55 protein-coding genes (1 of these 55 only partly in view) are annotated in these 56,028 nt (G+C 64.0%); 33 read left to right on the top strand and 22 right to left on the bottom strand.

What is annotated here, in order from left to right; all coding sequences use genetic code 11:
- From GJ699_RS30170 to GJ699_RS30160, 3 genes are all read right to left on the bottom strand, one after another.
- Nucleotides 1-406, bottom strand: partial view of a DUF3617 domain-containing protein gene (locus GJ699_RS30170; protein ID WP_154383112.1) — the 5' portion only. The gene continues 125 nt to the left of window position 1, outside the view; the window shows 406 of its 531 coding nt (coding positions 1-406); the start codon lies at nt 404-406; its stop codon lies off the left edge, out of view.
- Between the two features lie 73 nt (nt 407-479).
- Complete coding sequence (locus GJ699_RS30165) at nt 480-626, bottom strand: lmo0937 family membrane protein (RefSeq protein ID WP_008446864.1); 147 nt, start codon at nt 624-626, stop codon at nt 480-482.
- Nucleotides 627-704: 78 nt separating this feature from the next.
- The gene (locus GJ699_RS30160; RefSeq protein WP_154383111.1) at nt 705-1,334 is read right to left on the bottom strand and encodes a glycine zipper 2TM domain-containing protein; all 630 of its coding nucleotides are present in this window, start codon (nt 1,332-1,334) and stop codon (nt 705-707) included.
- 121 nt (nt 1,335-1,455) lie between these two features.
- On the opposite strand from GJ699_RS30160, the gene GJ699_RS30155 reads away from it, so the two are divergent.
- On the top strand, nt 1,456-2,175 hold the full coding sequence (locus tag GJ699_RS30155) for a Crp/Fnr family transcriptional regulator (RefSeq protein ID WP_154383110.1): 720 nt from the start codon (nt 1,456-1,458) through the stop codon (nt 2,173-2,175).
- 42 nt (nt 2,176-2,217) lie between these two features.
- Here GJ699_RS30155 and GJ699_RS30150 read toward each other — a convergent pair whose 3' ends face one another.
- Entirely contained in the window at nt 2,218-2,442 is a 225-nt protein-coding gene (locus GJ699_RS30150) for a YMGG-like glycine zipper-containing protein (protein WP_154383109.1), read from the bottom strand.
- A 104-nt stretch (nt 2,443-2,546) separates the two neighbouring features.
- Nucleotides 2,547-4,565 carry an AsmA family protein gene (locus GJ699_RS30145; RefSeq protein WP_154383108.1) on the bottom strand — a complete coding sequence of 673 codons (2,019 nt, stop codon included), beginning with the start codon at nt 4,563-4,565 and terminating at the stop codon, nt 2,547-2,549.
- 139 nt (nt 4,566-4,704) lie between these two features.
- Here GJ699_RS30145 and GJ699_RS30140 point away from each other — a divergent pair, with 139 nt between their 5' ends.
- The 7 genes from GJ699_RS30140 (at nt 4,705) to GJ699_RS30110 (ending at nt 8,900) form a co-directional block, all read left to right on the top strand.
- On the top strand, nt 4,705-5,091 hold the full coding sequence (locus GJ699_RS30140; protein WP_371867718.1) for a DUF4398 domain-containing protein: 387 nt from the start codon (nt 4,705-4,707) through the stop codon (nt 5,089-5,091).
- A gap of 18 nt (nt 5,092-5,109) precedes the next feature.
- On the top strand, nt 5,110-6,024 hold the full coding sequence (locus GJ699_RS30135; RefSeq protein ID WP_154383107.1) for an OmpA family protein: 915 nt from the start codon (nt 5,110-5,112) through the stop codon (nt 6,022-6,024).
- A 20-nt stretch (nt 6,025-6,044) separates the two neighbouring features.
- Nucleotides 6,045-6,590, top strand: coding sequence for a ferritin-like domain-containing protein (locus GJ699_RS30130; RefSeq protein ID WP_154383106.1), 546 nt, complete (start codon nt 6,045-6,047; stop codon nt 6,588-6,590).
- Nucleotides 6,591-6,651: 61 nt separating this feature from the next.
- Nucleotides 6,652-6,954: an ElaB/YgaM/YqjD family protein gene (locus GJ699_RS30125; RefSeq protein WP_154359981.1), complete on the top strand. Its 303-nt coding sequence runs from the start codon at nt 6,652-6,654 to the stop codon at nt 6,952-6,954.
- A gap of 6 nt (nt 6,955-6,960) precedes the next feature.
- Entirely contained in the window at nt 6,961-7,344 is a 384-nt protein-coding gene (locus GJ699_RS30120) for a phage holin family protein (protein WP_371867717.1), read from the top strand.
- Between the two features lie 9 nt (nt 7,345-7,353).
- Nucleotides 7,354-7,737: a hypothetical protein gene (locus tag GJ699_RS30115; RefSeq protein WP_371867716.1), complete on the top strand. Its 384-nt coding sequence runs from the start codon at nt 7,354-7,356 to the stop codon at nt 7,735-7,737.
- A 41-nt stretch (nt 7,738-7,778) separates the two neighbouring features.
- Nucleotides 7,779-8,900 carry a patatin-like phospholipase family protein gene (locus GJ699_RS30110; protein WP_154383162.1) on the top strand — a complete coding sequence of 374 codons (1,122 nt, stop codon included), beginning with the start codon at nt 7,779-7,781 and terminating at the stop codon, nt 8,898-8,900.
- Nucleotides 8,901-8,920: 20 nt separating this feature from the next.
- On the opposite strand, the gene GJ699_RS30105 is transcribed toward GJ699_RS30110, so the two are convergent.
- From GJ699_RS30105 to GJ699_RS30095, 3 genes are read right to left on the bottom strand one after another with little or no spacing between them, the layout of a single operon-like run.
- On the bottom strand, nt 8,921-9,244 hold the full coding sequence (locus tag GJ699_RS30105) for a hypothetical protein (RefSeq protein ID WP_154383105.1): 324 nt from the start codon (nt 9,242-9,244) through the stop codon (nt 8,921-8,923).
- Between the two features lie 15 nt (nt 9,245-9,259).
- The gene (locus tag GJ699_RS30100; protein WP_072786345.1) at nt 9,260-9,412 is read right to left on the bottom strand and encodes a DUF3309 domain-containing protein; all 153 of its coding nucleotides are present in this window, start codon (nt 9,410-9,412) and stop codon (nt 9,260-9,262) included.
- A 47-nt stretch (nt 9,413-9,459) separates the two neighbouring features.
- A complete protein-coding gene (locus tag GJ699_RS30095) occupies nt 9,460-9,903 on the bottom strand; it encodes a glycine zipper 2TM domain-containing protein (RefSeq protein WP_154383104.1) in 444 nt (147 codons plus the stop codon).
- 214 nt (nt 9,904-10,117) lie between these two features.
- On the opposite strand from GJ699_RS30095, the gene GJ699_RS30090 reads away from it, so the two are divergent.
- Nucleotides 10,118-10,432 carry a BON domain-containing protein gene (locus GJ699_RS30090; RefSeq protein ID WP_154383103.1) on the top strand — a complete coding sequence of 105 codons (315 nt, stop codon included), beginning with the start codon at nt 10,118-10,120 and terminating at the stop codon, nt 10,430-10,432.
- A gap of 51 nt (nt 10,433-10,483) precedes the next feature.
- Nucleotides 10,484-11,644 carry an AI-2E family transporter gene (locus GJ699_RS30085; RefSeq protein WP_154383102.1) on the top strand — a complete coding sequence of 387 codons (1,161 nt, stop codon included), beginning with the start codon at nt 10,484-10,486 and terminating at the stop codon, nt 11,642-11,644.
- Here GJ699_RS30085 and GJ699_RS30080 read toward each other — a convergent pair.
- Together GJ699_RS30080 and GJ699_RS30075 are read right to left on the bottom strand one after the other, a co-directional pair.
- Nucleotides 11,630-12,478 (bottom strand): YihY/virulence factor BrkB family protein, encoded by an 849-nt coding sequence (locus tag GJ699_RS30080; RefSeq protein ID WP_154383101.1) that lies wholly within the window; start codon nt 12,476-12,478, stop codon nt 11,630-11,632. The genes GJ699_RS30085 and GJ699_RS30080 overlap by 15 nt on opposite strands.
- Nucleotides 12,479-12,524: 46 nt before the next feature.
- A complete protein-coding gene (locus GJ699_RS30075) occupies nt 12,525-13,568 on the bottom strand; it encodes an OmpA family protein (protein ID WP_371867715.1) in 1,044 nt (347 codons plus the stop codon).
- Nucleotides 13,569-13,863: 295 nt separating this feature from the next.
- Between GJ699_RS30075 and GJ699_RS30070 the strand changes: the two genes are divergently transcribed.
- Nucleotides 13,864-14,487 carry a winged helix-turn-helix domain-containing protein gene (locus GJ699_RS30070; RefSeq protein WP_371867714.1) on the top strand — a complete coding sequence of 208 codons (624 nt, stop codon included), beginning with the start codon at nt 13,864-13,866 and terminating at the stop codon, nt 14,485-14,487.
- Between the two features lie 115 nt (nt 14,488-14,602).
- Nucleotides 14,603-15,469 carry a M90 family metallopeptidase gene (locus GJ699_RS30065; RefSeq protein ID WP_154383100.1) on the top strand — a complete coding sequence of 289 codons (867 nt, stop codon included), beginning with the start codon at nt 14,603-14,605 and terminating at the stop codon, nt 15,467-15,469.
- Here GJ699_RS30065 and GJ699_RS30060 read toward each other — a convergent pair whose 3' ends face one another.
- Genes GJ699_RS30060 through GJ699_RS30045 form a run of 4 tightly spaced genes read right to left on the bottom strand, consistent with a single transcriptional unit; the run spans nt 15,470 to nt 19,679 of the window.
- Nucleotides 15,470-15,970, bottom strand: coding sequence for a response regulator (locus tag GJ699_RS30060; protein ID WP_154383099.1), 501 nt, complete (start codon nt 15,968-15,970; stop codon nt 15,470-15,472).
- Nucleotides 15,967-17,343, bottom strand: a complete 1,377-nt coding sequence (locus GJ699_RS30055; RefSeq protein ID WP_154383098.1) for an ATP-binding protein — start codon at nt 17,341-17,343, stop codon at nt 15,967-15,969. The genes GJ699_RS30060 and GJ699_RS30055 overlap by 4 nt, the downstream gene beginning before the upstream one ends.
- Nucleotides 17,344-17,352: 9 nt before the next feature.
- Complete coding sequence (locus GJ699_RS30050; RefSeq protein WP_154383097.1) at nt 17,353-18,177, bottom strand: HDOD domain-containing protein; 825 nt, start codon at nt 18,175-18,177, stop codon at nt 17,353-17,355.
- Nucleotides 18,174-19,679 (bottom strand): EAL domain-containing protein, encoded by a 1,506-nt coding sequence (locus GJ699_RS30045; RefSeq protein ID WP_154383096.1) that lies wholly within the window; start codon nt 19,677-19,679, stop codon nt 18,174-18,176. Before GJ699_RS30045 ends, GJ699_RS30050 begins: the two co-directional genes overlap by 4 nt.
- A gap of 161 nt (nt 19,680-19,840) precedes the next feature.
- Here GJ699_RS30045 and GJ699_RS30040 point away from each other — a divergent pair, with 161 nt between their 5' ends.
- Nucleotides 19,841-20,392 (top strand): glycine zipper domain-containing protein, encoded by a 552-nt coding sequence (locus tag GJ699_RS30040; protein WP_154383095.1) that lies wholly within the window; start codon nt 19,841-19,843, stop codon nt 20,390-20,392.
- Nucleotides 20,393-20,535: 143 nt separating this feature from the next.
- Entirely contained in the window at nt 20,536-20,898 is a 363-nt protein-coding gene (locus GJ699_RS30035) for a hypothetical protein (protein ID WP_154383094.1), read from the top strand.
- 3 nt (nt 20,899-20,901) lie between these two features.
- Here GJ699_RS30035 and GJ699_RS30030 read toward each other — a convergent pair whose 3' ends face one another.
- The 6 genes from GJ699_RS30030 to GJ699_RS30005 all read right to left on the bottom strand — a co-directional run bounded on the left by GJ699_RS30030 (nt 20,902) and on the right by GJ699_RS30005 (nt 25,868).
- Complete coding sequence (locus GJ699_RS30030; RefSeq protein WP_154383093.1) at nt 20,902-21,276, bottom strand: TraR/DksA family transcriptional regulator; 375 nt, start codon at nt 21,274-21,276, stop codon at nt 20,902-20,904.
- A gap of 46 nt (nt 21,277-21,322) precedes the next feature.
- Complete coding sequence (locus tag GJ699_RS30025; RefSeq protein ID WP_154383092.1) at nt 21,323-21,748, bottom strand: hypothetical protein; 426 nt, start codon at nt 21,746-21,748, stop codon at nt 21,323-21,325.
- A 9-nt stretch (nt 21,749-21,757) separates the two neighbouring features.
- Nucleotides 21,758-22,525, bottom strand: a complete 768-nt coding sequence (locus GJ699_RS30020; RefSeq protein ID WP_154383091.1) for a hypothetical protein — start codon at nt 22,523-22,525, stop codon at nt 21,758-21,760.
- Between the two features lie 67 nt (nt 22,526-22,592).
- Nucleotides 22,593-23,372, bottom strand: coding sequence for a 2-oxo-tetronate isomerase (gene otnI / locus GJ699_RS30015; protein ID WP_154383090.1), 780 nt, complete (start codon nt 23,370-23,372; stop codon nt 22,593-22,595).
- 131 nt (nt 23,373-23,503) lie between these two features.
- The gene (locus GJ699_RS30010; RefSeq protein WP_154383089.1) at nt 23,504-24,901 is read right to left on the bottom strand and encodes a DEAD/DEAH box helicase; all 1,398 of its coding nucleotides are present in this window, start codon (nt 24,899-24,901) and stop codon (nt 23,504-23,506) included.
- Nucleotides 24,902-25,085: 184 nt separating this feature from the next.
- Nucleotides 25,086-25,868 carry an inositol monophosphatase family protein gene (locus GJ699_RS30005; RefSeq protein WP_154383159.1) on the bottom strand — a complete coding sequence of 261 codons (783 nt, stop codon included), beginning with the start codon at nt 25,866-25,868 and terminating at the stop codon, nt 25,086-25,088.
- A gap of 165 nt (nt 25,869-26,033) precedes the next feature.
- Between GJ699_RS30005 and GJ699_RS30000 the strand changes: the two genes are divergently transcribed.
- From GJ699_RS30000 to GJ699_RS29990, 3 genes are read left to right on the top strand one after another with little or no spacing between them, the layout of a single operon-like run.
- Nucleotides 26,034-26,828 (top strand): RNA methyltransferase, encoded by a 795-nt coding sequence (locus GJ699_RS30000; RefSeq protein WP_154383088.1) that lies wholly within the window; start codon nt 26,034-26,036, stop codon nt 26,826-26,828.
- Nucleotides 26,829-26,842: 14 nt separating this feature from the next.
- Nucleotides 26,843-27,604: a substrate-binding periplasmic protein gene (locus tag GJ699_RS29995; RefSeq protein ID WP_154383087.1), complete on the top strand. Its 762-nt coding sequence runs from the start codon at nt 26,843-26,845 to the stop codon at nt 27,602-27,604.
- 6 nt (nt 27,605-27,610) lie between these two features.
- A complete protein-coding gene (locus tag GJ699_RS29990; protein ID WP_154383086.1) occupies nt 27,611-28,051 on the top strand; it encodes an acyl-CoA thioesterase in 441 nt (146 codons plus the stop codon).
- On the opposite strand, the gene GJ699_RS29985 is transcribed toward GJ699_RS29990, so the two are convergent.
- On the bottom strand, nt 28,038-28,853 hold the full coding sequence (locus GJ699_RS29985; protein ID WP_195763684.1) for a substrate-binding periplasmic protein: 816 nt from the start codon (nt 28,851-28,853) through the stop codon (nt 28,038-28,040). The genes GJ699_RS29990 and GJ699_RS29985 overlap by 14 nt on opposite strands.
- Before the next feature lie 103 nt (nt 28,854-28,956).
- On the opposite strand from GJ699_RS29985, the gene GJ699_RS29980 reads away from it, so the two are divergent.
- From GJ699_RS29980 to GJ699_RS29930, 11 genes are all read left to right on the top strand, one after another.
- On the top strand, nt 28,957-29,484 hold the full coding sequence (locus tag GJ699_RS29980) for a hypothetical protein (protein WP_154383084.1): 528 nt from the start codon (nt 28,957-28,959) through the stop codon (nt 29,482-29,484).
- A complete protein-coding gene (locus tag GJ699_RS29975) occupies nt 29,481-31,100 on the top strand; it encodes a GMC family oxidoreductase (RefSeq protein ID WP_154383083.1) in 1,620 nt (539 codons plus the stop codon). Before GJ699_RS29980 ends, GJ699_RS29975 begins: the two co-directional genes overlap by 4 nt.
- A gap of 19 nt (nt 31,101-31,119) precedes the next feature.
- Nucleotides 31,120-32,064 (top strand): esterase/lipase family protein, encoded by a 945-nt coding sequence (locus tag GJ699_RS29970; protein WP_154383082.1) that lies wholly within the window; start codon nt 31,120-31,122, stop codon nt 32,062-32,064.
- Entirely contained in the window at nt 32,025-33,620 is a 1,596-nt protein-coding gene (locus GJ699_RS29965; RefSeq protein ID WP_308495544.1) for a PAS domain-containing sensor histidine kinase, read from the top strand. Before GJ699_RS29970 ends, GJ699_RS29965 begins: the two co-directional genes overlap by 40 nt.
- A gap of 17 nt (nt 33,621-33,637) precedes the next feature.
- Complete coding sequence (locus tag GJ699_RS29960; protein ID WP_371867713.1) at nt 33,638-37,297, top strand: EAL domain-containing protein; 3,660 nt, start codon at nt 33,638-33,640, stop codon at nt 37,295-37,297.
- Between the two features lie 92 nt (nt 37,298-37,389).
- Nucleotides 37,390-39,255, top strand: coding sequence for an alpha/beta hydrolase family protein (locus GJ699_RS29955; protein ID WP_371867712.1), 1,866 nt, complete (start codon nt 37,390-37,392; stop codon nt 39,253-39,255).
- 64 nt (nt 39,256-39,319) lie between these two features.
- A complete protein-coding gene (locus GJ699_RS29950; protein WP_154383080.1) occupies nt 39,320-39,703 on the top strand; it encodes a phasin family protein in 384 nt (127 codons plus the stop codon).
- Nucleotides 39,704-39,805: 102 nt separating this feature from the next.
- Nucleotides 39,806-40,471, top strand: coding sequence for a TetR/AcrR family transcriptional regulator (locus GJ699_RS29945; protein WP_154383079.1), 666 nt, complete (start codon nt 39,806-39,808; stop codon nt 40,469-40,471).
- Between the two features lie 16 nt (nt 40,472-40,487).
- Nucleotides 40,488-41,276: a tetratricopeptide repeat protein gene (locus GJ699_RS29940; protein ID WP_154383078.1), complete on the top strand. Its 789-nt coding sequence runs from the start codon at nt 40,488-40,490 to the stop codon at nt 41,274-41,276.
- Nucleotides 41,269-41,808 (top strand): LOG family protein, encoded by a 540-nt coding sequence (locus GJ699_RS29935; RefSeq protein WP_371867711.1) that lies wholly within the window; start codon nt 41,269-41,271, stop codon nt 41,806-41,808. Before GJ699_RS29940 ends, GJ699_RS29935 begins: the two co-directional genes overlap by 8 nt.
- 140 nt (nt 41,809-41,948) lie before the next feature.
- Entirely contained in the window at nt 41,949-44,867 is a 2,919-nt protein-coding gene (locus tag GJ699_RS29930) for a polysaccharide lyase family 8 super-sandwich domain-containing protein (RefSeq protein ID WP_195763683.1), read from the top strand.
- Here GJ699_RS29930 and GJ699_RS29925 read toward each other — a convergent pair whose 3' ends face one another.
- A complete protein-coding gene (locus GJ699_RS29925) occupies nt 44,868-46,010 on the bottom strand; it encodes a glycoside hydrolase family 88 protein (protein ID WP_154383076.1) in 1,143 nt (380 codons plus the stop codon).
- 161 nt (nt 46,011-46,171) lie between these two features.
- Here GJ699_RS29925 and GJ699_RS29920 point away from each other — a divergent pair, with 161 nt between their 5' ends.
- The 5 genes from GJ699_RS29920 to GJ699_RS29900 all read left to right on the top strand — a co-directional run bounded on the left by GJ699_RS29920 (nt 46,172) and on the right by GJ699_RS29900 (nt 55,897).
- On the top strand, nt 46,172-48,328 hold the full coding sequence (locus GJ699_RS29920) for a glycoside hydrolase family 88 protein (RefSeq protein WP_154383075.1): 2,157 nt from the start codon (nt 46,172-46,174) through the stop codon (nt 48,326-48,328).
- 12 nt (nt 48,329-48,340) lie between these two features.
- Nucleotides 48,341-50,737, top strand: coding sequence for a polysaccharide lyase 8 family protein (locus tag GJ699_RS29915; RefSeq protein WP_154383074.1), 2,397 nt, complete (start codon nt 48,341-48,343; stop codon nt 50,735-50,737).
- A 165-nt stretch (nt 50,738-50,902) separates the two neighbouring features.
- Nucleotides 50,903-51,958, top strand: a complete 1,056-nt coding sequence (locus GJ699_RS29910; RefSeq protein WP_154383073.1) for a LacI family DNA-binding transcriptional regulator — start codon at nt 50,903-50,905, stop codon at nt 51,956-51,958.
- Nucleotides 51,959-52,214: 256 nt separating this feature from the next.
- A complete protein-coding gene (locus GJ699_RS29905) occupies nt 52,215-54,626 on the top strand; it encodes a TonB-dependent receptor (RefSeq protein ID WP_154383072.1) in 2,412 nt (803 codons plus the stop codon).
- Between the two features lie 125 nt (nt 54,627-54,751).
- Nucleotides 54,752-55,897: an MFS transporter gene (locus GJ699_RS29900; RefSeq protein WP_154383071.1), complete on the top strand. Its 1,146-nt coding sequence runs from the start codon at nt 54,752-54,754 to the stop codon at nt 55,895-55,897.
- Nucleotides 55,898-56,028: the final 131 nt, after the last annotated feature.

Genomic DNA, 56,028 nt, shown 5'->3' with positions numbered 1-56,028 from the left:
GGAAGCGGATCTGGCCGTTGCCGCTGGAGGCCGGATCGGTGCAGGTGAACGACACGTCCAGGCCGCCGCTGACCTGCTGTTGCTTCGACGTGCACTTGCCATCCTGACCCAGCGGCAGTTCCTTGCGCGCCGCCATTTCCGGCGTCACGCAGGCGGTCATGGTCAGGCCGCCATTGCTGCCGGCCTTGGGCAGCGAGACGCCGTTTTTGGCCATGCTGGCTTCCAGTTGCGCGCGCTGCTCCGCCGGCATTGCCGCCAGCTGATTCAGCGCCGCCGTCAGCGCCTGGTCGGTCTGGGCGTTGCCGGTGCTGACCTTGGTATTCAATTCCCACAGGCCCGGCTTGATGGTCTGGGCCTGAGCCACCGCCGAGGTCATCAGGGCCAGTGCGATCACGAGACGTTTCATAACTCCTCCCGAAAAACAGCAGCATAAACGAAAACGGCGCCAATGGCGCCGTTTCATCCTGGGGCGGAGGAGGCTACACGCCGCGTCCGCTAATCAGGCGCAGCAGCACCATGATGATGGCCACGACCAGCAGGATGTGGATGAAGCCGCCGATGGTGTACGAGGTCACCAGGCCCAGCAGCCACAGGATAAGCAGAACGACAGCGATGGTATATAGCATGATTCTCTCCTCGGGTTGTGTGAGTCCATTATCGGCAAGAGTGGGCGCTGTATCTGTACGCTGCCGTACCTAGCTCCTTTAGTCGATCGAGCGCAGTTGGCCCTTGACGATGCGGACCGGATCGCCGGCGCGCCATTGCGGCTGGTTCGACGCGTGCAGCGTGCGCTTGTTGCCGTTATCCATGCGCACCACGATGTCCCAGCTGTGGGTGGTTTTCATATTGCCTTCGATCTGGTTGCCGGCTACCGCGCCGCCCACCGCGCCGGCCACCGTGGCCAGCTGGCGGCCATGGCCGCTGCCGACCTGGTTGCCCAGCAGGCCGCCCAGCACCGCGCCGCCGACCGCGCCGACGCCGCTGCTTTGCGGACGATGCTCAACCGCGCGCACCGATTCCACCACGCCGCAGTTGGCGCATGGCGCGTTGCGGGCTTCCGGTTCGGCGTTCTGGCCGGCGCCTTGCGCCAATGCCGGTTCGGCGCTGCCGGTCGGCGCCATGCTGTTGGCGGTCGGTGCGGCATTGTTATAGGACGCGTTCGACGCGTGTTCCGGCGCCGGTGGCAGGCCGCTGACGGCGGCCGGCACGCTGGCGTTGGAGGTTGGCAGCCAACCCAGAATCGCGGCGCTGCCGACGCCGCAGAACAGGACCACCGCGACGGCGGCGATCACCATGACCGGATGCGGGCTGGATTTGATGTGTGGGGTGTCCATGATGGGTTTCCTTTTTATTGGTTGAGGTATTGCATTGCAGACGATATTTTCCTCAAGGACATCGCTTGCTTCCGTGCGTCACCGTACATACAGAGCAAATAATTGCCTTTACGCTGATTCCATGCATACCTATCTCTCCAATTCCATCGACGACGAGCGCGCCTTGCCCCGGCTGGCGAACAACCGCTTGCTGGCCAGCCTGTCGGACGAGGACCAGGCCCAGCTTGCTGACAAATGCGAGACCGTACGGGTTGAAAACGGCCAGGTGTTGTCGGAACCGGGGCAGGAGGTGCGTTATGTGTATTTCCCGATTGATTGCCTGGTCTCGCTGCTGGGCGTGGCGGAAGGGCGCATGACGCTGGAAGTGGGCGCCATCGGCCGCGAGGGCATGCTGGGCGCGCCGGTGGTGCTGGGGCAGGAGCTGGCCCAGGTGCGCGCCGTGGTGCAGCGCTCGGGCCGCGCCTACCGCATGGCGGCGGGCGATTTGGTGACCGAGTTCCACCGCATGGATGCGTTGCAGCGGCTGCTGCACCGCTATACCGACCAGCAATTGGCGCAGGCGATCCAGATTGCCGTGTGCAGCCGCTTCCACGTGCTGGAGGCGCGGCTGGCGCGTTCACTGCTGATTACGCGCGATCGTCTGCAATCGGAAAAATTCCATCTGACGCACGAATTCCTGGCCCATGCGCTGGGCGTGCGGCGTGTCGGCGTCACCAAGGCCGCCAGCGCGCTGCAACAGCAAAAGCTGATCAGCTACAGCCGTGGCAATATCGAGATCCTCGACTCGGCCGGGCTGGAAGGCGTCTCCTGCCATTGCTACGAAATGTTCAAGGACAAATAAAAACGGGCCGCGAGGCCCGTTGTGCTTGAAGGCTGGCGCCGATTAACGCGGTGGTTTCTGCACCTGGTTGCCGATCACGCCGCCGACGGCCGCGCCACCGACCGCGCCGACCGCGCTACCGCCAGTCAGCACCGAGCCCGCCACCGCGCCGACACCGGCACCAACGGCGGTATTGCGATCCTGCGGCGACATGTTGGCACAAGCGCTCAGGCCCAGGGTGGCCGCCAGCACGGCGGCGGTTGCTGCGAGTTGCTTGACGTTCTTCATGATTTTCTCCTCTGGCAGGCCAGCGCGGTATTGCGCCAACCGATGGCACCAGAGTACGCGCTGGGGCAGGGCACTTCCGTTCGGCATCCCACATTCGCACCGCATCAGTGGCTGGGCTTGCCTGGCGGCGGCGCCACCGGCTTGCCGCCGGCCTGCGCCATCAAGGTCTGGCAGCCGGCGGTCTCGCCGGGGCCGGTGCTGACCAGCGGCACAATCGCCGCCACCGGTGCCACCACCGCCAGCGCCAGGGCACCGCCAGCGCGCAACGCCAGCGCGCCCTTGTCGATGCTGAGGTCCGGTTCCTTGAACGTGCCGCGCACATAGATCGGCGCGCGCAGCGAAATCACGCGCATGCTCTTGGCGTCCGGTTTCAGCGTCAGGTCCAGCTTTTCGTTGCCGAGATTGACGGTGCCGTTGATGTCGATGCGCGCTTCCGAGGTGTCGACCACGAACAGGCGCGATTTCATCAGGCCGTTGGTGACGGCAAAATCAGTCACCATGCAATTCAGCTTGACCTGCTTGTCGCCGACCACCTTGGTTAGCACCACGCTGCCGATGTTCAGTCCCATCGCCTCCAGCAACAGCTTGCTGACGCTGCCTTCATTGACGACGCCTTTCAGCTCGCCGTTGGACGAGCCGAGCAGGCTGGCCACCGAATTGCCGGTGGCCGACAGCGACACATCGGCATTCACCTCGCCCACCGTGGCCTGCATGCCGTCAATGGTGGGGAATAGTTTTTTCAGCTGCAGATGGCGCGCACCAGCCTTCAGTTCGGCGCGGATGGCGTGTGGATTGATCTTGCCGCTGCCATCCAGCATCACGTTGGAGGTGAAGCGGCCGCCGGCGATGTCGAAGTTCATCGGCGTCAGCGACAGCACGCCATCTTTCATGTGGATTTGCGTTTCCAGATTCTGGATCGGCAAGTCCTTGTTGCGGGTGATTTGCGCGGCCTTGAAATTGACGTCGGCATCGATCGCGGTCCAGCGCTCGGTGCGGAAGGTTTCCACCGGCAGCACCTTGTTGCCCGGCTGGCGCTCGTCCTCACCGCGTGCTTCCTTGCTGGCGTTGGAGTCGGCGCCGATCAGCGGGCCGAGGTCGGACACTTGCAGCAGCTTCGATTGCACCGTGCCGCTCAGCAGCGGACGCGGCGCGCCGGTGCGGAATTCCAGCTTGCCGCCGATGTCGCTCTGGCCGACCTTGCCGGTGAACTGGTCGTAAATCCAGTGGCTGGCATTGGCGCCCAGGTTGCCGCTCAGATGGCCCTCGGTGGTGAACGGCGGCGTTTCCGGCAGCAGCACGCCGGTCAGGCCGTACAGCCGCGCCATGCTGGGACCGGACAGCTTGAGCCGCATGTCCAGTGCCGCCAGCGCGGCCGGCTTGGTCAGCGTGCCTTCAACGCTGATATTGGTGCCGCCGACGTTGAGGCTGGCTGCCAGCGGGTAGGGCGCGGTTTGCGATTGCAGCGACAGCACGGCGCCGGCCTTGCCGCTGCCGCTGACGTCCTGCTGATTCCACTTGCCGCGCAATTGCCAGGCCACGCCGTAGGGGCCGTCGTTGACGGTGTCGACCTGGGCGGCGGCATCCACATGCGTCATGGCGTCGATGTAGCGCACCGTGCCTTTGGCGAACACCACCTGCTGCACATCCAGTTTCCAGGCCGAGGGCTGGTCGTCGCTTTTAAAGGTCCAGTTGTTTTTGCCATCGGCATCGCGCTGCAACAGCAGCGCCGGATTGTCGAAGCGCAGCACCGGGATTTCAATCCGCTGGCGCAGCAGCGGCAATGGTTCGATGGCAAAGGCGAACTGGCTGACGCTGACCATCTCGCTGGGTGCCTGCATGCCGCGCGGATTGCCGACGTGGACATCGCGCGCCAGCAGATGGGGCAGCGGCAGGTAGTCGCGCCAGGTGCGGTCATGGTCGCCGCTGCCTTGGCGCTGCCAGGTCAGCGACACGTCGCCCCGGATTTCAAACGGCCGGTCGATGGCGCTGCTGATCCGTTGGTTGAGCCACGGCCGCGCGCGGTTCCAGTCGTAGTTGCTGAGGGCGACGACGGCAATCACGGGCATGGCCAGCACGGCGCTGCTGACGGCAAGGGCGATACGGGTGCGGCGGGGCAGGGGCATGGCGGACCTGAGGGTTCTGGAGGATTTTGATAGTTGCATCATTTTACACACACGGGGTTTGGTGCGTCACCGTACTGATGCCGGACCGGCGAGCGCTTATAACTGTAGCCATCCCAATCACTTGAGGAGAATAACAATGATGCCCATGAATACTCAATGGCAAATGATGTGCGGCATGGCCCTGCTGTTCACGCTGGGTGGCTGCGCCAGCCAGAAAACCCCGGCCACTGCGGATGTCGCGGTGTCGCGCGAAGCGGTGGCCGCTGCCACCAGCGCCGGCGCCGCCGACCTGGCCCCGGCCGAAATGCAATCCGCCCGCGACAAGCTGATGCGCGCCAACCAGGCGCTGGCGGCCAAGGACTACAAAACGGCGCAAGACCTGGCCACGCAGGCGTCGGCTGACGCTCAGCTGGCGCAGAGCAAGGCCAACTCTGCCAAGGCCACCACCGCCGCCGACGAGCTGCAACAGAACATCCGCCTGCTGCGCGAGGAACTGGCGCGCGCCAATGCGACTACTCAACAATAAAACCAACGGAGCCCGATCATGAAAAAACTCACCCTGTTGCCAGTTGCCTTCGCCGTGACACTGACCATGGCCGCCTGCAGCTCGACGCCAACCACCACCACCCAACTGGACCAGGCACGCGCCGACTTTTCGGCCGCGCAAAGCAATCCCACTGTGGCCGCCAACGCGCCGCTGGAATTCAAGGCCGCGTCCGACGCGCTGGACAAAGCCAACACGGCCGCCGCCAAGAAAGAGAGCCTGAACGAGATCGACAAGCTGGCCTATATCGCCAAGCAGAAGATCGCCACCGCGCAGGAAGCGGCCAAGGCCAAGCAGGCTGAATCCGATGTGGCCAACGCCGCCCGTCAGCGCGATGAAGTGCGCCTGCAGGCGCGCACCGCCGAGGCCAACAACGCCAAAGCCGCCGCCGACCGCGCCCGCAGCCAGGCCGATCAAGCCAAGGCCGATGCCGAAGCCGCGCGCGCCCAGGCCGACATCGCCGCCAATTCGGCGCGCGACGAGCAGGCCAAGAACGCCGCGCTGCAACAGCAACTGGCCGACCTGCAAGCCAAGCAGACCGATCGCGGCATCATCATCACCCTCAACGATGTGCTGTTCAATGTCGACCGTGCCGAGCTGAGCGCCGAAGGCATGCGCACCGCGCAGAAACTGGCCGACGTGCTGCTGCAGGAACCGCAAAGCGTGGTGCTGGTCGAAGGCTTTACCGACAGCACCGGTACTTCGTCGCACAACCTCGACCTGTCGCAACGCCGCGCCGAATCGGTGCGCAATGCGCTGATCGGTCTCGGCGTACCGAGCAACAAGATCGCCACCCGTGGCTATGGCGAAGCCTATCCGGTGGCCAGCAATACCGACGCTGGCAGCCGCCAGCTGAATCGCCGCGTTGAAATCGTGCTGTCGCAAAACGGCGCGCCCATCGCCAATCGTCGTTAATTTTCAGGAAGGACTACCAAATGGCTGAATCCAATCCCACCCATCCGGCAGGCATCGATGTCGAAGCCATCCGCGCCGCCGCCCGCAATCTGCAGGACGGCCCGGTTACCGCTGGTTATCAGGGCGACCGCGAAGCGGTCATCAAAATGCTGAACGACGCGCTGGCGACCGAACTGGTCTGCATCATGCGCTACAAGCGGCATTACTACACGGTGGCCGGGCGTGAAAACGCCGGCATCAAGGCCGAATTCCTGGAGCATGCCAGCCAGGAACAGGAGCACGCCGACTGGCTGGCCGAGCGCATCGTCCAGCTGAACGGCGATCCTGATTTCAATCCGGCAACGTTGCTCGCACGCAGCCATGCCGAGTATGATGCGTCAGAAGACGTACAATCGATGGTCCGGGCCAATCTGATCGCGGAGCGGGTCGCCATCGAGTCGTACCGGCAGATGATTGCCCGCATCGGCGAGAGCGACCCGACCACGCGCCAACTTTTGATCAAGATCATGGCAGTGGAAGAAGAACACGCCGACGATATGCGTGATTTGCTTGACGCACACGGATGAGGCAGACCGGCGTCATTTGCTGTACAGTTTTCACATCTACAACCACAACAGGAGCATCATCATGCTGGAACAAAACATCAGTACCGTGAATAACGACGTGAAAACTCTGGTTAAAGATGCCCAGGCATTGTTCACCGCCGCCACCGCGCTGACCGGTGAAAAGGCCGAGGAACTGCGCGGCCGCGGCATGCGCGCGCTGGACACCGCGCTGGCCAAGGCCCATGAAGCCCAGGTCAGCGCGCTGGCCGCCACCAAGGAAGCCGCCAAGCACGCCGACGAGTACGTCAAGGAAAACCCATGGCGTTCGATCGCGGCGGCAGCCGGCATCGGCCTGCTGATCGGCGTCATCATCGGCCGCAAGTAAGCCATCGTGGCGCACGACGATGACCAACGTCCGCCGGGCTTGATCGCGTCGCTGGGTCTTGTGACCCGCAACGCGATCGCCTTGTTGCTCAACCGGCTGGAGCTGGCCGCGCTGGAGCTGGCCGAGGTGCGCAACCACCTGCTGCAACTGGTGGTGGTGTTCACGCTGGCCGTGCTGCTGGGCGGCTTCGCGCTGATCTATGCCTCGATCACCATCGCCTATCTGGGCTGGCTGCACATCGGCTGGGTCATCCTGCCCATCATCACCGGCGTTTTCCTGCTGCTGGCGATCGTGCTGATCCTGTATGCGCGCAGCATGCTACGCAGTGGTAAGCTGTCGTTGCCGGCCACCATGGCGGAACTTAAGTCCGACCGTGACATGCTGGTGTAAGGAGAGCTTGTGAGCAAACACGAAGAGGCGGCCGCGCTGGCGGCCGAAAAGCTGAAATTGATACGCGAGGGCGAGCTGTTGCGTATCAAGGTAGTGCACTCGAAGGCGCTGGTGACCCAGGCGCTGCAGCCAGAAGCGCTGATGCATGGCGCCATCGACCATGCGGTCGGGCTGGCGCAGGCACGGTTGGGCGGCTTGCTGCAGCCCGGCGGCCTCAGCAGCGGCTTCAGCATCAAATCGCTGCGAACGTTGATGCCCTATGCGTTGACGGTGGGTTCCTTTATCGCCCGCAAGCGGCTGATCAAGCCGGCGCTATTGCTGGCCACGGCGGCCGGCGTCGGCGTGGCCTGGCTGTTGCGGCATAAACCCACGCAGCAGCAAGAGGTCTCTTGAGCGCCGCGCCGGATTCACCTGACTCGCTCAACCCGGCCGGCATGCGCATCGTGCTGGTGCTGCAGGGCGGCGGCGCGTTGGGCGCGTATCAGGCCGGCGTCTTCCAGGCGTTGCACGAACATGGGCTGGCGCCGGACTGGATCGTCGGCACGTCGATCGGCGCCATCAATGCCGCCATCCTGGCCGGCAATAGCCCCGAGCAGCGCTTGCCTCGGCTGCGCCAGTTCTGGCACGGCATCGCCCACCGCGACAGCTTCGACATGCAGCGCGTGCCGGATGCGCAACGCCGCTCCAACATCGTGCTGCAAACCTGGGATACGCTGCTGCGCGGCGTGCCGGGTTTCTTCAGCCCGCGTCTGTTCAATCCGTTTGCCACCGGCGCCGCCGTCGATCCCGAGCAGGCCAGCTTTTACGACACCGGCGAACTGCGCGACACGCTGAACCAATTAATCGATTTCGACTATCTGAACGCGCCCGGCGGCACCCGGCTGACGGTGAACGCGCTCAAAGTCACCAGCGGCACCTTGCGTTGCTTTGACAACCGCGATCTGCCGCTGCACGCCGACCACATCTGCGCCAGCGGCGCGCTGCCGCCGGGCTTCCCTGCGGTGCGCATCGACGGCGAGCTGTACTGGGACGGCGGCCTGTATTCGAACACGCCGCTGGAGACCGTGCTGGACGACAGCGGCAGCGTCGACACGCTGTGCTTCATGGTCGACCTGTGGAGCGCCGACGGCCCCGAACCGACCACGCTGGATGAGGTGCAGACGCGGCAGAAAGATGTCACCTTCGCCTCGCGCTCGCAGCGCCATCTGGCCGATTACGTCGCCACCCATCGCATGCAGCAAAAGCTGCGCGAGCTCTACCGCGCGCTGCCGCCGGAAAAGCGCACGCCGCAGCAATCGCGCGAGCTGGAAGCGTTGGGCTGCGACAGCACGCTGCACGTGGTGCGCCTGCCGTATGCCGGCCGCGACTGGAATATGGCGGCCAAGGACATCAATTTTTCGGCGGGGTCGATCGACTGGCGCTGGGACCAGGGCTATCAGGATGCGCTGCGCGCCATCAAGGGCGCCGGCTGGCTGAGCTACGTGTCGGAAGACACGCCGCTGGTGGTGCATGAACTGCCGCCGTTGAAGCCGCCGGGCAGCGCGCGGGCGGCCTGAGCACAGGCCACCCGCCGGTTTCACTTCTGTGCCATCAGTTGCGGCACTTTGGCCATATCATCTTTGTAGGTTTGCTGCGCGTCCTGCAGGCAGGCGTGGCGTTCGCTGGCCGGACCTTGCTGGCAAGCGCGCCTGGCCTCGGCCAGCGCGGCGCCGATTTCCTTGCGCAGCGTGCGCGCCTGCTCGGCGCTGGTGCTGTCGGCGCGCGACCAGCGGGCCGGTTCACCTTTGGCGATTTCCTGTCGTTGCAACTGGGCGTTCTGTGGCGGCGTAGTGTCTTCCTGCGCTTGCGCGGCCAGCACCGCGCAAGCCATCATCACGCCGGTGACGATGCGATGAAGCATGATGTCCTCCTGGATTTATAGCCTGCCGGTCAGCAGCATAATCAGCAGTATCACGACGATCAGGCCGGTGATGCCGCTGGGCGCGTAACCCCAGTCGCGGCTGTGCGGCCAGGTCGGCAGCGCGCCGATCAGGGCCAGGACCAGAATAATCAGAATGATGGTACCCATGTTGTTCTCCTTGTGTGGTGTGAGTTAAAGCTGGTCCCGGCCAGAGCTTAGTAGCGGTACAGGCGGCCGTCGATCAGGCGCACGCGGTTGCCGACGCGCAGGTCATAAGCGCTGTCCTGCTGGATGATGCGGGTGTCGCCGTTATCCATGCGTACGCTGATCTGGTATTCCTGCTTGCCGGCGTTGCGATTGCTTTCGACATTGTTGCCGACCACCGCGCCACCGACCGCGCCAGCCACCGTGGCGGCGGTACGGCCGCCGCCGGAACCGACTTGATTCCCCAGCAGGCCGCCGATCAAGCCGCCAGTGACGGCGCCGACGCCGGAGCTGCCGCGCGCTTGCACGATGGTGATCTGGTCGATGGTGCCGTAGGTAGACGAGTCGTTGCTGATATAGCGGATCTGTTGCGGTTGCGTCTGGTTGCTGGCGCAGCCACTCAGGGCGGCGACGCCGGCCAACAGCGCGGCCGCGAGCGTAGTTGAGCGTTTCATATTGTCCTCCTGGAAAAGTGTGAGTCCAGCATAGACAGCGGGCGAGCGAGGGTCTGTGCGATTACGCACCATGCCGGGTCGTGGCGATTTTTGTACGGTACCGTACAGAGGTGCGGAGGGAAGGCGGGTTTAATGGCGCTATCGGTAGCAGAGACGGTCCACGTCCCGCTGGCTGACAAACTCATTGTTTTTAATTACTCCAAGGAGAGTCGCCATGAAAATCGCACATAAAATCGCTACTGCGCTGTTTACCGTATCGCTGCTGGGCGCCGTCACCGGCTGCGCATCGACCTCGACCAAAGAAGGCACCGGCGAATTTGTCGACGATTCCGTGATCACCACCAAAGTCAAGGCCAGCATCTTCAATGAGCCTAGCCTGAAATCGACCGAAATCAACGTCGAAACCTTCAAAGGCACGGTACAGCTGAGCGGCTTCGTGGCCCAGCCTGAGGACATCGCCAAAGCCGCCGAAATCGCGCGTGGCGTCAAAGGCGTGACCTCGGTCAAGAACGACATCCACGTCAAGTAATGCAGCAAGCGCCGGCGCGCTCAGACGCGCCGGCTCACTCAGCGAGTCATCATGAACCAGCCTGGCGATCTTCCTAGAACTCATGCGCAGGCGGTCATCACCGACGCTGAGTCGCCCCGTATTCCCCTGCATGTCAACGCGCGCGGCCTGGCGCTGGGCGTGATCGCGACCGTGGCCTTTCTATTTGCGCTGCAATGGTCGCGCGACTTCCTGGTGCCGCTGGTGCTGGGCATCCTCATCACTTATACCTTGAGCCCACTGGTGTGCTGGCTGGAGCGCATCCGCATCCCGCGCGTGATCGGCGCCACGCTGGTGACCGCCGCCATTCTGGGCGGCTCGGTGCTGGTGATCGACAAAGTGCAGGGGGAGTTCCAAGCCATCGTCGACGAACTGCCGACCGCCGGGCATAAATTGTCGCGGCTATTGTCCGAGCGTCTGCACAGCGGCGGGCCGAGCGCCTTGCAACGGATTCAGGACGTGGCGGTGGAACTGCAGCAAGCCACCGCCGGCGCGCAGGAAAAGCGCGCCGCGCGTCGTGCCACGGCGCCGGTGGCCGATAGCAGCTTCCCGGTGATGAACTGGATCTGGGCCGGCTCGATGGGCGTGATGGGCTTCCTCAGCCAGGCCACCATGGTGATCTTTCTGGTGTTCTTCCTGCTGCTGTCGGGCGACACCTTCAAGCGCAAGCTGGTCAAGTTGACCGGGCCGTCGCTGACCAAGAAGAAAATCACCGTGCACATCCTGGAAGACATCAACAGCTCGATCCAGAAATACATGCTGATGCTGCTGGTCACCAACGCCTTGCTGGCCTTGCTGATGTGGGCCGCCTTGCGCTGGATCGGCCTGGAAAACGCCGGCGCCTGGGCCATCGTGGCCGGGCTGCTGCATTTGATGCCTTACTTCGGACCGTTGCTGATCATGCTGGCGACCGGCATCGTCGCCTTCCTGCAATTCGAATCGCTGCAAATGAGTTTCCTGGTGATGGGCGCCTCGCTGGCGATCGCCACCCTGGTTGGCACCGTGGTCGCGACCTGGATGACCGGCCGCTTCGCCCGCATGAACGCGGCGGCGGTGTTTGTCAGCCTGCTGTTCTGGGGCTGGCTGTGGGGCGTGTGGGGCTTGCTGCTCGGCGTGCCGATCATCGTCATCATCAAAGTCGTCGCCGAGCGCGTCGAAGGCATGGAAGTGGTGGCCGAACTACTTGGCGAGTGAGCCTAGTTGCAGCGCGTATTGGCGCGCGAATTCGGCGCCGAGGAAGAAGATCTGCGCCGAGTAGTAGACCCACAGCAGCAAGGCGATCAGCGAGCCGGCGGCGCCATAGCTGCTGGCCACGCCGCTGTTGCCGATGTAGGCGCCAATCGCATATTTGCCGATCGTGAACAGGGCTGCGGTGCCGAGCGCGCCGATGGTGACGTCGTGCCAGGACAGCTTGACGCGCGGTAGCATTTTGAAGATGACGCCAAACAGCGCGCCAATCACGATGAAGCTGATCGCCATGTTCAGCACGGTCAGCAGGATGCCGGCATCGCTCCACAGACTGCCCCAGAATTTTTCCAGCAGGGTCAGCGCGGCGCTGACCACCAGCGACACCATCAGCAGAAACGCCAGCACCAGCACCATGCCAAACGATAGCAGCCGGGTACGGATGGTGTCCCACACGGTGTTGTCGGTGGGCGGCGGCACTTGCCAGATGGCGTCCAGGCTGGCCTTGAGCTCGGCAAATACGGTGGTGGCGCCAAACACCAGCAGGACCCCGGCCACCATGGTGGCCAGCCGGCCTTCTTCTTTGTTGCGGGCGCCGGCCAGCACCGCCTGGATCGCTTCGGCGCCCTGGTTGCCGACCAGCCCACGCAACTGGGTGAACAGTTCGCCCTGCGCCGCCTGCGGGCCGTAGAACCAGCCGGCGATCGCCAATACCAGCACCAGCACCGGCGCCAGCGAGAACAGGGTGTAGAAGGCCAGCGCCGCGCCCATGCTGCCGCCGCGATGCTCGAACCATTCCGAGAGGGTGCACTTCAGCACCGAGAAGATATTTTTCCGGTTCATAAAAAAAGCCCCGCAACTTGCGTTGCGGGGCTGCTGTTACGGGAGATTACTGGACGCGGCGTTCGATGGTGATTTGCTCCACCTCGACCCGGCGGTTCGGTTCCAGGCACTTGATCAGGTCGGCGCGTTTCTTGTCGTGGCACTCGACCACCGGATTGGCTTCGCCTTTGCCCACGGCGTTCAGGCGGTTCGCGGCCACGCCTTTGCCGACCAGGTAGTCCTTGACCGCGTTGGCGCGGCGCTCGGACAGCTTGAGGTTGTACTTGTCGCTGCCCAGGCGGTCGGCATAACCGCTGATGGTGATGTTGTCGACGCTGGCGTTGGTGTTCAGCAGGTTGGCGATATCGTCCAGTTTAGGCTGGCTCGAATTCAGCTTGGCGCTGTCAAACGCGAACAGTTCGGTGGCCGACAGCGTCACTTTCTCGAAGCGGGCCGGCGGTGGTGGTGGCGGCGCTGGCGGTGCTGGTGGCGGTGGCGGCGGTTCGACCACAGGCGCTGGTGCTGGCGGTGGTGGTGGCGGCGCTGGACGCGGCGCATCGCCCAGCGCGATGTTCAGGCCGACGGTCACGTAGTAATTGTTGCTCTTGGCGCTAGGGAAGGTGTCGCCGCGCAGGAAGCCGTGCACATCGCGGACGTCGGCCTGGAAGGCGACGCGCTCACTGAGGTCGGACTGGAAGCCGAGGCCGGCGCTGACGTAAGGCGAGGTTTTCTTGCGCTCGCTGCCAAACAGCTGGGTCTTGTCTTGCTCGGCGCCGGCACCGATCAGGATGAAGGGACGGAACGATTTACGGGAGAACAGGTACAGGCCGTCGATACCCAGCGTGGTCTGGCGGTAGCGGTTGCCGTTTTCCTTGGAGCGGGCGTTGGTGGCGCCGATCTGGATATCCCAGTCGGGGCTGACGGCTTTGCCGAATTTCAGGCCGCCGCCGTAGCCGCGCTTGTCGATGCCGAAGTCGCCATCCGGCTTGACGGTGTTGGCGCTAGGCTGGATGTACCAGTTGGGATTGATGACCGGATCCTGCTGGGCCATGGCGGAAAAGGATGCGCACAGCGCCGCGACGGCAAGGGCGATTTTCTTGGATTTATTCACAGGGCTACTCCCGATTCTTGTTTAGGAATGTTTCGTTGCCAGCAATGTTGTTGCACCGCTGTTGGACCGAAGATTATGCAAGTTGGTGCCTGGCTTCCGTTCGCTACCGCACTTAACTTTTGTGCTGTATCAAATCCGTCACATTTCCTGCAACTTAACTGGTTTCCGCTTGTCCGAACTTAAGGCATTAGATGCATCAATAATGTTCGTTGCCGCACAGACCATAGCGGCTCAAGCGGGCATTCTTGCGTCAAGCGCCGTACCAATCCAGGCAATGTCTAAAGGGAGTCTACTCATGCACGCCAGCAAACAACAAACCATGGTCCAGAACGAAATGAAAGCCTCGCCGGAGATGCAGGCCACCACGGCGCGCTTGTCTTTGATGGACCGCTCGACACCGGCCCCGCTGGACCGCAAGCCAGCGCTGTCGATGGCGTCGATAGAGCGCGTGCGTTCGACTTCGGCCACCCTGCGCCGCATCGAAAACATGCAAAAGCTGATCGCCGAACTGTCGATGCACGAGATGCTGGCCGATGAAATCGCCTGGTTCCTGAAATTTTCGCCGTCCGGCGCCCGCAAATACATCCGCGACCTGCGCGAAGCCGGCGTGATCGAGCTGGCGCGTTATGTCGAAGGCACCGCGACTTACCTCGGCAAGGCGGTCTACCAGCTGACGCCAGACCCGGAGCGCATCGCCGCCTTCCTGGCCGCGATCGCCCAGCCGAAGCGCGAAGGCATGCCGCCGCGCAAAGAGCGTCCAGGCCTGCGCGAACAGGCGATGGCCGGCAGCGGCCGCCACTTCCACATTCTGGCCGACGACACCCATTACGCGATCCGCGTCAACCGTGGCCCGGTGATGCGCGATCCGCTGGTGGCGGCGCTGTTCGGCAGCCCGCCGTCGCAGCAAAAAGCCGAATAATCACCCTCAGCAGGGGTATCATGAAACAGCTGGCGCGCGCCAGCTGTTTTCGTATTGAAATGTTGATATGCAGCCCCACCTAGGCTGGCATGACATCTTACGGACCCTGCGGCACATGGAAGCTTTGATCTGGATCGTCCTGACGGCGCTAGTGATCGCGCTGCCTTTTCTGTACCCGCGCTGGCGTCTGCGCCGGCTGCTGGCCCGGCCGTTGGCGCCCGAGGCGGAGGCCATTCTGCAACGCAATATTCCAGTCTACCGCCGCATGCCGGCCGAGCTGCAACAGCAATTGCGGCGCATGGTGCAGCAGTTCCTGCATCAAAAGAAGTTTGTCGGTTGCGAAGGGCTGGAAGTCACCGATGAAATGGCGGTCACCATCGCCGGCCAGGCCTGTTTGCTGCTGCTGAACCGGCCCAGCAAGGTGTATCCGGCGCTGCATACCATTCTGGTGTATCCGACCGAATTCGTGGCGCAGCGCGCCCAGGTCGGCCCCGGTGGCGTGATCACGCCGGGCCGGCAGAGCATGCTGGGCGAATCGTGGGACGACGGCCGGGTGGTACTGTCGTGGGACAATGTGCGTCATGGTGCGGCCGACTGGACCGATGGCCACAACGTGGTGTTGCATGAATTCGCGCACCAGCTGGACAGCGAATCCGGCCGCGCCAACGGCGCGCCGTATCTGGGTGATCCGGCCAGCTACCGCGCGTGGTCGGAAGTGCTGTCGCGCCACTATGAAAATCTGCGCATGCGCGCCATGTACCGGATGGAGACGGTGATGGACCCGTATGGCGCCACCAACCCGGCCGAGTTCTTCGCGGTGGCCACCGAAACTTTCTTTGAAAAGCCGTACCAGATGGCCGAGCATCACGCCGAGCTGTACGAGGAATTCCTCAAGTACTACCGGGTCGATCCGCGCCAGTGGATGTCGCCGCCACCGCCGCCGCCGGCGCCGGAAGCGCCAAGCTACGCCTATGGCTGGTAGTCACAGGATGATGGAGCCGTCGTCGCTGCGCTTGACCTGCAGCAGGCCCGGTTCCTCTTCCTCCAGCCGTTGCGCTTCCAGTTCCTGCGGCGATGGCGCTTTGCCGGCCTCGGCCAGCAGGCGCTGACGTTCCTCCAGTCCCTGCAAGATGTTTTGCTCCAGCTCGGCCTGCTGCCATGGCTTGGGGATGAAGCGGAACACGTGGGCGTCGTTGATGGCCGTCATCGCGGTCTTGAAGTCGGTGGAGGCGCTGAGCATGATGCGCACCGTGGTCGGCGCCACGTCCTTCAGCGCCTGCAGGAATTCGCCGCCGCTCATCTCCGGCATCATGAAATCGGACACCACCAGATCGAACTCGCAGACGCAAATGCGGTTCAGCGCATCGAACGGATTGGTGAAGGTTTCGATCTGGGCGCCGGCCAGCGGCTTGCTTTGCCGTAGCGCCCGCTGCAGCGCGCTCAGCATATTGGGTTCATCGTCGACCAGCAGTATGCGGCTCATGCTTGCTCCTCGGTGTGGCGGACCGGCAGCAGCACGCGGAAACAGGTGCCACGGCCCAGTTCGGTATCGACTTCGATCCGGCCCTTGTGCTTTTGCACGATGCCGTAGGCCAGCGACAGCCCCAGCCCGGTACCTTTGCCGACCGCCTTGGTGGTGAAGAAGGGATCGAAGATGCGCGACAGCGTGTCGGGCGCGATGCCGTTGCCGGTGTCTTCCACCTCCAGCTTGACGGTGTCGGCGTCGGCCATGCCGGTGCGCAGCGTGATCTTGCCACGTTCCTCGCCCATGGCCTGGGCGGCGTTGACCACCAGGTTCAGCACCACCTGGTTGATTTGCAGCGGCAGGCATTCGATCTCCGGAATGTCGCCATAGGCCTTGACCACGTCGGCGCGGTATTTGACCTCGTTGCCGACGATGTTCAGCGTCGAGTCTATGCCCTGGTGCAGGTCGGCGCGGCTCCATTCCTGGCTGGCGTCGGCGCGCGAAAAATCCTTCAGGTCTTCGACGATATGGCGCACCCGCACGATGCCCTCGCGCGATTCGCGCATCAGCGCCGGGATGTCCTGGCGCAGGAAGTCGAGATCGATCTGCTCGCGCATGGCGCGCAGCTGCGCCGCCACCGCCGGCTGGGCGATGCTGGCTTCGGCTTGCTGGTAGGCGTCCAGCATGCCGAACAGCTGGTCCAGATAGTTTTGCAGCGTGCCGACGTTGGAAAAGATGTAGCCGATCGGGTTGTTGATCTCGTGCGCCACGCCGGCCGCCAGCTGGCCGATCGAGGCCATTTTCTCGGCCTGCACCAGCTGCTGCTGGGCGGTCGACAGCAGGTCGTTCAGTTCGGTCAACTGGCGGATGTCGTCCTCCAGCTTGTCGTTGGCATGGGCCAGCTGGGCGGTGCGTTTCTCGACGATGTGTTCCAGATTGTCGCGCGACTTGCGCAGCGCGTTTTCGGCCACGCGGCGTTCGGTGACGTCGCGCAGGGTTTCAATCGCGCCCACCACCTGGCCGGTGGCGTCGCGCAGCGGCGCGGCGGTGAAGTGCAGCCAGTGGCCGCTGGCGCCGATGTTGGGGAAGAAGTCTTCGGCCTCGTAGGCGCCGGTGATCAGCGCCGACGGATGGCTGTGGCCCGGATAGTGGGCGGCGATGTTGTCGTCGCCGGCCACGATCAGGTCGCACAGCAGCGGCCGCTCCTTGATGTAGAACGGTTGCCACTGGTTGCGGGTGCCGACCATGCAGGCGCGGGTCCAGCCCAGCAGTTGCTCGCACGCCTTGTTCCAGTGGGTGATGACGTGCTGGCGGTTGATGGCGAAGGTGGGCACCGGGTGGCCGTCGAAGAATTCATCCAGTGCCACTTCTGCCTGGGTCGGGAGTTTCATGGGCTGTCCTTAGTTGACGAGTATTTGGCACATATCGCTGACCTGCAGCGGGCAGCTCTGGCTGAGTTGCTGGCGCTGTTCGTCGCCGAGCGCCAGCGTGGCCCAGGCCAGTTCACGCTGTTCCGCGCCGGTCTCCGACGGCTCGGCCAGCTGTTGCGCCAGGCCGACCACCAGCGCCAGACCGCCGGCGTTGGCGCAGTGCTGTTGGCGGATAGCGTCCTGTATCGCGGGCGGGAATTTCCAGTGCGCGGCCAGCGCGCTGCCGGCCTGGGCGTGGTCGACGCCAAACACCGCCAGTTCGGCCTCGGCCACGCTGGCGTCCTGATGTTCGTGGCGCCAGGCCGGTACCGCCGCGTACTGCGCGGGGAAGCGGGTGGCCAGCACCAGCGTGCCGAGGTTGTGCAACAGGCCGGCGGTGAAGGCGGTGTCCGGACTCTGGCGCAAATGCCGCGCCAGCGCGCGCGCCCACACCGCGGTGGCCACCGCCTCGCGCCAGAAGGTGTGGAAGTCGAGCGGCACCGCCGGGCTGGGCGGCACCGCGCCGATCACGCCGCAGGCGGTGACCAGGGTGCGCACACTGTGCAGGCCCAGCACCGCCATCGCCTGCTGGATGCTGTTGACCTTGGACGGCATGCCGTAGAACGAGGAATTGGCCAGCCGCAGCGTTTTGGCGGTCAGCGCCTGATCGCGCGCGATGCGGCTGGCCAGGTAGTGCAGGTCGACGTCGTCCTGTTCCATGCTGGACAGCAGCTCTGCCACCACCGCCGGCAGCGACGGCAGGTCGTGGATGTGGCGCACCACCTCGTCCAAGGCGAGCTGGCTGGCCGGGCTCATGGCGCGGCCTCGCACAGGCTGAGGGTGATCAGGCTGCCGCGTGAGGCCGAGTGCGTGCCCATCGGCCAGGCCGAGACCGCGTAACGGGCGCCGCCGATATCGGTCTGGTGGCCGGACGGCGGCAGCGCGGCGCCGGCCGGGAACAGCTGCGGCAGCACGGCGCTGGCGGCATTGCCGAGCAGCGCGCCACCGCGCGCGAACAGGCTGCCGGCGGCGGCGTTGACGAAGGCGATCATGCCATCGTCGTCCATGCCGATCACCGGCAGCGGCAGCTGTTGCAGGATTTCGCGCGCGATGTTGAGGCTGATTTCATCGCGCGCGATCTGGCGCTGCATCTGGTGCAACAGCTGTTCCATGCGGCGGTTGGCGCTGGCCAGCTCGTGGTTGGCGTTGCGCACTTCCATGTGCAGGCGGGCGTTGTCGTCGGCGATCTCTTTCAGGTGGAACGCGTCGCGCAAGTGGGCGCGCAGCTGTTCGTCGTCCCACGGCTTGGTGAGGAATTTGTAGATCGCGCCTTCGTTGACGGCCTCGGTCACCGATTGCAGTTCGGTATAGCCGGACAGCATGATGCGGATGGTGTCCGGCCGCAGCGTGCGCGCCTGGCGCAGGAAGTCGGCGCCGTTCAGGCCGGGCATGCGCTGGTCCGAAATGATGACGTCGACCGGCTGCTGCGCCAGCAGTTCCAGCCCCTGTTCGCCGGAGTGAGCGGTGAGGATGTCGTAGCCGTCCGGGCGCAGCAGACGCTTCAGCGCGGCCACGATGTTGACCTCGTCATCGACCAGCAGCAGGCGGCGCCGTCGTGCCTGCAGCCGCAGCAGATGGGGCGGCAGGCGGCGGTCGGCGCGCAGCAGGGCGCCGATTTCCTGCGGCGTCAGCGCCGGCGCGTAGATGTCGCCCTGTATCAGGTCGCACAGATTGTCGCGCAGGAAGCTTAACTGCGCCTCGGTGTGGACACCGTCGGCCGCCACCCGCAGGCCAAGGTGCTGCGCCATCGCGATCAGCGCCTGGCAGTGGGCGGCGGCGGCGGCGTCCTCGGGCACGGCGTGTACGCAGGCGGCGTCCAGCTTGACGAAATCGAAGGGATAGCGGCGCAGATGGTCCAGGCAGGCCGGGCCGGCGCCAAAGCGGTCCAGGGTCAGGCACACGCCCAGTTGCTTGAAGAAGTCGAGCGCGGTGGCGCTGGCGGCGGGGTCTTGCAACAGCACGCTTTCCTCCAGCTCCAGCGTCAGCGCGGCCGGCTGCAGCGCATGCGCGTCCAGCAGCGCCGCCACCTGCTGGCCGAAGCGCGGATCGAACAGCTGCGGTGGCGCGACGTTGAGCGCGACCTGGAAATCGCAGCAATCCAGCGCGCCGCCTTGCCATAGCTGGCGGTCGGCGCAGCTGTGGCGCAGCACGGCCAGGCTGTCCGCGTGGGCGGACAGCGCTTCCAGGCTGGCCACCGCGCCATTGCGCAGATCGACCAGCGGCTGGTAGCGCGGCGGCGAGTGGGCGTCAGACTCCATCGGGCGTTCCTATCGAAATGGAAGCTTGCTGCGCGTAAATACTATCGTTTGATTATACGGTGTAGCCCGGCCGGTTCAACTGTTTTAACGTGTGCGCAAGCGAACCGACGCCGGCGGCGTGTGCGGCGACACTGCGGAAAACCTTAAACTAGGAGAAGACCATGAGCACGATTATTGCGGGCCATTTCCAGTTGCAGGATGAAATCGCCGATGCGCGGCTGGCGTTGCTGGACGCCGGCTTTGCCGCGACACGCATCAGTTCGTTTTACGTCAATCCGCCGGGCCAGCACGATTTGTACGAGCTGGGCGGTGACCACGACAAATCACCCGGCGCCAAGGACAGCGACGAGGGAGTGGTGCAGGGCGGCGCGACCGGCGCCGTGGCCGGTGCGCTGGCGGGCGCGGCCACCATCCCGATCAGCGGGCCGCTGGGACCGGTGGTGGGCGCGCTGGTGGGCGCCCACGTCGGCTCGTTGTACAGCTTGCACAAGATGAAGGAACGCGGCGAGCCCGAGGACGATGGCGGCAACCGGCGGCCGCCGCGCAAGGCCGGCATGATGATCGCCGTGGCGGTCGACGATGGCGCGCAGGAAGCCAGGGCGCTGGACATTCTGCGCCGGCTGGGCGGGCGCGACATCGAACGCGCCGAGGGCCAGATCAGCGGCGGCGACTGGCGCGATTTCGACCCCAATTCGCTGCCGCTGCCGGCCTGAGTCCGGCAATAGTGTCGGCTTGTTATCTGCCATCTGGCGCAAGGTTGTTGCTTATCCGAGACTATGCCTGCGCGCTAGGCAATTTTCGGTATGATAGCCGCTAACCACAACCGAAACGCGCAACCGAACAGCGGGAGGCGGCAATGACTCAGGCATGGCTAGTGCTCACACGTCCTGACGGACGCGATGTCCCCGCGCCCTCGGAAGCCCAGATGGCGGCCGCGCTGGCCGATGTCTACAGCGGCAAGATCGCCAGTCCCGACGGCGGCCCCGGCAGCGCGGTGCTGCGCTTCGGCTACGACGATGGCCTGATGTACGAGATGGAGGTCTCGAGCGGCGGCGCGGTGCGCTTTGCCGAATGGTCGGACCGCGATTGTGAAATCGCGCTGGCGTCGCCACGCACCATGACGGTCCAGCAGCAGGCCGATGCCCTGCTGCTGTGGCGCTTGATGGCGCAGCGGCAGGTGGCCAAGATCCGCAGCCAGCCCTGGCTGTCGGACGATTAAGCTTCAACGGCGGCGCTGTTCCAGCCGGGTCTGGCAATTGATGCAGAAGCGCGCTTCCGGGCGCGCGTTCAGGCGCGAATAGCCGATGGCCTCGCCGCAGCTTTCACACAATCCATAGGCCTGCTCGGCAAACTTGGCCAGCGCGTGCTGCACCACGTCCAGCTGACGCGCGGTGTGGGTGGCGGCCTCGTGCACCGCCGCGTGCAGGATGCGCTGGCTGGCGTTGTCGGCCGGCGAGGCTTCGGCCTGGTGCGGCAGTGGCAGGCGCAGATCGGTGCTGCGGTCGAGATCGTCCGCCAGCCGGGTCAGCAGCGCGACGCGCACGCGTTCCAGCCGCGTCTGCAGTACCTGCCATTGTTGATCGTCCAGTCCATTCATGTTGCGTGCTCCTCAGAGCATTGGACTGGCGTTGGCAAGAATCGTTCTACAGCGCTTCGATGTGCTGCTTGAGTTTTTCCAGTGGTGACAGCAGCCGTTCCGGCTTGCCGGTGGCCACCGCCGCGCCCAGCGTCAGCAGCTCGGCGGCGAGGTCGACCAGATCCTTGAGACGGTTGATGTGATCGATTTTCTGCTGCGCCAGCGCGGTCAGGTCCAGCAACTGCTGTTGTTGCGCGCCGAGGCCGCTGGCGGCCAGTACCGCCGCATCCAGATACAGACTGTTGGCGCGCTGGCGCAGCGCCACCTCGTTTTCAAACAGCGCCTGCGCCACACCCTGCGAAATGCCGGGCAGGGCGCCATCCGGGCCGGGATTGCGGATGGCGCGCATCAGGCGCGCGTGCAGCGCATTGGCGCTGGCGGACAGATGATCGGCCAATGTTTCGATCGCGGCTTGCGATTGCGGGTCTGCCATGGCTGCTCCTTATTTGGGGGGAAGTTGCGCCACCAGCGCGCGGTGCTGCTGCTCGATCGCATCCAGGTTCTTGCGCGCCAGCGTGTAGCGCAGGCCGATCAGGCGGTACTCGTTCTGCTTGTCCTGCTGCTGCGAACGGGCCAGGGCCAGCAGCAGACGTTCGCGTTTGGGATCGAGGAAGGGGATCTCCGATTCCAGCATGCCGATCACGATTTTTTGTTCGTTGTCGCTGCTCTTATCGTACAAGCGCAACAGCGTGCGCATCGCGTCCAGTACATCTTGCACCGGCTGCTGGCCGTCGCGCAGGATGTCGTTGACGGCTTGCTCCTGATAGGGCGCGCTGATGCCGCGGCTGATCAGTCGGGTCAGGCCGGCGAAAGCGTTGACGTGGCGGTCTTCCAGGCCGGAGTCGGGCCAGGCTTTGATGCCGGTGCTGAGATTCTTGACCTGGTCTTCGAAGTCATAGCGATTGTCGCCGGCCAGCTTGCCCAGCGTTTGCATATAGGCTTGCAGGCCGTATTGCAGTTTGACGAAATCGTCGCAGGCTTGTTGGCGGCGGGCGTCCAGCGGCTGCTCGCGGGCATCGGCCTCGGGCGACAGATAAGGCTGCTCGCGCTGATAGGTGTAGCGGTAGCGCTCGGTCAATTCATGATAAGCGCCCAGCTTGGGCGATTCGGCGGCAAAGGCGCGCACCTCGGCCATGCGCGGCGTGCTGCTGGCGCAGCCAGTGAGGATGGCCAGCAAACCCAGCATCAAGAACAGACGGGACAGTTTCATGAGCACTCCACAGTAGGTGGGACGATTGTTGCCTGTAGTGAATATCTCCGTGTTGCGCGAGCGCAGATCAGGCGGTGAGTGTTTGCCGCCAGCCGAGACCGGCGTTAGTGTCGCCGGCCGGCATATATTCACAGCCCAGCCAGCCATCGTAGCCGATGCGGTCGATGTGGGCGAACAGGTGGCGGTAATTGATCTCGCCGCTGCCGGGCTCGTGGCGGCCGGGGGTATCGGCAATCTGCATATGCTTGATGAAGGGCAGCAGCGCCTGAATGGTATTGGACAGCTCGCCCTCCATGCGCTGCATATGGTAGATGTCGTACTGCAGGAACAGGTTGGGGCAAGCGGCTTCCTCGATGATTTGCACCGCCTGGTGGCTGTGGTTGAGGAAATAGCCGGGCATATCGTAGTGATTGATCGGCTCGATCAACAGATTGATGCCGTGCGGCTGGGCCTGACCGGCGGCATAGCGCAGATTATCGATATACGTGGCGCGGGCGCGTAGCGGATCGAGTCCGGCTGGGGTCTTGCCGGCCATGCAGTGCAACTGCTGCACGCCCAGTTCGGAGGCGTAATCAAGCGCGCTGGCGACACCGGCGCGGAACTCATCGACGCGGCGCGGATCGCAGGCCATGCCGCGGTCACCGGCATTCCAGTCGCCGGGCGGCAGATTGAACAGCACCAGCTGCAACTGATAGCGGCGCAGACGCTCGGCAATCAGATCAGCGTCGAAAGCATAGGGGAAGAGAAATTCCACCGCCGAGAAACCGGCATCGTGGGCGAGCGCGAAGCGATCGAGGAAAGGCGCGTCGACATACATCATCGACAGATTGGCGGCGAACTTGGGCATAGCGAAAGCCTTCAGTGACAGAACCACCATTGTAACCCGGGGTCAGGTCCATCATTTCTACACGGTCTCTACCGTAGCGTCCCGCTACGGTAGAGACCGTGTAGAAATGATGGACCTGACCCCGGAGTTATTTAGCGGCCTCGGCCGCCGGAGCGGTGCTGCTGGGCGCCGCGTGGGGCGTTGCCGCCGCCGTTGGCTGGACGTGGGCCGTTGCCGTTGCCGCCGCCGCCGGCGGAGCGTGGCTTGTTGCCGCTGCTGTTGCCGTTGCCGCTTGCGGCGGGCTTGTTGCGCGGGGCGCCGCCTTGACGGCCGGAGCCGCCATTGCGGTGGCCTGGGCCACCACTGCGCAGCTGGATCGGTTGTGGACGCGCGGTTGGGTCCGGTTCGAAGCCCGGGATCACGTCACGCGGCAGGGTCTGCTTGATGAGCTTTTCGATGTCTTTCAACATGTCGTGCTCGTCCACGCAGACCAGCGATACCGCTTCGCCGGTGGCGCCAGCGCGGCCGGTGCGGCCGATCCGGTGCACATAGTCTTCCGGCACGTTCGGCAGGTCGTAGTTGACCACGTGTGGCAGCTGGTCGATGTCGATGCCGCGCGCGGCGATGTCGGTCGCCACCAGCACTTGCAGCTTGTTGTCCTTGAACTCGCTCAGCGCCTTGGTGCGCGCCGATTGGCTCTTGTTGCCGTGGATCGCCATCGCGCCGATGCCGTCCTTGCCCAGCTGTTCCACCAGCTTGTTGGCGCCGTGCTTGGTGCGGGTGAACACCAGTACCTGCGACCAGTTGTTGGATTTGATCAGGTGCGCCAGCAGCGGGTGCTTTTTGTCGCGGTCCACCGGGTGGATTTTTTGCGCGATCACTTCCGAGGTCGAGTTGCGGCGCGCCACTTCAATCGTGGCCGGATTGTTCAGCAGACCATCGGCCAGTGCCTTGATTTCGTCCGAGAAGGTGGCCGAGAACAGCAGATTCTGGCGCTTCGGCGGCAGCTTGGCCAGCACTTTGCGGATGTCGCGGATGAAGCCCATGTCGAGCATGCGGTCGGCTTCGTCCAGCACCAGGATTTCAATCTTCGACAGGTCGACCGTGCCCTGTTCCATGTGGTCCAGCAGCCGGCCCGGGGTGGCGACCAGGATGTCGACGCCGTGCTTCAGTTGCTTGATCTGCGGGTTGATGCCGACGCCGCCAAAGATCACGGTCGAGTTCAGCTTGGTGTACTTGCCATAGGTGCGCACGCTTTCTTCCACCTGGGCCGCCAGTTCGCGGGTCGGGGTCAGGATCAGGGCGCGGATCGCGCGCGGCGAATTGTTGCTGGTCAGCTTGCTGCCAACCGCGTCGGTCGACAGCCGATGCAGCAGCGGCAGGGTGAAGCCGGCGGTTTTGCCGGTGCCGGTCTGGGCGCCGGCCAGCAGGTCACCGCCGTTCAGTACCGCAGGGATGGCCTGCTGCTGGATCGGGGTGGGCGTGGTGTAGCCGGTGTCGGCCACAGCGCGCATCAGGGCGTCGGACAAACCGAGGGAGGAAAAAGACATATTAACTTTAAGTAAAGATCCGCCTGTCGCCGCTTGGGCGCCAGTCGCAGGCAATCTGTTGTTCTTGGCGTGCGGGACCCGACTGGGTGTAGGCCGCAGCTTTCAGTATAGCAGCTAGTTTCATCAAGGAAATAAAAAAAGGGAGCAAACGCTCCCTTTCAGCTGGGTTTTTTGTAACAGGATGTCAGGCGAATGGTGCCAGCAGGCCGACCATCTGACCGAACACTTTCGGGCTGCCGGCGATGATGTCGCCTTTGTACAGGTAGTCGGATTCGCCGTTGAACTCGGCGACGATGCCGCCCGCCTCGGTCACCAGCAGCGCGCCGGCCGCGATGTCCCAAGGCTTCAGGCCTTTTTCATAGAAGCCGTCCAGGCGGCCGCAGGCGACGTAAGCCAGGTCCAGCGCGGCGCTGCCGGCGCGGCGGATGCCTTGGCTGCGCTCGGCCATGATGCCGTACATTTCCAGGTATTCCTTCAGCGCGGCTGGGCTGCCGGTCTTGTAGCCGGTGGCCAGCAGGGCGTTGGCGATGCGGTCCAGCTTGCCCACGCGGATGCGTTTTTCGTTCAGGTAGGCGCCGGCGCCCTTGGTGGCGGTGAACAGGTCGTTGCGCACCGGGTCGTAGATCACGCCCTGGGTGATGACGCCGCGCTGCGACAGCGCGATCGAGATGCAGTACTGCGGGAAGCCGTGCATGAAGTTGGTGGTGCCATCGATCGGGTCGATGATCCAGGTGTATTCTGCCTCGTCGTGCGCATTGGCGGAGGCGCCACTTTCCTCGCCCAGGAAGGCGTGGTCAGGATAGGCTTTGGACAGCACTTCGATGATGGCTTGCTCGGCAGCCTGGTCAACGTCGGTGACGTAGTCCTTGTGGTTCTTTTCGGTGACGATCACGCGATCGAGGTCGAAGGAAGCGCGGTTGATGACGGCGGCGGCGCGGCGCGCGGCTTTCACGGCCGTGTTAATCATTGGAGATTGCATGGGCTATTCCGTAATAAAAATGCTAACGCCCACCGGGAGTTTTCCAGCCCGGCGGCACGACAGGAGACAAAATGACAAAGAGCGGGGCGGTGCCAACAAGGTAGAATTCTGCTTGAATTCCCGATTTGACACCGCGCAATACCGCTATTTTAAATGAACCTGCCACAAATCAACACGAATCTTTTCAAACAGCTGCGATTTATTCTGGTCGAAACCAGCCGCGCGGGCAATATCGGGGCGGTGGCGCGGGCCATGAAAACCATGGGCTATAGCGAACTGGTGCTGGTCAATCCGCGTTTCGACAATGCGGTGCAAGACCCGGAGGCGGTGGCGTTCGCCAGCGGCGCCCAGGATATCCTGGCCGGCGCGCGCGTGGTCGGCAGCATGGCCGAGGCGCTGGATGGCATCAACTTCGCCGCCGCGGTGTCGGCCCGGCTGCGCGAATTTTCGCCGCCGGTGCTGTCGCCGCGTCAACTGGCCGGCCAACTGGTGACGCAGCCAGAGCTGCGCGCGGCGCTGATCTTCGGCAATGAGCGCTTTGGCCTGCCGAACGAGCTGGTCGAGCAATGTAATGTTTTGATTAATATTCCCGCCAATCCGGAGTATTCGTCGCTGAATCTGTCGCAGGCGGCCCAGGTGCTGGCGTATGAATGCCGGATGGCGGTGCTGGAGGGCGCCGGCGTGGTCCACACGCCACGCCTGCCGGCCGCCGACGCCAGCGAGGTCGGTTTCCACGGCGAGGCCGCCAGCCTGGCGCAGATCGAGGGCATGTATGCCCATCTGGAGCAGGCACTGGTGCGGATCGGCTTCCTGGACGCCGACAATCCGCGCAAGCTGATGCCGCGCCTGAAGCGCATGTTCGCCCGCGCTCAGCTGGAAAAAGAAGAGGTCAACATCCTGCGCGGCATCGCCCGCAAAATGATGGGCCGGCCGGATGGCAAGGATTGAGTCATACTAAGCAGATGAGCTCGCTTACCTATCTCCGCCGTACCGTGCTTGCCGCCGCCGCGTTGAGCACCGGCCTGCAAGCGTCGGCCGTCGAGCTGCGGCTGGTCGGCGGCGAAACCTCGTTTTACTGCTTCCCCAGCGCGCCGGGCAGTAGCGACCGGCCGTCCGGCCTGGCTTGCGAGCTGATGGCGGAAATGGCCAAACGTACCGGCCATACCGGCGCCATCCAGCTGTATCCGCTGGCGCGCGCGCTGATGGTGGCCGGGACCACGCCAGGCGTGCTGGTGGCGCCGGTGGCGCGGATTGCGGCGCGCGAAAAGCAGTACCAATGGCAGGTGCCGCTGCTGGACGAGGATTTCGTGGTGGTCGCCAGCAAGGATTCGACGGTGGACATCTCGAGCGTGGAAGCGGTGCGCAAGCTGTCGCTGGGCGTGGTGCGCGATGGTGTCGGCGCGCGGCTGGCGCAGGAATTGGGTTTCGAGCACATCAGCCTGGTGGCGCATGACGATATCAATGCGCGCAAGCTGGGCGCCGGCCGCGTCGATGCCTGGCTGAGCTCGTGGAATGGCATTTTGCAGGCGCAGCGCAACACCGGCCTCGATCCGGCCAAGCTGCGGCGCGGCGCGGTGCTCAGCCGCACCACCATCTATATGGCCAGCGCGCCCGGACTGGATCCGGCCCTGCTGGCCGACTGGCGCGCCGCGCTGGACGCGATGAAGCGCGACGGCAGCTACGACCGGCTGCTGAAGAAATACCAATACGAACTGCCCAAATAGGAACGCATGAGCTTGAACTGGGATCATCCGCAACCGCACGTTCTGGAACTGTCGCCGGCCGCCGCCGATATCGACGGCCTGGACCACACCAACAACGCGGTCTACGTGCAATGGTGCGAAAAGGCTGGCTGGTCGCATTCGGAGCAACTGGGCTTGGGCCTGGCCGATTACCGCCGGCTTGACCGCGCGATGGCGATCCGCCGGTCCGAATACGATTATCTGCTGCCGACCACGGCCGGCGAACGGCTGCTGCTGGGCACCTGGCTGTACGCCACCGACGGCAAGCTCAATATGGAGCGCCGTTTCCAGCTGCTGCGCGCCAGCGATGGCGCCACCGTGTTACGCGGCCGCTGGGAACTGGTGTGCATCGAGATCAGCAGCGGCCGCGCGCGCCGCATGCCGGCCGAATTCTGTGAGGTCTATCTGCCGGCGGTTATTGCCGGTTGAGCGGGTGTTCCGGCGCGCCGCCGGCCTGGTGCAGGCGCGCCGCCGGCTGCAGGCCATAGCGGGCCAGTGTGGCGCGCCAGACCGGATCGTCGGCCATGGCGCGCACCACGCTGTTGACGGCGTCGCGCTCGGTCTGCATGCCCGCCTGGAACATCAGCTGCCGCGAGAAGCGGCCGAGATTGGTTTGCGAGTAGTGCAGCCCGGCCTGCGCCTCGGGCGAGATCTTGGCCAGATAATGCGCGCTGGTGCCGGCCATGGTGACCGCGTCCAGCCGTTTCGCCATCAGCATCTTCAACAGCGCGGCCTCGCTTTGGGCGCGGTGCACGTGCACGCGGCCGGCGTCGATGTCGGCCTGGATGAAGGGATAGCTGTGGCCGCGCATGCCGCCCAGATTGATCTGATTCAGCGAGCCGGCGCCGTGATACTCAATTGGCTGGTCCTTGCGCGATAACAGTTCCTGGCGGTCGTCCAGCAGCGCGTCCGAGCGCAGATACGGGCCGTCAAACACCACCGACGGCGCCAGCAGCACCACGCCGCGTTCGCCGTGTTCCAGCATCAGGTTCAGGCGTGCGCGCGGGATCACCGCCAGCGTATAGTGATAGCGCCCCGCCAGCGCCTGGTTCAGATAGTCGACCAGATCGCGCATCAGGCCGGCATTGCTGACCGGATCGGTGATGTAGGGCGGCGAATCCAGATAGGTCCAGGCCGCGATTTCCCGCGGTGCGGCGGGCGCGCTGCCGGCGCTCAGGGCCAGCATCAGCGCCAGCACGGCGCGGCGCGTGGACAGATGACGTTTTTGCATGGCGAGCATCTTACACCGGTTAGACGCCACCCTCTATTTTTGCAAGTTGGTGCTGTTGCAGTTTCGCTTACACTACAAAAAACCATAAAAATGGACGGAGACAATGCTATCTTCCCGCAGATCTTTTCTGAAGATCGGCGTGGCCGGCGCGTGCACGCTCGCTGCCGGCGGCGCCGTCTATCGCCTCGCCTATCCACCGGCCGCCGGTCACCGCTTCGTGCTGGAAGGCGGCGCGCTGGCCGTGCTGCGGGCGGTGATCCCCGTGATGCTGGGGCCGGTGCTGCCGGCCGAGCCCGCCGCACGCGCGGCGGCGCTGGAAGCCGCTTGCGGCCGCGTCCGCGACGCCGTGCTGGGCCTGCCGCTGACGACGCAAAAGGAAGTGCAGGATTTGTTCGGGCTGCTGGCGCTGGGACCGGCGCGGCGCTTGCTGGCCGGCGTGGCTGGCGGCTGGGAGCAGGCCGATCCGCATCAGGTCGAAGCGTTTTTGAACAGCTGGCGCACGCATAGCCTGGAAACGCTGCGGGCCGCCTATCACGCGCTGCACGATTTGATTATCGGCGCCTGGTATGCCGATCCGTCGGCGTGGCCGGCGATCGGCTATCCGGGGCCGTTGCCGGAGCTGCTGGCATGAGCCTCATTCCCGATCCGATTCAGGCTGGGCTGGCGGCCGGCTGGCAAGTCACCGACGCCGCCCAACTGCGCGAAGACCGCGTGCTGGAGGCCGACGTGGTGATCGTCGGCAGCGGCGCCGGTGGCGGCGTCACGGCCGAGATCCTGGCGCTATCCGGCCTCAAGGTCATCATTGTCGAGGAGGGCGCGCTGAAGTCATCCAGGGACTTCAAGATGCGCGAGGCCGAAGCCTATCCAACGCTGTACCAGGAGTCGGCCGCGCGCAAGACCAAAGACCAGGGCATCACCATTCTGCAGGGCCGCACCGTGGGCGGCAGCACCACCGTCAACTGGACCAGCAGCTTCCGCACGCCCGACATCACGCTGCGCCACTGGAACCAACGTTTCGGCCTCAACGATTACACGCCGGAGGCGCTGGCGCCGTGGTTCGAGCTGATGGAAGCGCGCCTCAACATCACCGACTGGCCGACGCCGCCCAACGAGAACAACGACCTGCTGCGGCGCGGCGCCGCCAAGCTCAACATTCCGACCGCGTCGATCCGGCGCAACGTCAACGGTTGCTGGAACCTCGGCTATTGCGGCATGGGCTGTCCGACCAACGCCAAGCAGTCGATGCTGATCACCACCATTCCGTCGGCACTCAACCATGGCGCCAGCCTGATCACGCATGCGCGCGCGGAGCGGCTGCGGATCGAGAACGGCCGCGTCAGCAGCCTGGAGTGCGTGGCCATGAGCGCGGACGGCCTCGGCACCACCGGCCAGCGCCTGACGCTGCGCGCCAAGCACTATGTGCTGTCCGGCGGCGCCATCAACACCCCGGCCTTGCTGTTGCGCTCGCAGGCGCCGGACCCGCATGGCTTGCTGGGCAAGCGCACCTTTTTACATCCGACGGTGATTTCAGCCGGGCTGTTCGCGCAGCGCGTCGACGGCTATGCCGGCGCGCCGCAAACCGTGTACTCGGACCACTTCCTGCACACCGAGCGCATCGACGGCCCGATCGGCTACAAGCTGGAAGCGCCGCCGCTGCATCCGCTGCTGTTCTCCACCACCATGCCGGGATTCGGCGCCCAGCATGCGGCGGTGATGCAGCAATTCCCGCATGTGCACGCGCTGCTGGCGCTGCTGCGCGACGGCTTCCACGACGAGGCCGTTGGCGGCAGCGTATCGCTGCGGCATGGCGCGCCGCTGCTGGATTATCCGCTCACGCCGTTCCTCTGGGACGGCGTGCGGCGCGCCTTGCTGACCATGGCGGAAATCCAGTTTGCCGCCGGCGCCCGGAGCGTGACGCCGGTGCACGAGCAGGGCCAGGCCTACGCCAACTGGACGCAGGCCCAAGCCGGCATTAACGCCTTGCCATACAAGCTGCTGCAAGCGCGGGTGGTGTCGGCCCACGTGATGGGCGGCTGCGGCATGGCCGACGATGAACGGCTGGGCGTGACCAGCGCCGATGGCCGCTATCGCGGTGTCAGCAACCTGTCGGTGCACGATGGCTCGCTGTTCCCGACCGCAATCGGCGCCAATCCGCAACTGTCGATTTATGGCATGGTGGCGCGCCTGGCCAGCGGCCTGGCGCAGCAATTGACCGGGCGGCCGGCGGCGCGGCCGACGCCGGCATAAAACGCGGTATCATGCAGTCATGATCAAACGACTGCTGATACTGCTGCTGGCGGCACAAGCCCTGCTGATCGCGGGGCTGGCCATCGGCCTTTATTACTGGTGGCGCCCGGCCTGGGAGGCGCAACTGAGTCCGCCTTCAACCGTGGCGGTGTACCTGGCCTGCGGCCTGCTGGCGGTGCTGTTGATACGGCTGATGATCTCGGCCAACAACTTCTATCTGAGTTGGCGCGCCGGCAGCGTGACGCCGCCGGATCACACGCTGAACCCACTCAGCGCCGCCAATCTGTTCTGGCATGAATTCCATTCATCGATGCTGACCTCGTCCTATTACATGCTGCGGCCTATCGGCATGCAAGTGCAGCCGCGTGACCGGCAGCGCGGCTTGCCGGTGCTGCTGATCCACGGCTATGCCTGCAACAGCGGCTACTGGCTACCGATGAGCAAGCTGCTGAAGCAGGCGCGCATCAGTCATTACGGCATCGACCTGGAACCGCCCGGCGCCTCGATCGACGATTACGCGCCGCAGGTGCAGGCGGCGGTGGCGCGGCTGCGCGCCGAGACTGGCAGCCCGCAAGTCATCATCCTCGCGCACAGCATGGGCGGGCTGGTGGCGCGCGCCTATCTGCGGCGTTATGGCGATGCCGATATCGCGCGCGTGATCACGCTCGGCACGCCGCATCACGGCACGGCGCTGGCGCATTTCGGTCCCGGAAGCAATGCGCAGCAGATGCGGCGCGACAGCCCATGGCTGGGCGCGCTGGCCGCATCTGAGGCAAATACGCAACGTCTGTTGTTCAGTTCCATTTATTCCGTCCACGATAACATCATCGCGCCGCAAGACTCCAGCGACCTGCCGGGCGCGCGCAATCTGGTGTTCGGCGCCATAGGCCATGTGGCGCTGGGACGGCATCCGGAAATCATGCAATGCGCGCTGCAGGAAATCGAATCGGCCACGCCGGCGTGATTTTGTGTGAAGATGTGCGCGCCGCGTTGCTGTATGGTGAGTCCTGTACCAGTAGCAAACAAGGCGAGGCGATGGCGATCGATTTCGGCACCCTGATCCTGAACGAAACCCCTGACGCTGTCGTGGTGACCACGCTGGACGGAAAAGTCGTGTGCTGGACCAATGGCGCGCAGACAGTGTTCGGCTACACCAGCGAGGAAGCGCTGGGCCAGCAACTGGATGCGCTGATCGTGCCGCTGGCGCTGCCCAACGATGGCGCCGACGCGCTGCGGCAGGCGCTGGAGCGCGGCACCGCCAGCTATGAATCGATGCGGCGCGCCAGGGATGGCACGCTGGTGTATATCGACAGTTCTTGCAAGCTGGTGCGCGACGAGCAGGGCGCGCCCGCCTATATCTTGTGGAGCAAGAAGGACGTCACCACGCTCAAGGTGCTGCGTGACGCCAAGCTGGTTGAGGCGCGCTATGACGGCATTCTGGAATCGATGCCGGACGCCATTATCGTGGCCAATGCCGCCGGCCGCGTGGTGCTGGCCAATCGCCAGGCCGAAGCCTTATTCGCGTATGCGCACAACGCCATGCGCGGCATGCTGATTGAAAGCCTGATGCCGGAACGCTTCCGTGGCGCGCATATGGGCCATCGCGGCGGATACGCGACCGAGCCGCTGGTGCGCGCCATGGGCACTGGCCGCGACCTGTACGGCCTGCGCAGCGATGGCGCCGAGTTCCCGGTTGAAATCAGCCTCAGCCCGATCAGGACCGAGGAGGGCACGCTGGTGGTGAGCGCCATCCGCGACATCAGCGAGCGCAAGCAATTTGAGGTGCTGCTGCGCGAAAAGAATGACGAACTGGCAAAGGCGGTGGCTGCCAAAGACCGCTTCCTGGCCGGCATGTCTCACGAATTGCGCACGCCTTTAAACGCGATCATCGGTTTTACGGGTACTATGCTGATGAAGTTGCCTGGACCCATCAATGATGAACAGAGCAAACAGTTGCGGATGGTGCAGAGTAGCGCCCGCCATCTGCTGTCGCTGATTAACGATTTGCTCGATTTGACCAGCATCGAATCCGGCAAGGTGGCGCTGGACCTGGCGCCGGTGCGCTGCCGGCCGCTGATCGATGAAGTGCTGGCCTCGTTCAAGCCGCAGGCGCGCAACAAGGGGCTGGCGCTGGAATTCGAAGGAGCGGCGGACGATGTGACGGTGTCCAGCGATCGCCGCGCGATGCAGCAGATTTTGATGAACCTGGTGCACAACGCCATCAAGTTCACCAACCACGGCACGGTGCTGGTGCGGCTGACCAAGGCGATCGTGGGGCACAAGTCCTGCGCCACCATCAGCGTCAGCGACACCGGCATCGGCATCGGCGAGGAACAGCGTGGGGCTTTGTTTCAAGCGTTTTCCCAGTTGGACGCCAACGCGCTGCGGCAATTTGAAGGAACCGGCCTGGGCTTGCATCTGAGTCGCAAGCTGGCATCGCTGCTGCAAGGCGAGATTTTGTTTGATAGCGAGTACGGCCGGGGTAGCGTGTTCACGCTGGCTCTGCCGCTGGAAGAATAAAAGAAAGGGGATTACACGTGGCAGCACGTATCCTGATCATAGAAGACAATGCCACCAACATGGAGTTGATGGTGTATTTGCTGCGTGCCTTTGGCTACGAGCCCTTGTCGGCCAGCGATGGCGAGGCCGGTGTGGCGGCCGCCAAGCGCGAACAGCCGGACCTGATTATCTGCGATGTGCATTTGCCCAAGCTGGATGGCTACGGCGTGGTGGGCGCGCTCAAGGCCGATCCCGAGGTGCGCCACATCCCGGCGCTGGCGGTGACCGCGCTGGCCATGGTGGGCGACCGCGAGCGCTTGCTGGAGGCTGGTTTCGACGGCTATATCGGCAAACCGATCGAGCCGGACACCTTTGTGACCCAGATCGAGTCTTTTTTACAAGGGGCAGTGTCGTCCCCGGCTAAAAACGATGCAGCCACGATTTTGATCGTGGACGATCACGTACTCAATCGTGAATTCCTGATGACGCTATTAAGTTATGGCGGTCATCGCTTGCTGGAGGCGTCCAACGGCGCCGAGGGCTTGAAAGTGGTGTTGGCGGAAAAGCCGGACCTGGTGATTTCGGACATCCTGATGCCGAATATGGATGGCTACGAATTCGTCACCCGCATGCACGAGCATGCGGAAACCGCCGATGTGCCGGTGATTTTCTACACCGCCACCTACCGCGAGCGCGAGGCGGTGGCGGTGGCGCAGTCATGCGGCGTGCGCTGGGTCCTGCCCAAGCCGTCCGATCCGGAAGTAATTTTGCAGACGGTGAAGGAAGCGCTGGGCCGCGCCGACAGCATCACCGTGCTGGAACCGTTGCCAGCGTTTGCGCCCGAGCCGCCGCAGGAAGGCCGCTTGCATGACATCGACCACAAGGTGGCCGAATATCTGGACGAGCTGGAATCGAGCAGCCAGCTGATTACCCGGCTGGCCGGCGACAGCGACGATGCGGGCACGGAAAATCTGTCGCGCATGACGCAGCGGCTGTCGCATTCGCTGTCCAGCCTGCAGGCGGTGAGCTTGCGGCTGACCGCGCTGATCGAGCTGGGCATCGAGCTCGGCGCCGAGCGCGATCCGAGCGCGCTGATGGACATCGGCTGCCGCGTGGCGCAGAACATCTGCGTCTCCAAATATGCGTGCATCGGCGTGCTGGAGCCGGGCGCGACCGAACTGAGCTATTTCTCCAGCGCCGGCGCCGGCATGCCGGTGCGGCAAATTGCGCAAACCCCGCGCGCCGGCGTGCTGCGCGGCTTGCTGGACCAGCGCCTGCCGTGCCGCATCAACGACCTGAACGGCGATCCGGCCACCATCGGCCTGCCGCCGACACACCCGCCGGTGCACTCCTTCCTGGGCGTGCCGATCGCCGCGCGCGAGCGCACCCATGGCTGGCTCTACCTGGTGGACAAGCTGGGCGCCGACGGCTTCTCGGAAGTTGACGAGCGCGTGGCCGCCACGGTAGCGGCGCAGGTGGCGGTGGCGTTTGAAAACCTGCTGCTGTACGAGGAAATCAAGCGCCATCACGCGCAGCTGACGCTGGACATGAATGCCCGGATCCGTCTCGACGAGGACTTGCGCCGGTTCCGATTGGCGATGGACGCCACCGCCGACGCCATCTTCCTGGTCGACCGCGCCGGCATGTGCTTTGTCGACGTCAACGCCACTGCTTGCCGCATGCTGGGCTTTGAGCGCGAGGAATTCCTCAAGGTCGGCCCGAATCATGCGCTGGAAGGCGAGCTGCGCAAGCTGGAAGAGCTGTACGACAAGCTGCTGTCCGGCGACCAGAGCGGCGCCATGACCGAGCTGCTGTTGCAGTGCAAGGATGGCTCGCCGCTGGCGGTGGAAGTGCAGCGCCGCACGCTGCGGTCGGGTGCCAGCTGGATCCTGGTGGCGGTGGCGCGCGACATCACCGAGCGCAAGGAAGCCGAGCAGCGCCTGCTCAAGCTGGCCCATTTCGATACGTTGACCGGTCTGCCCAACCGCAGCCAGTTCTACGATTCGCTGGTCCACTCACTGCGCCAGGCGGCGGAACACAAATGGTCGCTGGCGGTGCTGTTCCTGGATGTCGACCGCTTCAAGAACGTCAACGACACGCTGGGCCACACCATCGGCGACGAGCTGTTGCGGCAGTTCTCGTCGCGGCTGGTCGACTGCCTGCGCGTGCGCGACACCATCGGCCGCTTCGGCGGCGACGAGTTCGCCGCCATCCTGATGCTGCCGGAAGGCGCGCAGAACGCGGTGGCGGTGGTGGACAAGATCCGCGAGGCGTTGCGCCGGCCGTTCGACCTGAAAGGGCACGAGGCCACCGTCACCGCCAGCATCGGCATCGCGGTTTATCCGGACGATGGCAATGAGCCGGACACGCTGATCCAGTACGCCGACACCGCCATGTACCGCGCCAAGGAAGCCGGGCGCGACGCCTTCCGCTTCTTCACCGCCGAGATGAACGCGCAATCGCTGGCGCGGCTGGACCTGGAAAACGCGCTGCGGCGCGCGATTGAGAACGAGGAATTCGTGCTGCACTTCCAGCCCAAGGTCAACATCCTCAACGGCCGCATCAGCGGTGCCGAGGTGCTGATCCGCTGGCAGCGGCCGGGGCATGGCATGGTGTCGCCGGCGCTGTTCATTCCGCTGCTGGAAGAGACTGGGCTGATCGTGCGGGTCGGCACCTGGGTGATCCATGAGGCGTGCCGCAAGATCGCCCAGTGGCACAAAGAGAATGTCGGCGCGGTGCATCTGTCGGTCAACGTATCCGGCATCCAGTTCTTTGTCGGCGGGCTGGAGGAAGAGGTGCTGAAAGCCATCCGCGAACATGGCATCGCGCCCGAGCTGCTGGAGCTGGAGCTGACCGAAAGCTCACTGATGTCGAATGCCGAGGAAACCATCAGCGTGCTGCAGAACCTGAAGGCGCTGGGGATTCAGATTTCGATCGACGACTTTGGCACCGGCTATTCCTCGCTGGCCTACCTGAAGCGCTTCCCGATCGATAAACTGAAAATCGACATCGCCTTTGTGCGCGAGGTGACCAGCAATCCGGATGACGCCGCGATCGTACTGGCCATCATCAACATGGCGCACAGCCTGAAGCTGAACGTGATTGCCGAAGGGGTGGAGAAGGATGCCCAGCTATCCTATCTGCGCCGGCACGGCTGCGATGAAATGCAGGGCTATTATTTCAGCCGTCCACTGCCGGCCGACGATTTCGAAGCCATGCTGCGCGAAGGCCGTCAGCTGCAAGCGCCGGCCGATGAGGAAGTCGCCGATCAGCAAACCCTGTTGATTGTCGACGACGACGCCTTCATGCTGGACGTGCTGACCGATTTCCTGGCGCAGGACGGCTACCGCATCCTGACCGCGCAGACCGCCGCCGAGGGCTTCGACATCCTGGCCAAGCACCGCGTGCAGGTGATTCTGTGCGACCAGTGCATGCCGCTGATGAGTGGCACCGAATTCATGGAGCGGGTCAAGAACCTGGCGCCGGACACCTTCCGCATCATGCTGTCGGCTTATGCCGACCTGACGCCGATCATGGCCGCCATCAACCACGGCGCCATCGACCGCTTCTACACCAAGCCGTGGAAGGGCGCGGTGCTGCGTGAAAACATCCGCGAAGGTTTCCGTTTGCACGCCCAGTCACACGGCAGCGCGCGGGCCGCGCTGACGGCCGCCCAGACGGCGCCGCAATCGGCATAAAAATTTCGGGATTGATGAAAAGAGATGCTTAATTTATAATTTCCGCATCTCAACACTCATTTCTCGATATGCGATTTGCCTTTTGTGCCGGCGTGCTTGCCGCTGTCTGCGCCTTGGCCGGCGCGGCGCCTCTGACCATCGAACAGGCCGCCAATCGGGAGGGCGCCGGTCAGGCGGTACTTTCCCCCGATGGCAAGCATATCGCGATTATTTTCTCTGACGGCATCAGTGATGAACTGCAGGTGTACGACACCGAAACCGGCACCAGCAAAGTGCTGCGTTCGGCCTACGTCAAGCAGAGCGACGGCTGGCGTTATATTCAGACGCCGTGGAATGTCATCTGGGCCAGCAACGACTTGCTGGCGGTCGATTACAGCTTCGGCGCGGTATCGATGGATTTGAACGGCAAGGAGATCGCCTCCCTGGGCCAGTACGTGGTACGGCGCGCCGAGCTGGACGATCCTGACTCGCCGTGGGTGCTGATTTGCGCCGACAGCTGGCGCGGCGTGTATGCGCGGGTGAATGCCCGTACCGGTGAGCGGCGCCGATTGGACCGCCCGGGCGGCGGCAAGGCAATCAAGCTGGCCTTCGACCGCCATGGCGTGCTGCGAGCAGCCACGCTGCTGAACTCCGAAACGTGGCGTGATATGTCGACCGTCAGCAACTGGTATCTGCCGGAGCCGGGTGCCGAATGGCAGAAACTGGCCCAGTTCAGCGTGGTGGATGATTACTGGATGCCGGCGTACGTGCCGGATCAGCCGCATACATTGGCGATCACCTCGCGCATGGGGCGTGACGCCTATGCCTTCTTTGCCTACGATACCCAGGCTGGCCGCGTCGGTGACATGCTGGCCGGCAGCGACACGCAGGATATTCTCAGCGTCGGTGGCATTGAGCAGCAGAGCTACGAGCGGGTCACTACCGGCGGCTTGCAGGTGCAGTCGGTGTGGTTCGATCCGGTTTGGGCCGGTGTGCAGCAGGTGGTCGACGCCGCGCTGCCGAAGCGCATCAACCGCCTCAGTGGCAATCCGCGCGGCAAGGTGCTGGTGTATTCGTATAGCGATATTGAGCCGGGGACCTGGTATCTGCTGGACATGAAACAGAGTGCGATGCGCCCGTTGCTGCAGCATCGTGTCGCCGCCGCCAAGGCCAGCATGCGGCCCATGGAGATGATGCAGTATGCGGCTGCGGATGGCCTGAGCATCCCGGCTTTTCTGACCCGCCCCGCCGACGGCGCCACCAAGGCGCCGCTGGTGGTGCTGATCCATGGCGGCCCGACCGAGCGCGATTACTGGGGCTGGAATGAGGAAGTGCAGTTGCTGGCGGCGCGTGGCTATGCGGTGTTTCAGCCGCAGTTCCGTGGCTCCAGCGGTTTCGGCAAGCGTTTCGAGCAGGCCGGCTACGGTCAATGGGGATTGGCGATGCAGGACGATATTACCGCCGGGGTCCGCCACCTGATCAGCGAAGGCATTGCCGATCCCGCACGCATCTGCATCGTCGGCGCCAGCTATGGCGGTTATGCCGCGATGTGGGGACTGGTGAAGACGCCGGAGCTGTACCAGTGCGGTGTCAGCTTCGCCGGCGTGGCCGATATCGAATACATGTTCCAGGACGACTCCGATCGCACCGATGACAAGGTGACGCGTGAAATGATGCTGAGCCGCATAGGTGACGCCCGCACCCGCTCCGTTTCTTTCGATCAGGTGTCGCCGCTGAAGCACGCTGAGCGTATCCGCGCGCCGGTATTGTTGATGCATGGCGAGGACGATCAACGTGTGCCGCTATCGCATGGAAAGAAGATGCGGCAGGCGCTGGAACGCAATGGCAAGCAGGTACAGTGGCTGAGTTTTGAGGAAGAGGGGCACGGCCTGGCCAGGGAGGAGAATCGCGTGCTGTATTACCGCACCTTGCTGGCTTTCCTCGATAAATACATAGGCGATCTGACGTTGTCGCATTAGTAACCGTTCTCTAGTTTGGCTGGCTTAGAATAAAATACCGGCAAACAGAACTGACAGGATGCACATGGCTAAGAAGTTGAAGAAGAACGAGGACCAACAACTGGACGCGGTCCGGATGTCGTCGCAGGAAATCTGGCAGGCTGGCCTGGCGGCATTTGCCAAGGCGCAGGAAGAGGAGGGTAAGTTCTTTTCGATGCAGGTGTTCGAGGAACGTGTGTTGCGCGCGCTGAGCTCGATCGGCGTGCCGAACCGCGAGGAAATCGATGCCCTCAACCAGCGTATCGACGCCTTGACCCAGCAAGTGCTGGCGCTGGGCGGCACACCGGCGCCGGTGGTCAAAAAGGCAGTGGCCAAAAAGGCAGTTGCCAAGCCAGCCGTCAAAAAGGCGGCGGTCAAAAAAGCGCCGGCGAAAAAGCCGGCCGCCAAGAAGACCAAGTCAGCTAAATAGCGGTATCTGGCCGTTAATTGCGCCTAAAAGCGTGCGCGGGTGTTCCTCTGTGGTATGCATCGGTGTTATGCTTGCACCAGAATAAACAGAGGTCCCCCCGCTATGCTACAAAAAGCACCCCGACGCACCCGCGAACGCATCCTTGAGCTGTCGCTGCGCTTGTTTAATGAATTCGGTGAGCCCAACATCACCACCACGGTGATCGCCGAAGAGATGAATATCTCGCCGGGGAATCTGTACTACCATTTCCGTAACAAGGACGACATCGTCAATTCGATCTTCGTTCAGTTCGAAGCCGAGATCGAGCGCATCCTGACCGTGCCCAACGGCCGCCGCTCCAACATCGAAGACGTGTGGCTGTATCTGCACCTGATGTTTGAACTGATCTGGCGCTACCGCTTCTTCTACCGCGATCTGAACGATCTGCTGTCGCGCAACCGCAAGCTGGAGCTGCACTTCAAGCAGATTCTGGCGCACAAGATCAAGGTCGCCAAGCAGTTGTGCGAAGACCTGCGCAGCGAGAAATCGCTGGAAGCCTCCGACACCGCGATCGAAGCCATGGCCACCAATATGGTGGTGGTGGCGACCTATTGGCTGTCGTACGAATACGTGCGCAATCCGCGCAAGTACAGCGAACAGCAATCGATGGCCGATGCGCTGGCGCGCGGCTGCTACCAGGTGCTGTCGCAGATCGGTCCGTATCTGCGCAACGAGACCGCGCTGCTGTTCCAGAAATTGTCCGAAGAATATCTGAAGAAACTGAAATGAGCTGAGGAGATCCCAGATGGTGTGGACCGCTTTCCCGTACCCCGACCCGGCTTACCGCTACACGCCGGAAACGCTGCAGGCGGCCTGGCCGCTACTGCACGGCGGCGACCGCGAAGCCTTTCCCACCCATCCGGCGCTGGTGCAAGCGTGGATCGCCTTCCATGCCGGCGAATTCGAACGCGCCGCGCGGCTCGGGCTGGACGTCGGTGTCAACGGCTACGCGGTGGCGCACAAGGCGATCTGCATGTACACCAATTATCTGGAGCCGAACCACAAGAAGCGGCTGGCCACCTTTGAATGCGTGGCCGAGCGCTGCGAGCGGCAGCAGCTGGAGCAGCCATCCAACCCGGCCGGCTATTACTGGCACGCGTATGCGCTGGGCCAGTATTCGCAGGGCATTTCGGTGGTGAAGGCGCTGGCGCAGGGACTGGGGCCGCGCGTCAAGCGCAGCCTGGACATGGCGATCAAGCTGGCACCGCAACGCGCCGATGCGCATATCGCGCTGGGCGTCTATCACGCCGAGATCCTGGACAATGTGGGCGCCGTGCTGGCCGGCCTGACCTATGGCGTCAAGAAGGACGAGGCGTATCGCCAGTTTGAACTGGGCATGCAGCTGAATCCGGATTCGGCGATCGCCCGCATCCAGTACGCGCGCGCGTTGCTGATGCTGGAAGGGAAAAAGAAAGCGGCGCATGCCGTGGATTTGTATCAACAGGCCGCCTGCTGCAACGTGCGCGACGCAACCGAGCGGCTGGACCAGCACGCGGCGCAACAGGAATTGGAAGAGGAAAAGTTAAGTGGTTAAAAGTATTTGTGTGTATTGCGGCGCCAACGCCGGTGTGTCGCCCAAGTATGCGGAGGCGGCGCGCGCGCTGGCGGCGCAACTGGTGCAGCGCAATCTGTCGCTGGTGTACGGCGGCGGCAATGTCGGCCTGATGGGTATCATTGCCGATGAAGTGCTGCGGCTGGGCGGCGAGGTCACCGGCGTGATCCCGACCGCGCTGGTGGAGCGCGAAGTGGGCCACACCGGCCTGACGCGCCAGTTCATCGTCAAGGACATGCACGAGCGCAAAGCCATGATGGCGCAGCTGGCCGATGGCTTCATCGCCATGCCGGGCGGCATGGGCACGCTGGAAGAATTGTTTGAAATGCTGACCTGGTCGCAGCTGGGCATCCACGCCAAGCCGATTGGCCTGCTGAACGTCGACGGTTTTTATGATGGCCTGGCCGGCTTCATCGATCACGCCAGCACCCAAGGCTTCATCCGTCCGCAGCACGCGGCGCTGATGATGGTCGAAAGCGAGCCGGAAGCGTTGCTGAGCCGCTTCGCTTCCTGATCGCAAGCTTGTACTAAGTTCATCCTGGTGATAACGTTATCCGATAATTAGATAAAAATCGGACTGCCCAAGGCAGCTTCTTGCCTATGGGCAGTTTTTTTGCAGTTGGTATGTTAACGTTACTACACCGGGAGAACACAATGAAGCGAGCCTTATTGTTGGCTGTGGCGCTGATCAGTTGTCAGGCGCGGGCCGATGAGTTTGATGATTTGCTGGCCAAATGGAAGAACCGCGCCGCCAGCGCGCCGGCACTGGCGGCCGATGACGCCGACGTGGCGGCGCAGGGCGATGCGGCCAACGCCAACGCCCAGCAGTACTGGACCGCGATGGACCTGAGCGCCAGCCGCACCGCTTTGTGGGCCGATCTGCCGATCGGCAGCGTGTCGGCCAATGTGACCAGCAGCTTCACGCGCCTGAACGCGTTGGCCACCGCCTATGTCACCAGCAGCTCACCGTACTATCAGAACGCCGACGTGCTGGCCGCCGTGATCGCGGGGCTGGACTGGATGAATGCCAACGCCTATACCGCCAGCGGCACCGGTTACGACAATTGGTGGGATTGGCAGATTGGTGCGCCGGCGGCGCTGAATGCGGCCATGGTCAACCTGTCCGCCGCGCTGACGGCGGCGCAGCTGACCAATTACCTGGCCGCGATCAGCCACTACATGCCTGATCCCACGCTGCGCGCCAACCTCGATGGCACGCTGTCCACCACGGTGGAAACCGGCGCCAATCGGCTGGACAAGGCATTCGTGGCGGTGGTCAGCGGCATCCTGGGCAAGTCCTCGACGCGTATCGCCGCCGGCCGCGACGCCATCACGCAGACGCTGGCCTATGTGACTTCGGGCGATGGCTTTTATACCGACGGCTCCTTCGTCCAGCATACCCACGAACCCTACGTCGGCGCCTACGGCACGGTGCTGATTTCCGATATCGCCAGGCTGTACTACATCCTCAACGATTCCAGCTGGGCGGTGACCGACGCGAATTATCTGGCGCCGTACAACTGGGCCATGCAAGCCTTCCGTCCCTTCCTGTACGACGGCGCCATGATGGACAATAATCGCGGTCGCGCCATCGCGCGCCAGTACACCACCGACCATATCGCCGGCCGTGGCGCGGTGGCGGCGATGGCGGAGCTGGCGCAAGTGCTGCCGGCCACGCAGGCCGCCGAACTGAAGGCGGTATTGAAAGGCTATGTGCTACGCGACGCCAGCTTTGGCGGCAGTTACTACACGCCGGTGGCCGCATCCGCCAGCGGCACCACGCAGGGCGTGAGCGTGTATGACATCGCGCTGTTGAAGGCCATCGTCAACGACAGCGGCATCACTGCAACGGCGGAGCAGGAACAGACGCGCTACCTGCCGGCCACCGACCGCGCGCTGCAGCGCCGGCCCGGCTATGCATATGCGGTGTCGCTGTTCTCGTCCAAGCGCATGTCGGCCTTCGAGTACGGCAACGGCGAGAACTACAAGGGCTGGTGGACCGGTATGGGCATGACCTATCTGTACAACGGCGACCAGACCCAATACGGCGGCAATTACTGGGCCACGGTCGACATGCTGCGGCTGGCCGGCACCACCACCGACCATAGCGGCAGCGGCGAGCCGGTGGCGTGGAAGTTTTACGGCAATACCAAGAACACCGTCGGTGGCGCGGAGCTGAACGCGCTGTATGCGACGGTTGGCATGGATTACGCGACGGTGAATGTCACCGGCAGCAGCCTGCTGGGCAAAAAAGCCTGGTTCCTGTTTGGCGACCGGGTGGTGGCCATGGGTGCGGGCATCAGCAGTGCCAGCGGCGCCGATGTGGAAACCATCGTCGACAACCGCGCGCTGAACGCGGCCGGCGACAATGCGCTGACGGTGAACGGCAGCGCCAAGTCCACTACGCTGGGCTGGAGCGAGGCGATGAGCGCCACCAGTTGGGCGCATCTGGTGGGGAGTGCCGGCGGCGCCGATATCGCTTATGTGTTCCCGGACCAGCCGGCGGTGGCGGCGCTGCGCGAGGCCCGTAGCGGCAGCTGGAGCACGGCCTACACCGGCGGCAGCACGGACACGGTGAGTGCCAATTATCTGAGCCTGGCGCTGGACCACGGCGTCAATCCAACGGCCGGCGCCTACACCTACATCGTGCTGCCGAACCGCACGGCGCAGGAGACGGCCGATTTCGCGGCGGCCAATCCGATTACGGTGCTGGAGCGCTCGACCACGGCGATGGCGGTGCGCGATACTGCGCAGGGCTTGACCGGCGTGGTGTTCTGGGCCGACGCGTCCAAGACCGTCAACGCTGGCGGCCAGCCTTATCTGACCAGCGACAAGCGCGCCGTCGTCACCGCGCAATTGCAGGGCACCGATTTGCAGCTGGCGGTGGCCGATCCCACCCAGGTCAACACTGGCAGCATCAATCTGGAACTGAACCGCGCGGCCGATGCGGTGGTCAGCAACGATGCGGCCATCACGGTGACGCAGCTTAGCCCGACCATCAAGATGACGGTGGGTGTCAACGGATCGCTTGGCGCGTCGTACAAGGCGCGGTTTACGCTGAATAGTACGCAGACGCTGTATCCGAGCGCGGATGCCTTCACCCGCGACGGCACCTACGCCAGCACCAACTACGGCACCAGCACGCTGCTGACGGTGAAGGAAGACGCCACCAGCTATCGGCGCAAGAGCGTGTTGAAGTTTGATCTGTCGTCGGTGAGTGGCACCATCAGCAGTGCCAAATTGCGCCTGACGCCGACCTCGGTGGGTACGGCCAGTGGCATCATCCACAATCTGTATCAGTCGGCCAGCAGCAGCTGGACTGAAACGGCGGTGACGTGGAGTACCTTGCCGGCCAACGGCACGCTGTTGAGCAGCTGGACGGTGCCGGCGGCCGGCACGGTGGTGGAGGTGGATTTGACCAGCGCCGCTGCGGGCGTCATGAGCGGCACCAAGGTGCTGGCGCTGGAGATTGAATCGGCCGCCAACTACGGCAGCGCGGGTTCGGTGGATTACGCCTCGCGCGAGTACACCACGGTGGGTTCGCGGCCAGTGCTAGTGTTGACCGCGAACTGATTAAAGCTGCGCTGGCGTCCAGTGGCCTTCCACGCGCGCCAGCGCTTCCAGATAATAGTAGTCGCCCCACAGCGTGGCTTCGTCGACGCCCAGATTGGCGGCGCGATGGTACACGCCATGGAGCAGCAAGCCGCCGCTGGCCGGCTGCTCGCCAGCACAGTGCTGCACCAGCGCCTCCAGCAGATCCAGCGCCGCACCATGATAGCGCTGGCGCTGCGCACCCTCCGGCAACTGCGCCGCAATCTCCAGCAAACCGCAAGCCGCAATCGAACACGCCGAACTGTCACGCGGCTCGCCGCTGTCATGCGCCAGACTCAGATCCCACAGCGCGATGCGGTCCGGCGGCAACTGCGCCAGGAAGTAATCGGCCAGGCGCATGGCCTCGTCCAGCAAGCCCATATCCGGCACATGACGGTGATTGATGGCGAAACCATACACGCCCCAAGCCTGCCCACGCGCCCAGCACGAATCGTCGGCCAGACCTTGGTGAGTGGAAGCGCGCAGCGGCGCCCCGGTATCCGCATCAAAGTGATAGGTGTGATAAGTGCTGCCGCCCGGCCGCACCAGATGCTCGCGCGTGCGCTGCAGATGGCTGCGCGCCACTTGCGTAAAGGCCGCATCGCCAGTCTGCCGCGCCGCCCAATGCAGCAAGGGCAGGTTCATGATGCCGTCGATGATGACGCGGCCGCGTTGCGCCACATCGTCCAGCGTGCCCCATGACTGGATCACTCCCGCGCCAGGCAGGAAGCGCCCCAGCAAACGCCGCGCCGCGCCCAGCGTGGCGGCCTGCGCGCCAGGATGGCCGGTCAGATGATGCGCGGCGCCGCAACTCAACATATAGAGAAAGCCCAGATCGTGGTGCTCCAGATCCTCGCCTTGCTCCTGGCGGGCGATGAAGCTGTCGGTCTGGTGTTCGGCCGCCGCGCGCAGTGATGGCTGGCCGCTCAGCGCGTGCGCCAGCCACAACTGGCCGGTCCAGAAGCCGGTGGTCCAGCCAACGTTGGCGCCGGGTGGGGCGCCGTGCAGTTGGCGTGGCTGGTAATGCTGTCCGGCGCTGGTATCGCCGGGGAAGGTGACGGGGCCGAGTGCGGCCAGCGTGCTGTCCAGCTGGCGCAGGGCCAGGTTCAGGGCGCGAGCGGTCATGGTTGCATCAAAATCTGTTAAGGATAGTTAACGTTACCATGTTGTTTTGGGGAATTCAAGGACTAAGCGCCAACAGCGTCGACGAAAACGGCAAAAATCGCTTCACAATCTGAAAAATTGTGTGGTATCGTTAACCTATCGACTCTTGATGGGAGGATGGTTTGAAGAATTCCGGATTGACCCTGGCCGGCCTGTGCGCCGGTTTGTTCATGCTGACGGCTGCCGCCGCCGCGCCGCTAGCGACCACGCCGGCGCCGGCCTCGGTGCTGAAGGTGATGGAAAAGGCCGCCGACTGGCAGCTGGCGCATCCCACCGATTATCCGGCCGACGACTGGACCGAAGCCGTGGGCGATGCCGGCTTCATGGCGCTGTCCGGCGTGTCTGGCAAGGCCGCCTACCGCGACGCCATGCTGGCCATGGGCCAGAAGAATCGCTGGCGCCTCGGCCCCAGCCTGTACCACGCCGATGACCAGGCGGTGGGGCAGACCTACGCCGAGCTGTATCAGCAGCTGCGCGACCCGGCCATGATCGCGCCGATGCGCGCGCAGTTCGACAACATCATCGACGAGCCGCGCGACGGCACGCTGGACTTCCTCAAGCCCGGTGTGCTAATGCGCTGGTCGTGGTGCGATTCGCTGTTCATGGGACCACCGGCGTGGGCGCGCCTGAGCGCCGTCACCGGCGACCCACGCTATCTGGAATTCGCCATCACGCGCTGGTGGCGCACCTCCGACTATTTGTATGACAAGCAGGAGCACCTGTACTACCGCGACAGCCGCTACTTCCAGCAGCGCGAAGCCAATGGCAAGAAGGTGTTCTGGGGACGCGGCAACGGCTGGGTACTGGCGGGCCTGGCGCGCATGCTGCAGTATGTGCCGGCCAATCATCCGTCGTATCCGCGCTTCGTGCAGCAGTACCGTGAGATGGCGGAACGGCTGCTGGCATTGCAGCAGGCCGATGGCCTGTGGCGCGCCAGCCTGCTCGATCCGGCCAGCTATCCATCCAAGGACACCAGCGGCACCGGCCTGTACACCTATGCGCTGGCGTGGGGCGTCAATCAGGGCTTGCTGCCGCGCGAGCGTTATGCGCCGGCGGTCAAGCGCGGCTGGCATGCGCTGGCGGACAGCATCACGGCCGACGGCAAGCTAACCCACGTGCAGCCGATCGGCGCCGATCCGAAACACTTCGATCCTGAATCGACCGACGTGTTTGCGGTGGGCGCTTTCTTGATGGCGGGCAGCGAGATGTATCGCATGGGACTGGAGGAGGCTGGCGCGCCGCGTGTGGTCACGGTATCCAACAGCACGCCGGCCTATCGTCTGGAAGAGTCGGTGGAAGCGCCGGCCAGCGAAGTGGCGGTGATGGATGCGCTGACTTCGCGCGTGCTGCCGTCGCAGGCAGTGGACAAGGGTGTGCTGTTCCAGACTGATTTGGCGCCAGGTGAAACGCGCCGCTTCCTGCTGTTCCCGCGCAAGCTGCTGCCGGTGACGCCGCCTGTGGTGTCGCGCGCCCATGCGCGCTTCGTGCCGGAGCGGATGGATGATTTCGGGTGGGAGAATGACCGCATCGCGCACCGTACCTACGGTCCGGCCATCATGACTGATCCGCGCGAGATGCTGGTATCGAGCGGCATCGACGTCTGGTCCAAGTCGGCGCACAAGCTGGTGCAGGATGCCTGGTACAAGGGCGGCGAGTACCACATCGACAAGGGCGAGGGGCACGACTTCTATCACGTCGGTCAGACGCGCGGCTGCGGTGGCCTCGGCATCTACGACGGCAAGACACTGTACTTGTCGAAAAACTACAGCAGCTGGAAGATACTGGCCGATGGTCCGATCCGCACCGAGTTCGAACTGCGCTTCGACGCCTGGGACGCGGCCGGCCGCAAGGTGGCCGAGACGCGCCGCGTGACGCTGGACGCGGGTAGTAACTTCAGCCGGGTCGAGAGCCGCTTCAGCAGCCCGTCGAATGCGCCGCTGAACGTGGGCGTCGGCATCGCGCAGCGCGAAGGGCCGGGCCGCTACGTTGACAGCAAGGACGGCTGGATGAGCTACTGGGAACCGCCGCAAGGACCGAACGGCAGTTATGGCAGCAACGGCTGCGCCATCATCCTGCCCGGCGCCAGCGGCTATGCCAGCTATGGCGGCAATTACCTGGCGACGGCCAACGCGACGCCGGAGCAGCCCTTCGTTTATTATCTCGGTGCCGCGTGGAGCAAGGGCGGCGACTTCCCAACGCCGCAAGCCTGGGAAGCTTACGTGAACAGCACCGCCGCGCGCGTCGCAACGCCGGTCAAGGTGCAAATCTCAGTGCGCTGACAGGAGACCGCAATGCGCATGTTAAGCAGGACTTGTGGGGCGCTGGCCGTGGCGCTGGTGCTCGGTCAGGCCCACGCCGAAGACGCATTCGACACGTTGCGCGCGCGCTGGCAGATGCAGCTGGTGGGCGATGCCGCATTGGATCGCGGCGACGCTGCGGTGCAGGCGCAATTGCAGGCCCGCGCGCGCGCCGCGCGCGAATGGCTGCCGCGCATGCACACTGCGCCGGATGGTGATCGCCTGTGGGACGACATGGCGGACTTCGACAATCCCAAGGGACTGCTGGCATCGGCCGCCGTCACCGCGAATGCACTGCGCCTGCAAAGAATGGCGCTGGCCTATGCCACGCCAGGCTCGCCGCTGTATCACGACGCGGCACTGGGCCAGGCCACGGTGGCGGGACTGGACTGGCTGCTGCGTCACCACTACCGCGCCGGCAAGGCGCAGATCGGCAACTGGTGGGACTGGCAGATCGGCACCCCACAGCGCCTGCTGGATGCGTTATGCCTGATGTACGACCAAACCCCGGCCGAGCTGCGCGCGCGTGGCGTGGCGGCGGTCAACTGGTATGTGCCGGACCCGAACTATCGCACCCGCGCCGATGGCAGCATCAACGCCAAGGCGGTGGAAACCGGCGCCAACCTGCTGGACAAGGCGCTGGTCGCCATCCTGGCCGGCATGCTGGTGCGCGATGACGCGCGCGTGGCGCTGGGCCGCGACGCCATCGGCCCGACGCTGGAATACGTCGACCACAGCGACGGCTTTTATCGTGACGGCTCCTTTGTGCAGCACGAATACGTGCCCTACACCGGCAGCTACGGCGCGGTGGCGCTGACCGATTACGCGCGGCTAGTGCTGCTGTTGTCGCATTCCGTGTGGCCTGTTACCGACAAGCGTCTGCCGCATGTATTCCTGTGGGCGCGCGACAGCTACGCGCCATGGTTTGTCGATGGCGGCATGCCGGACGCGCTGCGTGGCCGCAAAATCTCCTGGCCCGCGCATACCGAGCATTCCACCGGCCGCAGCATGATCGCCAACCTGGCGATGCTGGCCGAAGTGGCGCCAGCCGCCGATGCGGCCGCGCTGCGCGCCGACATCAAGGGCTGGATGACGCGCGACCGCACCTTCGGCGCGGGCTATCTGGCCACGCCTGGCGGCGCCGGCACTTCCGGCCTGTCGCTGTACGAGCTTGGGCTGTTGAAGAAGATTGCCGCCGATGCGGCGATTCCGGCCGCGCCCGAACCGGCCGGCGCGCGCCTATATGCGTCGATGGATCGCGCCATTCTGCGTGGCGGAGGCTATGCGGCGGTGCTCAGCATTACCTCGCCGCGCATGTCTTCATTTGAAGCCGGTAATGGCGAAAACCTGCAAGGCTGGTGGACCGGCATGGGTATGCTGTCGCTGTACACCGCCGATCAGACGCAGTTTGCGGGGAACTTCTGGCCCACGGTGGACATCCGCCGCCTGCCCGGCACCACCACGGACCACAGCGGCGGCGCGCGCGGCGTGGAATGGAAAAAGTACCCGAACACCGAGTCGTGGGTAGGCGGTGTCACGCAAGGCCGCAACGCCGCGCTGGGCATGGCCTTCAGCATGCGCGAGGTGACCGGCACTGCGCTGCACGGCAAAAAATCATGGTTCCAGCTGGGCGACCGCATTGTCGCGCTGGGCGCGGACATTGGCGGCGCGGAGGCGGAAACCATCGTCGAGAACCGCAAGCTGACCGATACGCAGGCGCGCTTTGTAGTCGATGGTGCTGCGCTGAGCAATGGCGGCAAGGCCGGCGCGCGCTGGGCCTATCTGCGCGACGAGCAGGCCGGCAGCGGCATCGGCTATGTGTTCCCGCGCGGCGCCGACATCGTGGCCGAACGCGCTGAACGCAGCGGCAATTGGCGCGCGCTGAACGATCAGGAAAGCGCACAGGAAGTGCATGCCACATTCCAGACGCTGTCGATTCCTCACAAAGCCGTCAACAGCTATGCCTATGTGCTGCTGCCCGCCGCCAGCGAGGCGGCCACCGAACAGGCGGCGCGCGACACCAGCCTGCGCATCGAAGCCAATGATGCCAACGTCGCCGCCGTGCAGGACACCCGCGCGCAAGTCTACGCCGCCAATCTGTGGCAGGCCGGCAGCGCGCCGCGTGGCGGCAAACCCTATGTGACGGCATCCGGCCCGGCGGCCGTGGTGCTGGCGGAGCAGGGCAGCACGCTGCGGGTATCAGTCGCCGATCCAACCCAAGGCCAGCCGGTGCTGGAGCTGACTGTGGCGCGGCCGGTGGCCGGCGTGGTCAGCGCGGCGCCCGGCGTTACCGTGCTGGCCACCGCGCCGCAACTGCGACTGCGCATCGACACCGCGCGCGCCGCAGGCAGCGGCTACACAGCCGAGTTCTCGCTGCCGCCGCAGCGGTAACAACGGCGCGGGCACTCCCTCCCGTCCGCGCCGTCTCGCCGCCCCGCGCCACCGCATCGCCTGCCGCCGCAGGTAGCGGTGCGCGGGGCATCTGGCGGGTTTCCCTTGTCTGAATGCCCGAGTGGCGGTATCGTTATCACCTATGAGTACATTTGGGATAACAGCATGAAGAAGCAGTCGGTAACGCTGGTGCAGGTCGCGGCCAAGGCAGGCGTATCGGTGATGACGGCCTCGCGCGCCATGTCGGGCGAGGGCTATGTATCGGAAGAGACGCGTGAAAAAGTACACGCCGCCGCCCGCGAGCTGGGTTACGCGCCAAACGCGCTGGCGCGCGTGATGAAGGGCGGCCGCACCAACGTTATCGGCGTGGTGGTCAACGATCTCAGTTCGGTGGTGGTGAATGCCTTCGTCTCGGCGCTGACCGAAGAGGTGCGCAAATTCGAGATGGACCTGTTCATCTACAACTCGATCGGCCAGCTGGACGAAGCCACGCAGCGTCGTCACAACCAGCTGCTGCATGGCCTGTGGGATGGTCTGATCTACGTCCTGCCGCGCATGACCGACGAATATCTGACCGCGCTGGAAAAGAGCGACAGCCCGATCTTGCTGGTGAACTTCTGCCGCCGCGAGACCACGCTGCCGGTGATCCAGGGCGATAACTTCAACGCCGCGCGCGATGCGGTGGCGGGCCTGATCGCACAAGGCCATCAACGCATCGCCTTCATCAAGGGTACCCACTGGACCGGCCAGAGCGCCGAGCGTGAGCGTGGCTATCGCCAGGCCATGGCCGATGCCGGCCTCGCCGTCGATGAGCAATGGGTGGAGCAGGGCACTTACGGCGAGCAGTCCGGCCAGGAAGCGGGCGAGCGTTTGCTGGCCTTGTCGCCGCGTCCCACCGCCGTGTTTTCCGCCAACGATGAAATGGCGCTGGGCTGTATGAACGCGGCGCGTGCGCTGGGTTTATCGGTGCCGGAGGATCTGTCATTGATCGGCTTTGACGATGTGCCGGCGTCCAGCATCGTGCGTCCGCAACTCACCACGCTGCGACACCCGCTGAATCTGATGGCGCAGGCGGCGGTGCAGGAACTGATGCGGCGCATCCTTGGTCAACCGGGCAAGCGTCAGCGTGTCGAGTTCCCGGCCGAGATGGTGGTGCGCGAATCGACCGCGCCGGCTGGCGGCGCCGCCACAACAACCAAACGTCGCGCGCGCAAGGCATAAGCTTAGTCGCAAACTGTTGCATTTTCGCCCCGCTTGTTGAAAACCCTGTAAAAAGGCTTGTAAAGAAAAAGTCCGACTGATAACGTTAACTCATCTGCACGAAAGAGACGCCAGGCCCGCTAAATCAGCGGTTCTGGCGGCAGGCGCGGTTTGCGGGAAAATTTTTTTAAGCGGATGTGATAACGTTCACATTCACCGCAGGCCCGATTGGTAACACAGGCATACAAGGTGTACATTCCATCGAGGAGGATTAGCAGTGAGCAAGAGCATCAAGCAGCAGCAAGCCAGCCTGGCCGTTCGCCCCCTGGCCGCATCCGTCGCCCTGGCGCTGGCCAGCCTGTCCCACGGCGCGATGGCGCAGGACGCAAAGGCCGATGACGGCAAGATCGAGCAGGTGGTGGTGACCGCCAACAAGCGCGCCCAAAACCTGCAGGACGTACCAGCCGCCATCACGGTGCTGAGCGACGCCACACTGCAGCGGAATAACGTCCGCGACATCAACGACCTGCCGGCGCTGTCGCCTGCGCTGACGGTCAGCTATTCGACGCAGCCGGGTAACTTCAGCATCAATATGCGCGGCGTGGGCACCTACTCGCTGGGCATCGGCGTGGAAGCGGACGTCGCGGTCATCATCGACGATATTCCGTTCGCCATGCAGGCCAATGCCTTCAAGGATCTGGCCGACGTGTTCCGCGTCGAAGTGCTGAAAGGCCCGCAAAGCACGCTGCTGGGCAAATCCTCGATTGCCGGTGCGATCAACATCACCACCAAGCCGATCGACAGCGAGTGGAAAGAGAAGGCATCCACTTACATGAGCAGCGACGGCGAATGGCGCGCCATGGGTTCGGTCTCCGGTGCATTGAGCGACACCGTGCGCATGCGCGTGGCGGTCAACAAATCCTCGTTCGGCGGCGTGGTCAAGAACCTGACCACCGGCGATAACCTGAACGGCTCCACCAGCACCAACTTCGTCGGCAAACTGGAATGGCGTCCCGACGACCAGTGGAGTGTGACCGTCAGCCCGCGCGCCAGCAAATCCAACGTCAACTGCTGCGTGACGCCGTTCTCCAATATGTCGAAAGGTGGCTTGTACCAGAATGTGGCGCAGCTGCCTGCATCGACGCTGCTGTCCGGGATCACGCCGAATGCGGAAAACGTCAGCGTGCGTAACGATTATCCGGCCGGCGGCAAGGCGCGCGACAAGGGCCTGGGCCTGAAGGTCAATTACGCCTTCGATGAAAACGGTCCACTGGCCGGCTACAACCTGTCCGCCATCACTTCGTGGTCCAACTACCACATGAACGACTACCAGGACGGCGACGCCACCGACAGCGACATCCTGGCTTACCTGCCGGTGAACGGCGCGGTGACCGGTCTGCACGGCGGCCTGTATCAGTATGGCTTGTTCGACGTGACCTCGCGCACCGCCGAACTGCGTCTGACCTCGCCGGACAAGGGCCGCCTGAAATACGTGGCAGGTCTGTGGTACGGCGATAACGACCTGGCGCGCGAACTGACCCGCGCTCCGGTATCGACCTATGTGACCGACTACGCGGCCACCGCTTACAACACCAGCTACGCCGCCTTCGGCCAGGCCACCTATGACCTGATCGACACCACCAGCATCGTCGCCGGTCTGCGCTTCAACCGCGAAGACACCGGCTACACCTTCACCCGCTACACGCCACCGCCAGCCACCTCGCGCACGGTGACCGAGTATCTGAAGGGCGACAACAGCAACAACGACGTCACCGGCCGCCTCGGTCTGGAGCACCGCTTCAACCGCGACATGATGGCTTACACCACCTACTCGACGGGTCACAAGGGCGTAGCGTATGACCTGACTTCCAGCTTCACCGGTGCCATCGCCAAGAGCCAGCCGGTGCCGGGCGAGTCCTCGCACAGCATTGAAGCTGGTTTGAAAATGGGCCTGCTGAATGGCCGCATGACGCTGGATCTGGCGGCGTTCCGCACCAACTACACCGGCTTCCAGCAGTCGGCCGGCTTCTATGACAGCGATGGCGTATTCCGCACCACGCTGCACTCGATCGGCGGCCTGCGCACCAGTGGCGTGGAAGCGGATCTGGGCTGGCGCGTCAACAACCGCCTGCAGCTGAACGGCGCCTTTGCGTTCACCCGCGCTATCATCACCGACTTTGAAAATGGTCCGTGCTATAGCGTGCTGAATGCGGCCGGTACCGGCACCGTGGTTGGTGGTAATTGCGCGGTCAGCGCGAAATACAACAACACCAGTGTCGCCAATCTGAAAGGTGCAACGCTGCCGAACGCGCCGAAGATCAAGCTGAATCTGGGCGGCCAGTACGACATCCCGACGTCGTACTCGTACGATGGCTTCATCACCGGCGCGTACCGCTTCCAGAGCGCCACCCAGTTCAATCTGAGCCAGGATCCGAACACCATCCAGGGCGCTTACGGCATCTTCAATCTGGGCTTGGGCATCAAGGACAAGAAGGACAAGTACAAGTTCACCTTCCAGATCAACAATCTGTTCGACAAGTCCTACGCCACCAACCTGTCCAGCGCCTTCGCCAACAGCACCTGGAGCGCGAAATCGCCGAACACGGTGGCAGTGGTCAACACCACCAACTGGATGCCGGCGCGTGACTACCAACGCTACTTCGCGATGCGTGCTGACTTCAGCTTCTAATCGCAACACCAGCCCTCGGTATTCCTATATAGTTGAGGTGTAAAAGACAGGGGAGACCGAGGGTGCGGGATGAAAGCGCAAGCGTCCGGACAGGGCGCACAGGACTGCTGGTCCTGTGCGCCCTGTTGCTGATTGGTGATCTGGGATGGTCGCTGCGCGAGCGCTCGGTGCAGGAGTTATTCAAAATGCATCTGCTGAGTTTCAGCCAGGATGCGACCCTGCTCAACATCCTGATCGGCGCCATGCCGGCCTTGATTGCGCTGAGCCTTGGACCATTGATCGGCGCCTGGAGCGACCGCACCCGCACGCGTTATGGCCGCCGCATTCCCTTCCTGTTCGGTACCGCGCTCGTGACTGCCGGCGGCATGCTGGGCATGGCCTTCAGCAGCAGCCTGGTTGCGCTGGCCATCAGCTGGACCGTGTTCGAGATGGCCACCATCGTCGGCAACCCGCTGTTCATCGCACTGATTAACGACACCGTACCGCGTCACATACTGGGGCGCTTCTTTGGCCTGTTCCGCATCGTCAGCCTGGCGACGGGCGCTGGCTTCTTCGCACTGTTCTTCCGTAACGATCTGGTGACCGTATTTCAGCCGCTGCTGGGTGCCATCACCGGCGTCTACCTGGTCTGCATGCTACTGGTGTGCTGGCGCGTGCGCGAGCCGACCTACGATGCGCCGGTGGCGCGCGCGCCGTGGCGTTTTTCGCAGCCTGGCGACGCGCAGTGGGGGCGCCTGTTCGCCGCGATTGCGATGGCGGCGGTGGCGGTCCTGCCGATCAACATCAACGCCTTGAACGCCTGCGCGCAATTCGGTGCCGACGCCGGCGACTTCGGTGGCGCCATCGCGTTGACCTATGCGATCTCGATCCTGCTGGCGTGGCCATTGGGCTGGCTGGCCGACCGCTATCATCCGCTACGGGTAGGCGCGGTGGTGTTGACGTTATACGCACTGTGCATGCTGGGCGCGTGGCGACTAGTGGAAGGCCGCACCGGTTTTCTGCTGGCGCTGATCGTGCATGGCGTGCTGTCCGGCTGCTTCCTGACTGGTACCGTATCACTGCTACCGGCGCTGTTGCCGCGCGCACGCTTCTCGCAACTGGCGGCGATTTCCGCATCACTGACAGCGCTGCTGGTGGTGATATCGACGGTGGGACTGGGCGCCCTGCTGGATGCGACCGGGCGTGACTACCGGCTGCTGTATCTGGCCGGCGCGCTAAGCGCAGGCTGCGCCGTCCTGCTCTGGCGCAGCCTGCTCAAACGCTATTTGTAACCGGGGTCAATCCTCCCAAAGCTACACGGGCTCTACCGTAGCGGAACGCTACGGTAGAGCCCGTGTAGCTTTGGGAGGATTGACCCCGGGTACATTAGGCGAAGTGGCCGTTGGTTTCTTCTAGCGTTTTG

The organism is Duganella guangzhouensis (assembly GCF_009674535.1).
Lineage (GTDB): Bacteria > Pseudomonadota > Gammaproteobacteria > Burkholderiales > Burkholderiaceae_D > Rugamonas > Rugamonas guangzhouensis.
Note: the sequence above shows the minus strand (reverse complement) of the source record. Positions and strands in the feature narration are given on the sequence as shown.

Coding starts and splice junctions, on each gene's coding strand:
- GJ699_RS30110 (WP_154383162.1), top strand. CDS start 7,779: ATGCGCATCGTGCTGGTGCTGCAGGGCGGCGGCGCGTTGGGCGCGTAT.
- GJ699_RS29930 (WP_195763683.1), top strand. CDS start 41,949: ATGAAGCGAGCCTTATTGTTGGCTGTGGCGCTGATCAGTTGTCAGGCG.
- GJ699_RS30155 (WP_154383110.1), top strand. CDS start 1,456: ATGCATACCTATCTCTCCAATTCCATCGACGACGAGCGCGCCTTGCCC.
- GJ699_RS30160 (WP_154383111.1), bottom strand. CDS start 1,334: ATGGACACCCCACACATCAAATCCAGCCCGCATCCGGTCATGGTGATC.
- GJ699_RS29995 (WP_154383087.1), top strand. CDS start 26,843: ATGAGCTCGCTTACCTATCTCCGCCGTACCGTGCTTGCCGCCGCCGCG.
- GJ699_RS30050 (WP_154383097.1), bottom strand. CDS start 18,177: ATGAGCCCGGCCAGCCAGCTCGCCTTGGACGAGGTGGTGCGCCACATC.
- GJ699_RS30135 (WP_154383107.1), top strand. CDS start 5,110: ATGAAAAAACTCACCCTGTTGCCAGTTGCCTTCGCCGTGACACTGACC.
- GJ699_RS30045 (WP_154383096.1), bottom strand. CDS start 19,679: ATGGAGTCTGACGCCCACTCGCCGCCGCGCTACCAGCCGCTGGTCGAT.
- GJ699_RS30000 (WP_154383088.1), top strand. CDS start 26,034: ATGAACCTGCCACAAATCAACACGAATCTTTTCAAACAGCTGCGATTT.
- GJ699_RS30130 (WP_154383106.1), top strand. CDS start 6,045: ATGGCTGAATCCAATCCCACCCATCCGGCAGGCATCGATGTCGAAGCC.
- GJ699_RS29915 (WP_154383074.1), top strand. CDS start 48,341: ATGCGCATGTTAAGCAGGACTTGTGGGGCGCTGGCCGTGGCGCTGGTG.
- GJ699_RS30080 (WP_154383101.1), bottom strand. CDS start 12,478: ATGAACCGGAAAAATATCTTCTCGGTGCTGAAGTGCACCCTCTCGGAA.
- GJ699_RS30150 (WP_154383109.1), bottom strand. CDS start 2,442: ATGAAGAACGTCAAGCAACTCGCAGCAACCGCCGCCGTGCTGGCGGCC.
- GJ699_RS30035 (WP_154383094.1), top strand. CDS start 20,536: ATGACTCAGGCATGGCTAGTGCTCACACGTCCTGACGGACGCGATGTC.
- GJ699_RS29945 (WP_154383079.1), top strand. CDS start 39,806: ATGCTACAAAAAGCACCCCGACGCACCCGCGAACGCATCCTTGAGCTG.
- GJ699_RS29990 (WP_154383086.1), top strand. CDS start 27,611: ATGAGCTTGAACTGGGATCATCCGCAACCGCACGTTCTGGAACTGTCG.
- GJ699_RS30090 (WP_154383103.1), top strand. CDS start 10,118: ATGAAAATCGCACATAAAATCGCTACTGCGCTGTTTACCGTATCGCTG.
- GJ699_RS30020 (WP_154383091.1), bottom strand. CDS start 22,525: ATGAAACTGTCCCGTCTGTTCTTGATGCTGGGTTTGCTGGCCATCCTC.
- GJ699_RS30065 (WP_154383100.1), top strand. CDS start 14,603: ATGGAAGCTTTGATCTGGATCGTCCTGACGGCGCTAGTGATCGCGCTG.
- GJ699_RS29925 (WP_154383076.1), bottom strand. CDS start 46,010: ATGACCGCTCGCGCCCTGAACCTGGCCCTGCGCCAGCTGGACAGCACG.
- GJ699_RS29970 (WP_154383082.1), top strand. CDS start 31,120: ATGATCAAACGACTGCTGATACTGCTGCTGGCGGCACAAGCCCTGCTG.
- GJ699_RS30025 (WP_154383092.1), bottom strand. CDS start 21,748: ATGGCAGACCCGCAATCGCAAGCCGCGATCGAAACATTGGCCGATCAT.
- GJ699_RS30145 (WP_154383108.1), bottom strand. CDS start 4,565: ATGCCCCTGCCCCGCCGCACCCGTATCGCCCTTGCCGTCAGCAGCGCC.
- GJ699_RS30070 (WP_371867714.1), top strand. CDS start 13,864: ATGCACGCCAGCAAACAACAAACCATGGTCCAGAACGAAATGAAAGCC.
- GJ699_RS29910 (WP_154383073.1), top strand. CDS start 50,903: ATGAAGAAGCAGTCGGTAACGCTGGTGCAGGTCGCGGCCAAGGCAGGC.
- GJ699_RS30100 (WP_072786345.1), bottom strand. CDS start 9,412: ATGGGTACCATCATTCTGATTATTCTGGTCCTGGCCCTGATCGGCGCG.
- GJ699_RS29985 (WP_195763684.1), bottom strand. CDS start 28,853: ATGCAAAAACGTCATCTGTCCACGCGCCGCGCCGTGCTGGCGCTGATG.
- GJ699_RS30125 (WP_154359981.1), top strand. CDS start 6,652: ATGCTGGAACAAAACATCAGTACCGTGAATAACGACGTGAAAACTCTG.
- GJ699_RS29965 (WP_308495544.1), top strand. CDS start 32,025: ATGCGCGCTGCAGGAAATCGAATCGGCCACGCCGGCGTGATTTTGTGT.
- GJ699_RS30095 (WP_154383104.1), bottom strand. CDS start 9,903: ATGAAACGCTCAACTACGCTCGCGGCCGCGCTGTTGGCCGGCGTCGCC.
- GJ699_RS30040 (WP_154383095.1), top strand. CDS start 19,841: ATGAGCACGATTATTGCGGGCCATTTCCAGTTGCAGGATGAAATCGCC.
- GJ699_RS30060 (WP_154383099.1), bottom strand. CDS start 15,970: ATGAGCCGCATACTGCTGGTCGACGATGAACCCAATATGCTGAGCGCG.
- GJ699_RS30140 (WP_371867718.1), top strand. CDS start 4,705: ATGCCCATGAATACTCAATGGCAAATGATGTGCGGCATGGCCCTGCTG.
- GJ699_RS30005 (WP_154383159.1), bottom strand. CDS start 25,868: ATGATTAACACGGCCGTGAAAGCCGCGCGCCGCGCCGCCGCCGTCATC.
- GJ699_RS29980 (WP_154383084.1), top strand. CDS start 28,957: ATGCTATCTTCCCGCAGATCTTTTCTGAAGATCGGCGTGGCCGGCGCG.
- GJ699_RS30055 (WP_154383098.1), bottom strand. CDS start 17,343: ATGAAACTCCCGACCCAGGCAGAAGTGGCACTGGATGAATTCTTCGAC.
- GJ699_RS29975 (WP_154383083.1), top strand. CDS start 29,481: ATGAGCCTCATTCCCGATCCGATTCAGGCTGGGCTGGCGGCCGGCTGG.
- GJ699_RS29950 (WP_154383080.1), top strand. CDS start 39,320: ATGGCTAAGAAGTTGAAGAAGAACGAGGACCAACAACTGGACGCGGTC.
- GJ699_RS30105 (WP_154383105.1), bottom strand. CDS start 9,244: ATGCTTCATCGCATCGTCACCGGCGTGATGATGGCTTGCGCGGTGCTG.
- GJ699_RS30085 (WP_154383102.1), top strand. CDS start 10,484: ATGAACCAGCCTGGCGATCTTCCTAGAACTCATGCGCAGGCGGTCATC.
- GJ699_RS29940 (WP_154383078.1), top strand. CDS start 40,488: ATGGTGTGGACCGCTTTCCCGTACCCCGACCCGGCTTACCGCTACACG.
- GJ699_RS30165 (WP_008446864.1), bottom strand. CDS start 626: ATGCTATATACCATCGCTGTCGTTCTGCTTATCCTGTGGCTGCTGGGC.
- GJ699_RS30030 (WP_154383093.1), bottom strand. CDS start 21,276: ATGAATGGACTGGACGATCAACAATGGCAGGTACTGCAGACGCGGCTG.
- GJ699_RS30010 (WP_154383089.1), bottom strand. CDS start 24,901: ATGTCTTTTTCCTCCCTCGGTTTGTCCGACGCCCTGATGCGCGCTGTG.
- otnI (WP_154383090.1), bottom strand. CDS start 23,372: ATGCCCAAGTTCGCCGCCAATCTGTCGATGATGTATGTCGACGCGCCT.